Origin of the sequence: Pseudomonas baetica (assembly GCF_019733355.1) — a bacterium.
Lineage (GTDB): Bacteria > Pseudomonadota > Gammaproteobacteria > Pseudomonadales > Pseudomonadaceae > Aquipseudomonas > Aquipseudomonas baetica_A.
The window spans coordinates 1-57,671 of record NZ_JAIHLQ010000011.1 but is presented as its reverse complement, the minus strand read 5'-3'; the positions used below and the strand labels follow the sequence as shown (position 1 = coordinate 57,671).

Here is a 57,671-nt window from a genome sequence, read left to right as displayed (position 1 = left end):
CTGTGGCGCGAGTTGCTGCCCGAGCCGGGGCAGATTCTCGAGTCCGGCGGCAGCTACGACGCCCTGCACAGCGGACGCTTCATTTTTGTCGGCGGCAGCGAAGTGGCCACTGAAAACGATATCCGCCACACCACTCAGGTATTCCAATTCCAGGCGGAACCACTATGAACGCCCCCACTTCCCAAGCCTTGAACGACGAACCGCTGCTGGGTCAGATCAACCACTATTTGCGCGCCGACGAACGTCGCGCAGTAGCTGTCCTCGGCGAGCGTCTGATTGACGCTGCGGGCGGTCTCGACGGGCTGACCGGCTACAAATTGATGGTCGCTTACGGCGGCGGTAAAGACAGTTCGTACACCGTGGCCATGCTGCGCGCCACCCAGTTACAGCTGTCAATCCTGCATGGCCGTACCTTTCAGTTGCGCATCGCCAACATGCGCCATGCCGGCGTGCCGGATGCGGTGATGGCCAACATTGATCGGGTCTACCGCGCGCTGCACCTGTTCGATGATCCGCGAGTAGAAATGCTGGTGGTCGATCACCGCCAGATTCGCCCGTTCGAACGGCATCTGCCGTTCCCCGACGATGTACAGGCGATGAACCGTTTCGACGTGCTGATGAACGGCCACCGCACCGCTGGCGACGGTCGCCCGACCTTCTGCAACAGCTGCAACCTCGCCGTGGCGGATTTCTATGGTCGCGCCGCGTGGTGGCAGGGCGGCGTCGATGCAGTGGTCACCGGTGATTCGCGCAAAGAGCAGAAGCACTATTTCACCTGGATCATGCGTCTGGCGCAGCGTCTCGGGCTGGATGTCGAAGAATGCCGCCGGCAGGGCTTTCGCGGGTTGCTGCAAGCACTGGATGGCGTGGCCCAGCGCTATTTCATCGAACTGTTCGGCGAAGGCTTCGATCAGCATCGCGAGGAACGACGCGTTGCCTGCGGTGACGACAACGCCGATCCAGCGTTCATCAGCATTTATGATCTGGTCAGCTACAAGGTCGAGGATCATTGGGAGCTGATTACCGAATTCCTCGATTTTCGCTTCGAAGAGCTGGCATTCAGCTTCACCGAATCCGATTGCGCCAACCCGATGTTGATGGCGCACTTTCGCGGGCTGAAGGCCGAGTACGTGCAGGGTCGCAGCTACAACCAGGGGATTGCCGAATACCTGGAGCTGGCGCAGGCGCTCATGCGCAAGAAAGAAATGCCCCAGCGCCTGATCGATCTGGCCATGTCGGCCTATGTCGATGCGCCGGGCATGCAGGCGCGCCGCACGCTCGCCGAGCGCTTCGCCGAGCAGGCGTTCGGTCTCAATGAAATGCAATTGGTGTGTATGCAGTTTGCGCCGTTCGTTGATCGTGGCCGCGAGTTCTCCAGCTTCGTCGGGCTATGCCATCCGCAGCGTCTGGCCGATCTCGACAACCTGCACCGAGTGCTCGCAGGCGAGCACGACGAGCCGGCCCTCTGTCAGTGGCTGAGCGAGGTCAGTGGCCTGCCGCTGCCGGCGTTGCGCAGTCTGTACGCCCATCAACGCATCGATTTCGACAGCGACGTCACGCTGATCGCACGGGTGCGCGCCGGTGATCCGCACAAGGGACGCATCAGTCGCTACGACCCGGCGACCGGTGAAACTGTGGTTGAACTGGTCTCGGGACGCTAAAGCATGACGGCGTTCAACGGCGGCCATTTTCAACAGTTCATCGAGCGCGCCCGCGTCCGAAATGAGCTGGTGGTGCAACCGCGCATGGGTTTTGGCGCACTCAGCCAGATGCGTGCGGGGCTGGCGAGCGTCGCCGCCCTGCCCTGCGCGGCCATCGGCACCATCACGCTCGACAGCTACACCCGGGTCGGCGATTACCAGAGTGCGCTGCAATGTCTGAACAGTTCGGCGCCGATGAACGGGTTCCCGATCATCAGCCATCCGATCGAAGCGGTACGCGGCATGCTCGCCGGACTGTACAGCGCAGAGTTTCCGATCCAGATCCGCCACGGCACGGCCAAACCGCAGAATGTGTTCCAGCGTCTGGCGGCATTGGGTCTGGACGCAACAGAGGGCGGCCCGGTGTCGTACTGCATGCCCTACAGCCGCCTGCCGTTGGCCGAGGCGGTCAGTGCTTGGGCGCAAAGCTGTCAGGTGCTGGCCGGCGCAACCGAACATGCGCATATCGAGAGTTTCGGCGGCTGCCTGTTGGGGCAGTTGTGCCCGCCCTCGCTGCTGATCGCCATGACCTTGCTGGAGGCCCTGTTTTTCCGTCAGCACGGGGTGCGCGGCGTCTCGTTGAGCTACGCCCAAGGCACTTCGATGGAACAGGATTTCGGCGCGTTGCAGGCATTGCGCGAATTGGCCGCCCAGTATCTCGACGGCGATCACTGGCATGTGGTGGTGTATTCGTACATGGGCGTGTTCCCGACCTCCCGCCACGGCGCACGGCGTTTGATTTGCGACAGTGCGCGGCTGACCAAGGCTGCCGGTTGCGAGCGGTTGATCGTCAAGACCGTCGCAGAATCGCGGCAAATTCCCTCGGTCGAGGACAACCTTGATGCCTTGTGCATGGCCGCCGAAGTCGCTGCTGGCGAACTCCCGACGGTAGACGCGGGCAGCGCCGCCTATTACCAGGAAACGCTGTTCGAAGCGCGGCGACTGGTGGAGACCGTGCTCAATCTGCACGCCGACATCGGCGTGGCGCTGGTGCAGGCCTTCGCGCGCGGCTTGCTCGACATTCCCTACTGCCTGCACCCGGACAACCCGGGCCGCGCCACCACCCGTATCGACGACCAGGGCGCGTTGCGCTGGGGCAACACCGGCCGTTTGCCGTTGCCTCGCAGCAGTGGCTGGTCGGTCGACGGCCCCGGTATCAGCTCGTCCGAGCTGTTTCAGATGTTGCATTACACGGTGAACCGTTATGACCAACCCTTGCATTGATTCCAGCGCGGCGCCGTTGATTCTGGTCGACGCTTACTCGACCGGAGCCCTGCTGGCCCGCTCACTGGCCGGACAGCGGCCTCTGCTCCATGTGCGTTCACGCGCACACATGCCGGCCGCATTTGCCGCGAGCTGCCCGATAGAATTGTTCGCCAAGGACTACAGCGTCGCCGAGGAAGGCCTTGAACCATTGTTGCTCAAGCTCGCCGCCTATCGCCCGGGCGCCGTGCTGACGGGCAGCGAATTCGGCGTAGAACTGGCGGACTTGCTGGCCGCACGTCTGGGCCTGCCCGGCAATAATCCGGCGACCTCCGCCGCGCGTCGCGACAAGTCATTGATGGCTGAACGCGTGGCCGAGGCCGGGTTGCCAGTGGCGGCACAGCTGCGCACCCGCTCGCTGGAGCGAGCGCTGGTCTGGTTCAATGCCCGCGGCGGCGAAACCGTGGTGGCGAAACCGCTGGACAGTGCCGGTTCGGATAACGTGTTCATCTGCCACGATGCGCTGCAACTGGAAGCCGCCATCGAGTCGATCCTCGGCGCCACCAATCTGATGATGCTCAACAATGAACAGGTGCTGCTGCAGGAATACCTGACGGGCGCCGAGTACGTGATCAACAGCGTCAGCCACGCGGGCGAGCACTGGATCACCGACGTGTGGAAATGCTCGAAGACCTTCGCCGCCGACGGCCGCAAGATCTACGACCGCGAGGACCTGCTGCCGGCGGACGCCCGCGAGCTGCCGCAACTGATTGAGTATGTGCAAGGCGTGCTCGATGCGCTGGGGATCGTGCATGGCCCGGCGCACACCGAGTTGATCCTGACCGGCAATGGCCCGCGCCTGCTGGAAACCGGTGCACGCCTGTCCGGACTGGCCTGCCCGCCCGCCCTGCAAGCGGCCACCGGCAACGATCAGGTAGCCCTGACCTGCCAAAGCTATCTGGACCCGGCGCGTCTGGCGCAGTGGCCCAAACGCTATCAGCTGTTGCAACACGCGCGGGGCATGAACCTGATCGCCCACCGCCACGGGCTGTTCGCGCAAGCGCATGTGCGCCAACGCCTGGAAGCCTTGCCAAGTTTTCACAACGCCAGGTTCCGCTTCGCCGAAGGGGCAAGGATTGCCCCCACCGTAGACCTGAACAGCTCACCGGCTGCGGTGTTTCTACTGCACCCACAGAGCGAACGCATCGACGCTGATTACGACGCATGGCGTGGATGGGAAAGGGATGGGTTGTAACCACTGACGCCCCCGACCACGGGGCTTAACAAGGAAGAGAGCCATGAGCCTGCATACCCGAACCAAACGACTTACCGTTCCTCAATTGGTCGCGATGAAGGGGCAACAGAAAATTGTCTCCCTGACTGCCTATACGAGCTGGATGGCCAGATTGATGGACCCTGTTGTCGACTTCATCCTGGTGGGTGACTCGACCAACATGGTCGGACTTGGCCGCCACTCAACGCTGGACATGAGCCTGGAGGAAACCATCGTTTTCACCCGCGCCGTGGTCAGCAGTACCCGGCTGGCCTGCGTAATCGCCGATATGCCGTTTGGCAGCTATCAGGAATCGCCGCAGCAGGCCTACCGCAACTGCGCGCAGGTGATGGCGCGCACCGGTTGCGATGCGGTCAAGCTCGAAGGCGGCGCGGTGTTCGCCGAAACCGTGGAGTTTCTGGTCAAACGCGGCATCCCGGTGATGGCGCATCTCGGCCTGATGCCGCAATACGTCAACACCATGGGTGGCTTCAAGGCCCAGGGCATGAATGAGGCTGGCGCCATGAACCTCGAAGCCGATGCACGCGCACATATTGAGGCCGGTGCGTTCAGTCTGTTGCTCGAAGGCGTGGCCGAAGGCGTGGCGCGCCGGATCAGCGACTTTTCCCCCGTGCCGACCATCGGCATCGGTGCTTCACCGGCGTGCGATGGTCAGGTGCTGGTGACCGAGGACATGCTAGGGCTGGGCGGTGATCACGTACCGCGCTTCGTCAAGCAATACACCGATGTTGGCGCGCAGATTCGCCAGGCGTGTGAGGCGTTCGCCGACGAAGTGCGCGCCGGCACATTCCCCGAACCCCGGCATTGCTATGGCATCAACTGAGCGCCGGCCATCGAACCTTCATCCTGAATGGCCTGAGTCAGCACTTTCAGCGCGTGGGTGATGTCCTTGCTCCAGTCGATGGTGTAGCTCAGGCGCAAATGATGCTGCCACGCCCCCTGCTGGCTGAAGATTTCGCCGGGAGCAATCACGATGCGTTTGGCCAACAAGCGCTCAAAAACCCGGCGCATGTTCACCGGGCGCGTGGCCTCGATCCAGAACGCCGCGCCGCCCTGCGGGGCGACAATGCGTAACTGACCCTCCGTGTGTTCGTGCAGCATGGCTTTCATGCGCTGCATGCGGTCGATCAGCATGCTGCGCAACATCTGCGTGTGTTGGTCGATGCGCCGCGTGGTGTAGAGCTTGGCAATCGCTTTTTGCCGAATCGGCGACAAACGAAAGGCACGTTCCAGAAACAGCCGATGCAGTTCGGGCCCTTGAAAGCGACTGAGCACAAAGCCATACGGCGCCTCCGAACCGATGATCTTGTCGAACGTGGAAAACACCAGCAGCCGTTCCGGGTCGGCAAAGTCACGGTAGCGCGCGGCTTCAGGGACGAAGCTGAATTCGCCATAGCAGTCATTTTCGAACAGCCAGACCCGCCGTTCCGCCAGCCAGCGGCAGATCACTTGCTTGTCTTCGGCGGGCATCAGGCTGCCGTGGGGAATGTTCACGGTGGAGGACAACACCGCCAGAGTGATGGGTTCTCGCTGCAACAACGCCTGGACTTTGAGCAAGTCAAAGCGGCCATCGTCACCCAGCGGCACTTCGATGACGCGGATGTTCGCCGCGTGCAGTTGCCGCAGAATCGCCCACGAGCACGGCGATTCCACCAGCGCCACAGTGCCGGTCAGCTTCAACGCCTCAAGGGACAAATCAAGCACGCTGCGCAGATCGGAACCGATGTAAACGTGCTCGGCACGCCAGTAGCAGCGCGTCGAACGGGTGTAACGATCGGCCAGAACACTGCGCAATTCGGTTTCGCCAAACGGTTGATACAGCGGCGCATGCGAGCGCGGGTATTGGCGCGTCAGTTCGCGTTCGGTCATCAATAACGGGTTTTCCAGCGACAGCAGCATGGCCGGGGCATCACTGCTCAGCGCCAGCATTCCCGGTTGCCGGGCGTTGGAGAACACGTTGTCGAGCAGGTTCGGCGAGCCTTCGTTGATCAGCGCGGATGGCATAGCGCGGGTGTAGTAGCCAAGCTTCGGCCGGGCGTAGATACGCCCTTGGTCTTCCAGCAAGGAATAGGCGTATTTGGTCGTGGACACTGACACATTCAAGCGCTGCGCCAATTGTCGCAACGACGGCAGCTTCTGTTCTCCCTCAGGGCTCGCGGCTTCGATCAGTTCGACGAGATAGCGGTATACGGCCTGATAGGCAAATGTCGAATCTTTATTTGGGTTCATGCTCAATCGCTTTAAATCCTGGTGCGTTAGGTACTGCGCCTACCACGCGCGGTCGGGACCACGGGGAAAACGCTTGCACTCGGCCATCCATGCCAACGCTCGGGCATCGAACGGATGCCCGCAGGTTTAAAAACATCATCAGCAATGGACGTTGCGAAGGGGTGAAGTCGCTATCTGGAACCAGCGGGGTGTTGCGCAAGTTTTCCGCTGGATGAATCACGCACATCATCCATAGGGTAAGCCTCCTGCCCGGCGTCGATCGTCAGGAACAGCGCCGATAGTGCTCGCTTTTATCAGTCGATACCAAGCGCAACCGCGCATCCCGGACGGAACGCGCGGCAGGAGAGCCGCATTCAGCGATGATAACGCCGCACCACGCTGCTGTTACGCAGCACATGACCTTTGATTTTTTCCATCAGCTCGGCGCGGGTCAGACCGGCCGGCAGTGCATCCGGGGCCAGATCCAGGGCGTAGATCTGGATGATGTAGTGGTGCGCGCTGTCACCCACCGGTGGGCAAGGTCCCATGTAATGAGTGTTGCCCTTGCTGTTGGTGCCACCGACGCCTTCAAGCGCCGATTTGGCGCCGACACCGGCGGGAATCTGCCGGGTCGTGGCTTTGATGCCGTAGTGAATCCAGTGATCGACGCCCAAACCTTTCTGGCCGTCCGGGTCGTGCATGACGATCGCGTAGCTTTGGGTACCGGCAGGTCGAGTACTCCAGCTCAGGGCCGGCGACTGGTTCTTGCCGTTGCAGCCCGGCGCATCGCTGGCCGCTGCCGAGGTGAACAGTCGATTATCGGAAACACCGGGGATGCTGAGCGTGAAACGCTCTTGGGCCTGCGCCGGAAACTGCACGCAAAGGGCAACGGCAATGGCCGCCAGCCAAGGGTTGAGAGAGGTCAATCGGGTCATTCCGGGAGCACCTTGTACAGTGAGGCCGTCGTCGGCCTGCAAACTATAGCTGTACCTTCCGTGCCATGGCAGCAGCAAATGCCCGAACCTCGCACCGCGCCGCACACTCACGAGAGCAATACCCGCGAGGAAGCCCTGTACCCTGCCGCCCGTTCAGCGGCTCATGGGCTCAGCGGCTGACAATTGTCGTCGGCCTCGGCATGCAGAAAGATCACGCGCGGGTGCTCCAGCGGCGCCAGGGGTGGCGGTAGCTCCGCCGGTTCTACCGGCCGGAAATTCAGCACCACGTTGCTCACGTCACCCTCTTGATCGTTGTGAATGGTCATCACCCCGGGCGTGCGCAGTTTCTGCAAACGCTCGTCGCACAGCTTGAAGCTCTTGCTCAACCCCTCGTCATCGGCCACCGGCGCTGGCAAACGGCGTTGAGCGAAACGGCGGCTTTTGCGCTGTTGGTAACGCGCCCAAGCGATCAGGATCACAGCATTGACCACCGCCACCCACAGATAAATCTGCAAGGTGGCCAGCGCATCAAACGCCGAGCTATCGATCCGCGGCGCACCTTCGTGGCTTTCGATCAGCGGCCACAACCCTCGCGCCATCAGATACAACAGACCAACCCAGGCAATAACGGTAAAGAATGCATCGACCACGACCAGAAACGGCCGCTGGCGAGTCCGGATGATTTTCATTTGATGACCTCCTCTTCGTCGTCCCCGATCGGTTTGATACCCCGATCAGGACTGACCCAGCGCGCACGCTTCTGATGTTGACCAAACAGCACCTTGGGGAAACTCACAAGCGTGGTCAGCAAGCTGACTAGCCAGAACGCAATCGGGTACCACACCACCCAGAACATGGTTTTGCCCAGCCCCGGTTCGTAGCGCCGATCAATGATGATGCTGACGGCGAACTGCACGAGGCAGACGAAGGCCAGCAACAACCCGGTAAACGCCGGCGGCATCAGGTGATCCACGGCGATGGCTTCGGGCATGACCACGAACTTGCCGACACCCCAGAAGATCACCGACAGCAGGAAGGTGAACGCCCAACCGGTCGACAAGCAGTATTCGAACAACAGCGGCCACAGATAACGATGGCGGTATTGCCAGATGCCGCGGATGTTCTTGAACAGCACCTCGGCGCCGCCCTGGGCCCAGCGCAAGCGCTGCTTCCACAAACCACCGAGGGTTTCCGGCATCAGGATCCAGCACAGTGCGCGCGGCTCGTAGAAGATGCTCCAGTGGTCCAGTTGCAGCTTCCAGCTGATGTCGATGTCTTCGGTGATCATGTCCGGGCTCCAGTAACCGACCCGGTGCAGCGCGGTGCGGCGGAACGCGACGATCACGCCCGACACGGTGAAGATCCGCCCGAATACCCGCTGCGTGCGTTTGATCAAACCGATGATCGAGGAGAACTCACCCACCTGCACCCGCCCGACCAGCGTCGAGCGTGTACGAATCCGTGGGTTGCCGGTGACCGCGCCGAGGCGGTTGTTATCCAGCATGGGCGCCACCAGATAGGCCGCCGTGTTCGGCGCCAGCAGCGCGTCACCGTCGATGCACACCAGATATTCGCTGCGCGCGGCGATAGCGCCCATGCGCAGGGCGACTGCCTTGCCCTGGTTTTCTGCCAGGTGCAGAACCCGCAATCGCGGGTCTTCCTTGGCCAGCCGGTCGAGCACTTGGGCGGTGTTGTCCTTGGAGCCGTCATTGATCGCGATGACTTCGATGTTCGGGTAATGCTGGGCCAGCGCCGCATGGATGGTGTCGGCGGCGTTGTCGCCTTCGTTGTAGCAAGGGATCAGGATCGAGATCAGCGGCTCGCCCGCCAACGGCGGCGGCAGGGTGTCGTCCTTCCAGGGCCAGTGGCGTTCCCAGTGCAGCCAGAAATACAGGCCACCGGCAATCCACAGCCCCGACATGAACAACGGGTAGAAGAACACGAAGTCCATCAGGAACTGCCCGGTGACGAGGAAAATCAGTCCCAGCGGTAGACCGAGGACAAGCGCCAGAACAAGCAGGGCTAACAGTCTATCCAGCATGTCATGGGTTCCATTTGTTGGAGAGCGCAGGCCGGACGGTTTTCAGCTCCGGCAGGTTGTCGAGGAAGTTGTCCGGGTAATAACCGAAACTGGTCGCGCCCTGACGTTTGAGACGGCTCATCCAGTCAGCCAATTGCTGGCTGTCGATGTCGGCCTGGTCCTTTTTCGTCCAGTCCCGTGCCTGCAATTCGAACACCGTGCGATCCAGTGCGCCGGGACGGGCCTTGACCGTGTCGACCAACGTTTCGAGCCACGGCCCGGATTGCGCCTGAGTCTGTTTTTCCATGAGTGGCATGGCCATCGGGGCCGTCCAGTCGTAGGTGGCGAGGAAGTCGTCGAGGTTCTGCGCGTACCACGCTTCGCTCTCGGGATTGAGCATCGGTTCGGCAAAGATATTGCGCGCGGTCTTCACCTGCGGGCCGCGAATGGCGCGAACCTTGGCCGTCAACTCGTTGGTGAAATCGATCAGGTAGCGGCTCTTGAAACGCGTCCAGCGCTGCATGGCCGCCGGATCATCACGCAGCGCTGCAATCGAGCCCGGCAAGCCGTTGGCCGCGTAGACTTTGAGCGCCGCCGGGCTGGCGTCTTCGAAGTCCGAGAGCACCGCGTCATCGTGATAGAGAATGCCGTCGACCGACGTCAGGCGCGCCACGTCTTCGTAGATTTCACCGATGATCCGTCGTACTTCAGGGTCGAACGGTGACAAGCGTTGATACTGATCCGGGTCCACCGAAGTGGTGCCGGTTTTCGGGTCCCAACGGGTCACGCGCGGCAGTTTTGAGTCCAGCCCAAAACTCAGCACCGGCATCCACGCGAAGACCTTCACATTCGCGCGGGTACGCAGTTGCCAGGCAACGCGGTCGAAAATGTCCGCACGCATGGGCAGATGGCGGTTGGGGAAGTACAGCGAGTGCACCAGACCATCGCCCTTCGGGTCGCCGAACGCCTGCAGGAACACGGTATTGGCACCCATGTCGGCCATGCGCTGGATCAGCTTGCCGAGGTTGATTTCTTGCTGCGCCGGGTCCGGGTCGTAGACGTTGTCCAGATCCACATGCACCACCCGCATCACCGCATCGGACTGCACCTCGACGACGCTGCTGGCGAAATGTTCGCCATCCGGGTCAGAGGCGACCAAAAAGCGCGGGCTGCTCATCAGGTTGTCGAGGCTGTCTAGGCCGTCGTTCAGGGTCAGGGCCATCTGATAGCCCTGTTCATCGACCACCGTCAGCGACGTGCCGTCTGCCGCACCGTAAGGCCAGACCCAGACACGCGGCTTATGGCCGGTGACCTTGCGGATTTTTTCCGTGATGGCCGCTACGTCGGTGCGAATTCGCGCCTGAAATTCGGCCTCGGTTTCGTAGCGTTTGGTCTGAGGGTTATAGCCCCGGGTAGCCGCCGCAGGCTGCAAATTGCCTTGCGGGTTGGCCAGGATGCCTTTGTGGCTAGCATCGGTGTGGGCGGCGATTTCCACCAGCCCGGAGCGCGAGATTTCGCGCACCTGATCCCAGGTCAGAAAGTCGGAGCGAGCACGCGGCGTGCCGGCGAAATCCACCGGTTGATCGAGCGGTGTATCGAGCCAGGTGCCGACTGGCGCCAGCAGCGCATGCCAGTTGTAGGCGCGCAGCACTGGCAACACACGGGTGTAGAAACTGGCATAACCGTCGTCGAAGCTGAGCAGGATGGCCTTCGCTGGCAACTCCGGCCCGCCCTTGCGTGCGGCCATGATCTGATCGACCGTGACCGGCTGGTAGTTGTTTTCCCGCAGCCACGCGAGTTGCTCGATCAGGCGCTCGGTACGCACCGCCACCACGGCCTGATCGGGGTCGACATCCTCGACGTCGTGATAGGCAATACCGAGTACGTGATTTTTCGGCCACGGTTTTTCGCTGGCCGCCACCGTGCGCTCGGACGGCGGGGCGAACGCCGGGGCTTGCTGGGCACAGGCGCTGACCAGCAGCACCCCCAGCAGAAGGATGAAACGCGAAGTCAAAGGCATCTTCAAACTCTTCTAGAAGCGGAAAGTGAGGTCGACGAGTAAACGCAGATCGGATTCCCGGTCACCGTCGTAAGGCCGGTTGATCACACTCAACATGCCTCCCACCTCGAATACGTCGTTCCAGGCATAGCGCTGGCCATAACCGAGCAACGCCATGCCTCCGGTGCCCTGGTCGCGCTGGCTGTAAGTGCCTGCCCCGACCTGGAACTGCTGACTCCACGAGGTTTCGTAGCGGTGGTAGAGCACATGATTGACGTTCAGCAGCGGCATGACGCTGAAGTCCGCCTTCGGGTTGAAGTACGGCACGTCTGCGGAGTTGGAGTTGTGGCTGGTGCCGACCTCAAGACCGGCGTCGACCTGCACGTTCGGTGCGCTGTAGAGACCTTCACGCCCGGTCAGCAAGGCTTCGACCCGGTTGTTGCCATCGCTGAAGTGCGAAGGGCTGACGGACAGGCGCCACTCGCGACTTTCATTGGCACGCCAGCGAATGAAGCCGCTGCCGCCATTGGCGGTGATATCGCTGTTCAAGGCCCGCAGCGGGGTTTGCGCCGACAGGTATTCGAGGCTGGCGCCATACTGCCAGTGGTCGTTGATATCGCGGGCAATCGCCAGTCGTGCGCCGAGTTTGTCGCCGAAACCATAAGCGTGATTGGAGACTTCAGCCTCCAGGCTCATGTCGCGGGTGCGCCGCTCCAGACCCACACGCTGGAAACGGTGATGACCGGTGCCTTCGGCGAAGTCGCCGGTGGCATAGCCGACCCCGGCAAACACGCGCCAGTCTTCATCGATCGGCGGGCTGTACAAGGTGCTTTCGATACCGAAATCCTTGCTGCCGGCAACCGCCCCGGTATCGCCGCTGTTGCCGCCGTAAGCCTTGCCACCATAGCTTTCGACACGCAACTCGGCCATGTCATGCACGTCGCGCTGGCGGGCCAGGCGCTGTGCTTGCCGGTTATCCGGGAAGCGCTCGATCACGTCGTCGGTCAGCGCCTCCATTTGTCGCCATTCCTGCAACTCCATCGCCGTTTGGGCTTGAGCGATTTCCAGGCCCATATTGCGCGGCGCCATGGCCTCGGTTTCCTTGAGCAGGTTCTCGGCGCGGCGCGGCCAGTCACGGGCCAGGTACAAATCAGCCTGGGCCAGACGCAAACCGATGTTGCCCGGCGCCTGCCCGACCAGCACCTGCAAACGTTCTTCGCCGTGGGACAAATCGGAGCCGTAAGTGCCGGCCTGCGCCGCGAGTTGCTGGGCATCCATCCATTCGTCGTTGGGGTTGCCGATGGGCAGACCTTTGAGCTCGATACGCGGGCGCTGAGACTTGGCTGCATCCTCGGCCACGTTTCGGGCCTCATCGGCGCGATCACTTTCGAGCAGCGAGTAATACAGCGCGGTCGTGTCTTCCAGGCGATCACCGACATCGGCGTCCGGTGCCGAAAGCACTTGGCGGTAGAGGTCAGTGGCGATTTCCGGTTCGCGTTGATCCAGATAGGACGACGCCACCCAGCGTTGGGCATAGGTCGGCACCGTCACGCCTTCGGCTTGCAGCTTTTCGTATTCAGCAATGACGTCTGCGGTACGCGCCCGCGCCTTGAGCGCGCCCATGCGGTCGATGCGCCAGCGGATCACGTCGTCGTGAGCCGTCGCGTCCGGTGTCCAGGTAGCGAGCAGTTTGTCGTAATCGGCCAACGCCCGGTCAGCGATCACATAGCGTTCTTTTTCGCTGCGGGTGGCCAACTCCGCCAGACGCACGCGCTCGGCGGCCAGATCGCCTTCGAGGCGACGCAGGGTCACCGGATCGATCAGACCCGGACGCTGATGGGCCAGCCGCAGCGCCGGCTCCGGCAGACGAGCCTTTTGCAGCGCAACCACGTATTCGCGGGCGACTTCAGGTTTGTTGCCGGCGCGAATGAACGCCTGATCGTATTCAAACAGGGCGTCGTAAGGTTTTTTGGCGCGGGTCAGGGCATAGCCCAGGGCGAGGCGGCGTGACGGGTCGTCGGGTTTGGCGGCCACCAGCGCTTTGGCGCGCGAGACCGACTCATCGGGCTTGCCGGCGTCAGCCTGGGTCAAGGCCAGGCCCAGTTGCAGGTCGGCATTGTCCGGCTCCAGCGCCAGTGCCTTGTTATAGACCTGAGTGGCCTGATCCCAACGTTTGAGGTTGCGATAAGCGCGGGCGGTGGCGGTCAGCGCCTGAATCGGCAGTACCCGGTCGCGGCCCTGGGTTTCATAAACCTTGACCACTTCGGCGTCGAGCCCGGCCCAACCGGCAATTTGCAGGTGATCGCTGATCTGCCCAGTGGTTGCCAGACCCGGCGGCACCTGACGCAGCACGGTCAGCGCAGGCGTGTAATGCCCCGCACGGGCATCGAGCACCCGTTGATCGTATTCAGTGTCGGCAAACGCCAGCGCCGGCCACAGCAACTGGCTACAGAGCGCGATTCGAATCCAGGGGCGTAGACCACGATGTAATACAGGACCATCAATACGCGGCATTCGTCAGCATCCTTACATGGCCAGCCGGGTCGTCATGCCCTTTTTGCCCAATTCGTAACGGAGACTGGGTGAAAAACACTCAGCCAAGCTCAGTCGGGCAGTTTTGCACGCAAGCATGGACCAGGATTCAGAACACAATAATTGTTCAGATTCACGGTAACGGCTTAGCCGGGATGCCGAAAAGCCAAACGCCAGACAGCAAAACGCCCGGCGTCTGCGCAATGCAGAGGCCGGGCGTTGCTATTTAGAGCGCAGTATTACTGCACTTGCGTGACGCCTGCGAACTTGCTCATCAGGAAGCCAACGAACTGCTCAACGGTCATCTTCTGGCCGTTGAATTCCACCTGATTGGCGGCGTAATGCAGCTTGGTCACGACGTTGGTGCCATCCACGGTCGCCAATTGCGAACCAACGGCCATGGCGGAGAACATGTCGGCGGTGCCGCTGGCCCCATCGACGATGGCTTTGGCGTCGGTCTGACCATCAAGCTGCGCCTGTACGCTGAGCAGATCAACCAGCATCGGCTTGGACACCGTGACATTGAGGTCGAGCAGCGCGATCAACTGTCTGGCCAGTTGATCCGGTGGCAGATCCATCGACTGCGGCTTGGTCAGGTCGATCACCAGATTGGCGCGGCTCTCACCATTGGCGGTCTTGAGCGACAGGTTTTCCAGCGCCACTTGCGGGCCGGCGGCCAGCAACTTCTGCAAGTCGGCTTTGACCTGGGCCGATTCGGCTTCGGTCAGGTTCAGCTTCGGTGCCGGCAGGCCAGCAGCGGCCGCTTCGGCCGCGGCTTTTTCGTACGGCTGCAATTTGGTCTGGTAGACCTGCATCAGCGACATCGTCGACGGGATGTCGAGGTTCTTCAGGCTCATGGCCATGCTGGCCGAACCGATTTTCTTGTCGTTGAGGGTGACTTCGCCGATCTGGTAGTCCGCACGGCCGGACGCATTGCTGCCGTTTTCCTCGGTGAGGTTCTTCATTTCGAAGTTCTTCACGCCGAGCACCGATTGCTTGGCGCCGAAGGTGGTTTTGCTGCTGGACAGTTCCAGGGTATTGCTGCCGGTGTAGTAGCCGTAGCTGCTCTTGGTGAGGTTGCTGGCCAGGGTCAAACCGTTGAGTTCGATCTGCACCGGCGCCTGATCTTCAGCCACAGTGACCAGTTTCAGGCTGTCCATGTAACCGTCAGCCTTGACCTTCTGCGCTTGGGCGCTGGCGGAGATGTCCATGGTCAGGCCAGAAAATTTCAGGCTCGACTGCTCATCCAGAGCGATTTCCAGTGGCAACAGGTCGACGGTGCTGGTGGTGGATTCGTCGTAGCCGATGTTGGTCACGCCTTTGAGCGGTGCGGCGCCCTTGGTGGCGGCGAACCATTTTTCGGTGGCCGGACTCTTTTCGAGTTCGTAATTGCTGGTGGCCATGACCGGCAACCACTTCAGCGACACCAGACGCGAGAACGGCAGCGGGCCATGCTCGAGGTGATCGACAAACAGCAATTCAACCGGCGCATCGCCGAACATTTCACCTTCGGCTTTGAGGCGATAGTGCGCGGTGCTGGTGAAGGTGTGACGTTCCAGCGACACCAGTTCCAGCGACATCGTGCCGTTGGAGCCGGCCATGGCGGTTTGCAGCTCTTTGTTGGTATTGGTGACGGCGTTGTTCAACACGCCTTCGATCTTGGTCCCGGTGTACCAGGCCCCGCCTGCACTGATCGCGCCGATGGCAACAACAATTCCGAGTAGCACGCCTGCTGATTTATTCATGAATGACCTGATCGATTTCCGTGGCTGAATGTGGGGTCGTCTTCCCTGAACCCGTGACCGGGTTGCGGCTCGACTCCGCTGAAATGAGGGGTGGAGATTAGCACTGGGGCGCATGATGGCCCAATGTTTAAAGGTTAAAGAGTGTCTATGGGGAGTGTGGACAGTCGACAGGCGGGAAGAGTTTCGCTGTCGGCACTGACGCTATCGCTGGCAAGCCAGCTCCCACAGGGATCTTTGGTGAACACAAAATCTGTGAACACCACAAAACCTTGTGGGAGCTGGCTTGCCAGCGAAGGGGCCGGTTGATTCAGCCGAGATTCAGGAATACTGGACTTCTATCTCATCGAGTTGATGATCAAAGCTTTTGAGGCGTGCGGTCCAGGTATACACCAGCACTTCAAAGTCCCGATCGATCACCGCCCCGCCCGGCCCATCGGCGCGCGGGTCGCAGTAGTCGAGTTGATAGCGCTCGCGGGCCATGGCGGTGGCGACGTCGGACAGTTCACGGGCATTGTTCAGCCAGTGCCAGCCCTCGCTGTCGATCTGCTTGTCGAGTTCCAGACACTGCTTCTTCAGTGCTTCGAGGCTTTTTTCCAGCGGGGTGCCGGTGAGTTCGCCCATGACTTCGGCGAACGTGCGGCCGGGCTGCCAGTAGCTGCCCCAGAAATACCGGTCGAACACGGTTTCGACCCGGCGCAGAGCGACTTTGGTGTCCCAGATCAGCACCAGCGTCTTGCCCTGTTCAAGCTGTCTTTTTTTGACTCGCTGAACCTGGACCGACGCCCACGCCACCACAACGATTGCCATGACCGCAATCAGCGCCACGGCGCTGTCGAGGAAAACCATGGCCTTGTCGATCTGGTGGGCCAGCATGATGCCGTAGAAATAGGTGGCCGAGAGCAGCACCAATGCTGCGAGGGCGCACCAGAAGCCGAGAGCGTAAGGGTTTTTCATTATTGGTTTCCCCTAGACCAGCGCTAGCAATGTGCGCTGAAGGGGCGCTTTGCTCGGGGCGCCCTTTCAACACTTCAAAGCATAGCTATGGCCTCAGGGTTTGCTCGGGCTTGAAGCTTGCGTTCGTCCGCTTTCCCAACCGCCGCCGAGGGCGAGGAACAAATCGATCTGGCTCATGGCGACTTGCGTGTTGGCAGCGGCCAGTTGCGCGGTGACATCGGTGTAAGTACGGGTCGCTTGCAAGTCGGCGAGAAACGACTCGCGACCGGCCTGGAAGAAGCGGTGCGTCTGGTCGGCGGCCAGTTTCGCCGACTGCTCGGCATCGGCCAGCGCGTCACGGCGTTGCAGCACAGCACTGTATTGCGCAAGGCCAGTCTGGGCTTCACGGATGGCGTTGAGCACCACGCCGTCGAAATGCGCCAGTGCGCCTTGCGCCGCCGCTTCGGCTTCGCGGATGCGCGCGCGGGCGCCGTTGGTCGGCACCTTCCAGCTCAACGATGGGCCGAAGCCCCAGCGGTTGGTCGAGGGATCACCCAAATCGTCAATGATGCCGACAGTGCCGATGGTCGCGCCGATGCTGATGTCGGGGTACAACTCGCCCGTGGCCACGCCGATCCCGGCCGTCGAGGCCGCCAGACGCCGTTCCGCCTGACGAATATCTGGGCGGCGCTTGAGCAGCGCGGCGCCATCGCCGACCGGCACCAATTGGGCGATTTTCGGCAACTCGGCACAGGTTGCGGTGCCGGCCGGCAACTGATCGACCGGTCTGGCCAGCAGCATCGACAGGCGAAACAGCCCGGCCTGACGCGCCGCTTCATAACGCGGCATTTCAGCGCGCAAGGATTTGAATTGGGTTTGCGAGCGGGTGACCTGGGTCTCATCACCACGCCCGGCATCGCGCAAGCGCTGGGTCAGCGTGGTGCTTTGCGATTGCAAGTCGAGGGAATGCTGGGCGATTTCTCGCTCTTCATTGGCCGCGCAGACCTGGGTATAGGCGCGAACCACGTCGGCCACCAACGTGATCCGTGCGGTGTCAGCAGCGGCTTGAGTTGCATCGGCATTGGCCTTCGCGCCTTCGATCCCGCGTTGCAGGGTGCCCCACAGGTCGAACTGATACGAAGCGCTGAGGCCTATGTCGGCGACGTTGGCCACTGGCACTTTCTCCGGCAGCAAAAACGCCTGACCGGATTCCTGCAAACGCTGCGCGCCCATCTTCACCCCAGCGCTCCAGCCACCCGCGGCCTCGGCCTCGTCGACTTGAGCGCGAGCCCGCGCAAGGTTCGCTGCCGCCACGCGCAGATCCGTGTTGGAGGCCATGGCTTGCTGCACCAGTTGATCCAGGCGCGGGTCCTTGTACAGCCGCCACCAGTGCGCCGGCACCGGCGCCGACACCACGGGTTTGCCGGCCACCGCCAACTCACCCTGAAAATCCTTGCGCTGGACCGCCGCGTCCTCGGGCACCTGATAGTCCGGCCCGACCATCTGACAGGCCGAGAGCATCACGCCCAAGCCTGCGACCATCAGGGCCCTGTTCATGGCGCGGGCTCCTGTTGCTGATCATCGATGATCGACACCGTCGCGGTACGCCCGGCAATCATGCGAAAGTCCGCCGGCACATCATCAAAGGCAATGCGCACGGGAATCCGCTGCGCCAGACGCACCCAACTGAACGCCGGGTTGACGTTGGGCAGCAGGTTGCTGCCGCTGGTGCGGTCACGGTCTTCGATGCCGGCGACGATGCTTTCGACATGCCCGCGCAGCCTGGCGCGGTCGCCGACCACGCGGATATCCACCGACTGGCCGACATGGATGCCGTCGAGTTTGGTCTCTTCGAAATAGCCGTCGATGTGGAACGAGTTGCTGTCGACCAGCGACAACACCGGACGCCCGGCGGTAACGAATTCCTGAGCACGCGGCGCACGGTCGTTGACGTAACCGTCCACCGGGCTGCGGACTACCGAGCGGTCGAGGTTGAGCTGGGCGCTGTCCACCGTCACCCGCGCTTCGGCCAGTGCCGACTGCGCACGGGCCACGCGAGACTGGCTTTCTTCCAGTTGTTCGGCCGGCACCAGGTTGCCCAGACCACGATTACGCTTGGCTTCGCGTTGTGCTTGCGCGAGCGTCTCTTCGCGATCGGCGGCGGCCGCTTTGGCTTGGCGCAGGGCCAGTTTGAATCGATCCTGATCGATGCTGAACAGCACCTGACCCCGTTTGATCAACTGGTTGTCTTTCACCTCGACCTGCTGGATCAACCCGGAAACGTCCGGGGCGATCTGCACGATGTCGGCACGGATGTGGCCGTCACGGGTCCACGGCGCGAACATGTAATACATCACCATGCGCCAGACGAGGACAACGGCAAAAGTCACGATCAGCAGGGTCAGTACCACGCGACCGATGGTCAAAAACGGTTTTTTCATGTCATCAGGTATCGACTGAGTGAGTCCACGCCGTACAGCAGCACGGCGTAGAGCGCCACGTTGAACAATGCCCGGTGCCAGACCAGACGGTAAAAGTGCAGACGCGTCAGCACGCCATGCACCAGCAAAAACAGCACATACGTGATGCCCATCAACACCAGCAAGGTCGGCAGGAAGATGCCGCTGATGTCCAGATCACCAATCATAGGGGCGCTCCATCGGGCAACGGTTCTTCGGGCTCGGCGCTGGAAACGAATTCAACGCCGGGCAGCAGCGCCAGACGCAAACCGCTCAAGGCGTGCAACAGGTGGAAACGGGTTTCTTCGTCGCCGTGGCCATTGAGCGCGCGGCGCGTGCGATCCATGGTCATCAGCAGCGGACTCGGCGCCGGCAGGCGTTCGCCAGCCTTGAGGCAGGCGCGGAAATACTCGCCGACTTCGGCCACCACTTGCTGCAACAGCGCCTTCGGCACGCCGTTGACCCGTGGGGTGTAGGCGAGCAAATCGAGCAGGTTCAGGCCCACACGCACTTCACGCATGGCGATGCCGGTGTCCTGGCCGGTCAGGGCCAGACGCGGCAGGTGCTGCATCAGGCGATCGAGCAACTGCACGCCCAACTTGCGGTGTTCGGCAAGGTTGGCCGGCTCGGTCATGTCGACGATGTCTTTCCAACTGAAGCGGGTCAGGCGCTTGGCCGCCAACTCGGCGCCAAACGGCCGCGCCACCAGGGTCCAGATAAAGGCGAACAACAGGCCCATCGGCCCCGCGAGGTTGGCGTTCACGAAGGCGAAAAAGTCCGCATCGTAAGCGCCCTGAATACTGATGAACGATGAGGTGTTGACAAGCGTCAGGAGCATGCCGAGGTAGAACCGCGGCTGCACCGTCAGGGTGCCGATGCAGATGAACGGGATGGCAAACGCCAGAACCAGCATCGGGAAGTCATGCAGGTTGGGCAGAATCAGAAACAGATACAGACTGGCGAACAGCACCGACATGCCCGTCCAGAAAAAGAACCGGTAAATCTGCGGTGCCGGGTCGTCCATCGAGGCGAAGAAGCTGCACGCCACCGCCGCCAGAATCACCGCGCTGCCGCCGTCCGGCCAGCCCAGCAGAATCCACAGCAGCGAAGCGACGATGATCGCCAGAATGGTCGAGGCCACCGAATAGAGCATCAGCCCGCGATCGAGAAACGGCGTCAGGCGACCGAGGCGCCAGTGGCGATACACCGCGCGCCAGCTGTCCTGACGCTCACACACAATCGCAGCCTGCAGGCTGCGGCAGTCTTGCCACAGATCGATGAATTCACCGAGGCGATAGATCGCGTTGGAGAAGAGCAATTGTCGGCGCTCCTCCAGTGCTTGCGCACTTGGTTGCAGGGCTTGGAGCTGATCTTTCAGGGCTTGCCAGCGGTCGAGATCGGCGTCCGGATGGTCCAGCCATTCCCGGGTCGCGGCCAGCAGCGGAGCAAATTTTTCCACCAGTTCCGGCGTGCGTCGTTCGAGGGCGTAGAGCGAGTCTTCGAGGGCATCGATAACCGGCAACAGATGGATCATGCGCCCGCGCAGTTCCTTGGTATTGCGCACGGTTTGCGGCAGCGAACCTTCATGGGGTAACTGACCGATCATCAATTCCAGGCTGTTGAAATTGGCAACCATGGCCATGCGCAGGGCCGTGACTGCTTCGGGCTGCACGTCGCGGCTGAGAAACTTCAGGCTGTAGCTGGTCGCATCAATGAACCATTTACCGACGGCATCGTTGAACACCGGCGCCAAGCGGCGTGGCCAGAACATCGCGCCGACCACAGCGGCGACGGCAATGCCGAGGAAAATCTCTTCGGTACGTGCTTGTGCGACATCCCACACCGCCAGCGGGTTATCCACCACCGGCAAGGCAATCAGCGGCAAGGTGTAGCCGGCAAGCATCAGCGCGTAACTGTTGGCGGTGCGCAAATGCAGGGATAGAAACAGCAAAATACCCGTCCACAGCGCGATGACGACTACCAGCACATAAGGGCTCTGCACGAACATCGGCACGAAAAAAACTGCCGCCGCTGCGCCGAGAAAGGTACCGATTGCACGGTACAACGCCTTGGAGCTGGTCGGCCCGAGGAACGGGCTGGAGACGATGTACACCGTGGCCATCGCCCAATACGGACGCGGCATTTGCATGAGCAAGGCGATGTACAACGCGATCATCGACGCGGCAAAAGTACGAACCCCGTAGAACCAGTCGCGGGCCGGCGGAATGCCTGAGAAAAAACCGTTCAAGAATTGACCACCAGCGGCGGATTCGCCGCCTCAAAAGCTCTGAGCACCCTAAGCGTAGCCTCCAGATCGCTCTGATCGATCCCGTCGAGCACTTCGTGACGCAGGCGCACCAATTCGACTTCCACCGCTTGCACAAGCTCCCGACCGGTGTCGGTCAGGCTCAGGCATTTGGCCCGGCGATCCTGCACATCCTCGGTGCGACGCACGTAACCCGAATGGCACAACTGATCGAGCAGACGCACCAGCGACGGGCTCTCCATCCCGGCCGCCTGCGCCACCTGCACCTGACGCACACCCTCCCCCAAACGCCCGATCATCAACAACGGCACGGCGCAGGCTTCGGAGATTCCATAGTTGACCAGCGTGGTCTGGCAGATCTTGCGCCAATGCCTGGCGGCCACCACCATGGCACTGCTGATGTTCATCTGGAGAGCGTCGAGGGTATCGGGCACGGGACAAGGCACACTGTTAGTTTGCTAACTATCAATATCGCATTGCGAGGGAAATTCAGTCAAGTTTTGAAACAAAGTGATTGTCAGCCGAAGAGAAACGACGAGGTGGGGACCTATTAGCGTTTTTGGGCCTTCTCGTAAACTCTGCTGCGCTCACGCTTACCTACAGCGACGACAACTCGCTCATCGATTACTTGATAAACCAAACGGTAACCCGACGCTTTGAGTTTGATTTTGTAACAGTCGGGCACCCCGTGGAGTGCATCAGCCGGGACTCTCGGCAGCGCCAATCTTTCGGCGAGCTTCTTTTTTCAATTGATCTCGGAGCGAATGATTTCTGCCAGTTCCAAATCATCAAGCCGTTCCATCATTGCTTCGTAAACATCGGCTGGCACCCATCCGGCAGGAAGTGATCACCCTTCGGTCAGGCCTACCGCCCCATACGCAACAACACATTCAATTGATCAACCACCTCCGCCCAATCGGCATCGTCCAGAATTTCGTCGCGCAAAAAATCAGCCTGACTCTTGGTCCAGAAAAATGCGTCTGCCAGGTGCAATTCGGGTTTGAGCGGAGAATGGCTCGTGATGAATTGGTCGATGCTGACGGGGTCGTTGTCCAGGCCGAGTTGTTTGAACAGGGATGGCAGGCTATGGGTTGGACTTTCCATGGGGGAACTCCTTGGGAACATGGTGTCTGGGCGATTATTCGCGAGCGGCATCCAAGGGGTCGCGGTCACCTGTGTGGGCTTGCTCGCGAAAGCGCCAACGCGAACGCCACAAAACCTGATGACTCAACTCCCGGCCTGATGCACCTCGGCGCTGCACTGAACGGTTGTAGCGGTGTGTTTGAGTCTAGTTCGGCGAGTTGCAGGCGCCGGGAAATCCGCTCACTGGACACATCCGCACATTGATCAACATTCATCCAGCGAAACCCTCAACTAGACTCAAAGAAGCACACCCATGACGCGCCCGGAGGGTCACGTGAACAGTCGATGTTGTGCGTTTCTCTGGTTACTCCTGTTGAGCGGTTCAGCTATCGCCGCCGATGTTCCGCTGTCGTCGGTCAACCCGATCGGTCTCTGGCTGGTCACCCTCGGTATCGTTTTTCTGATCGCTGAAGCCGCACTGCCCAATTACGGCGTGATTGGTCTGGGCGGGATCATCATGTTCGTGATCGGCGCGCTGATGCTGGGCAACGCGGACTTGCCGGTGCCGATGATGATCGGTCTGGGGCTGATCAGCGCTTTACTGTTGCTTGCGCTGATCATCCGCGCCCTGAAAACCCGACCGCGCCACGCCGTCAGTGGCGATGCGGGCCTGGTCGGCAGTGTGACGGCAATAACCACGGTGCAGACTGAAGATGCCCATCACGGCTGGATACACCTGCAAGGTGAGCAATGGCAGGTGCACAGCGCGACACCGCTGCACAGCGGACAATCGGTACGCGTAGTGGGACGCAAGGGCTTACTGCTGAAAGTCGCCGCGGCTGACGCGGCTCGACACGGAGAGTGATCATGGGTCTGCAAATCGGTTTTTTCGCGCTGCTGTTATTGGTGATCGCCCTCGCCGCGTCGACGTTTCGCATCCTGCGCGAATACGAACGCGGCGTGGTGTTCCAGCTCGGGCGCTTCTGGCAAGTCAAAGGTCCGGGGCTGATCCTGCTGATTCCGGTGGTTCAGCAAATGGTTCGGGTCGACTTGCGCACCATCGTTCTCGATGTACCGCCGCAGGATGTGATCACACGCGACAACGTTTCGGTGAAGGTCAATGCAGTGCTGTACTTTCGCGTGCTCGACCCACAAAAGGCGATCATTCAAGTCGAGAACTTCCTCTCCGCCACCAGCCAGTTGGCTCAGACCACCCTGCGTGCGGTACTGGGCAAGCATGAGCTGGATGAACTGCTGGCCGAGCGCGAGCAGTTGAACATCGACATCCAGCAAGTGCTCGACGCCCAGACCGACGCATGGGGCATCAAGGTCGCCAACGTTGAGATCAAACACGTCGACCTCAACGAGTCGATGGTGCGCGCCATCGCCAAACAGGCCGAAGCCGAACGGGAACGACGGGCCAAGGTGATTCACGCCGAAGGCGAGTTGCAGGCTTCGGAAAAACTCATGCAGGCCGCCGAAATGCTCGGCCGTCAGCCAGGGGCCATGCAGTTGCGTTATATGCAGACCTTGAGTTCGATTGCCGGCGACAAGAGTTCGACCATCGTCTTTCCGCTGCCGATCGAGTTACTCAAGGGGATGGCGGATTTGTCGGCCAAGTCCTGAGATGACGCAAGCGTTCCAGCGCTTCATAGGGCGCGTGAGCGAAATGTTGCACATGCCTGTGCAACAACACCGAAGCCTCGCCGCGCTTTTCCTCACTGTCGGCGACGAACGTCCGTGAGGGCTGCTTGGCATGTTGCGCCGTCGCCGCGAACGCCTGCTGAAGCTGCTCAGCGCTCAACTGAAAAAAACTTGCCAGTCGCCCTGCCATCGCCCCGGGCAACTCGCTGTAATTGACGGGCAGCCCACCTGACACTTCGCATTGCGTCCGACCCGCCTCCAGCAATCGACCCAAGCGCCGGGCAATGAAATCCTCACGCCCCTCAAACGGCAAACCGTCCTCCAGCACGCCGTCGCCGAGCATGCCCGGCACCATGTGCATGCCCGGGCGGCGCAGGTGGGAAACGGCGATTTCCAACGGGTCGCGATACAGAAACAACCATGGCGTATCAGGAAAACATTCTTGCAGGAGCGGCCACTCACCGATGTTCCACGCATCAAGCTTGATCACCAACCGCTGCTCCACGCCTCGACGACGCTGCCCGTAAGCCGAGAGCAATCCGCTGATAGCGGCTCGACGTTCAGACGCCGGCAGATCGCTGCGCAACAAGGCGTCCAGCGGTGGTGGTTCCGAGACAACAATGTGGTCATCGAGCCGGGCGAGCATCTGGCTGATCAGCGTCGAGCCGCAGCGCGAGGCGTGCAAAATGAATGCGCTCGGCGCCACCCCCGGGCTTTGCGCCTGCCAATCGGTCAGCGCCGACAGCGGCGTCTGTCGACGAAATGCCTGATTGAACGGCAAGCGCAACGCATCCTCGACCGCGTCGCGAAAAAAGGGCTGATGCAGTGGCGTATCGCCGAACCAGCACCAATCCACCTGCCAACACCCTGCGACCGGCCAGACACGCACCGGTAACCAGCCGTCCAGGTTCAGCCGCTCCATTGTTCGTTCCATTGCCGCCGTCCCTGGCGCATGGCCGCGCGCAGTTCTTCGCGAGAGAACAGCAAGCCCTGTTCGGCGGCCAGTTCTAGGGTTCGGATGATGAACTGTTCAGGGTCGTTGAGTGCCCGCAAGGCTGAGGACAGCGAAGCATCCTCAGCGACCAGTCGCTGAAAACGCTGCAGCGACGTGTCGGCCCATTGCGCTGGAGGCGTACTCGGCAGCCCTTCATCAATCATCCGCGCAAGCCAGGCGCCAGGCCGGCAGTCGAGCACCAAATGAACCCGCGTCGAGGTATCGCGGTTAACCACCCGATGCGGTCGCGCCAGATCGAGAAACCAGCATTCCCCCGCCATCATCGGCACACGTTGACCGTCGAGCCAGAAATCCACATCGGGCGGACTGAGCAACGGAATGTGCAGACGCACATCGGCGTCCGGCTCGGCGAGATCGTAGTCGCGGTGCTCATGAATTCGCCCACCGGGCCCCAACCGCAACAATCGCGCACTGACGATGTCCAGCGGCAAATCCCGCAGACCGTGGCGCCAACGTTCATCCAGCAACCAAGGCGCGCGCAGTAACGGTTGACCACGTCCGGGCGACAATTCGGTCAGCGCATCGGCCGCCGAAATCAGCGCCACGCCGCTCCAGTCTCCCGAGAAATATTGCGTGTTGAAGTGACTACGCCAGGCGTCTTCGGCAATCGCCGCCAGCGCCTGCAACAACAGTGGCAAATCCACCGGCACCGGCAGTCGCGAATACGCCGGACGGCTCATGTCTTGGGCAGCACCGAGCAATCGCCGAGCCAGGTCAACAGACGATCAAGACAGGCCTCAACGGTCTGCGTACCCGTATCGAGCACCAACGAGGCCTGCAACGGTGGCTCATACGGCGCCGAGACCCCGGTAAACCCGGCCAACTCACCTCGTCGCGCCCGAGCGTAATGCCCTTTCGGATCACGCTGCTCGCACACTGCCAATGAGGCGCTGCACCAGACCTCGCGATAGTCCTCGCCCAAACGCTGGGCAAACATTTCTCGCAGTTCGGCCAATGGCGCAATCATTGCCAGAATCACGATCTGACCATTTTCCACCAGCAAAGCGGCGAGCTCGCTGGCGCGGCGAATGTTTTCCTGGCGATCCGCGTCACTGAATCCCAAATCCCGATTGAGCCCGGTACGCAAGCTATCGCCATCAAGCACCACCGTTTGCCAGCCACACCCGAACAACGTGGCGTGCAGCGCTTGAGCCAGCGTCGATTTGCCCGCCGCCGGCAAACCGGTCAGAAGAATGGCCGCACCGCGATGGCCATTGCGGACCTCGCGTTGCATACGGCTGATGCTGGCGCTTGGCGCCAGCACGTCATTGCGCGGAGGCATTCGCCACCACTGGCAACGAGATATCCCCCGCCGCCCACGCCGACTCACGATTGGCCAGTGCGTTCGCGATCGCCTGCACGTCCGTGGACTGCACTTGATCCGGCAGCGGGTCGAGCCCGGCACTGGCGAAAATCTGGCCGTAGGCATTGCGCAGATCGGCGTAAGAAAGATCACGACGCAGGTCGGCTTGCAGGTTGTTCAGCTCACCCTGAATCAACTCCAGTTCACCAATGCCGGCGGCCTGATGACGATTGCGCAACTGGCCAACGATTTGCCCGTCAATGTCGGACAACTGCTGGCTGGTCTTGAACTGGCGCAACGCCTCTTGATAGTTGGCGTTGGCCACATAAAGCTGCGCCAGCACCGCAATCGACATCGCCTGACGCCTTGCCGTGGCGACCTCTTCGCCGGCCTTGGCGACGTTGATCGCCGCCGGAGCAGAGATCACGTTGAACAGGTTCCAGGTGATTTTCACGCCGTAGTCGGCCCAGCCTTGCTCAACGAGGAACGAGTTGCTGTCGTAATGCCCGCCGGCCGAAAACTCCAGACCTGGCAGCAAGCGCAGCATGGCTTTGCGGGTTTCGGCGGCGCTGATGCGCGTCTGGTAATCCTGCTCGCGCAGTTCCGGACGGCTGGTCAAAGCCTCCTGTTCGAGTTTCGCCAGATCGACCTTGAGCTCGGGAACCTGATATCCATCATCAGTGGCCAGCGTAAGATTTGTGCCCAGCGGCAGATTGATCAGAGTGGCCAGTTCGGTTTTCGCCAGCGACAGCGCACGGCGCTGCTCCTCCAATTGCCGCGTGGCTTCGATGAGTGAGCGCTGATAACCCAAGGCCTGAACCGGGTCGCCAATGCGCTGCTCGCTCATGCTCTGGCTGTTTTTCCGGGCGGTGTCGACTCGCGCCATCAGGCTGTCGATCTGCTTGAGCAGACGTTCGGCGGCCATCGCTCGCCAGTACGCCGAGCGCACATCCTGGACGATGGTGTTGATCACTTTGCGCCGACGTTCCTGCACGATCAGGCGCTGGTCACCCTGTTGTTTGGCGCTGATATAGCTGACACCGAAGTCGAGGACGTTCCAGACCATGGTCAGATCCGCCACTTCGCGGTCACGATCCTGCGAGGTCGACGGTTCCAGCGACTGGGTGCCGGTGCGCACGCTCTGGCTACTGGAAGCACTGACGTTGTTACGCCCCACATACCCGGCATCCAGCGCCATGCGCGGCAGCATGTCGAAACTGGCGAGGTCGAGCTGCCGCTTGGCCAGCGCTTCCTCCATGATCTTCAAGCGGCCTTCAAGGTTGTACTTCACTGCGCGGGCCATGGCCTGATGCAGCGTCAGGGGGCCGCGCAGCGGTTCCTGATCCTTGTACATGTTTTGCAGGTCGGTTCTGGCCCGCTGCTCACTGACGCTGCGCTCAATCGGTTCGCTGGTGACTGCACACCCGCTGATCGCTAGCGCCAGCAGGCTGGCGCCGAACAACTTCTGACTTCTTCTCATCCCTGGATCGCCCCTAGGTCCCGCTCAGTGTTAAGTAATTGTGTGTTGTCAGGCCGATATTTCGCTGATGCCAGCCTGTTGCAGAGCGCACGCCAGGTTGTCGACCCGGTGCTGCTCGCTGTCTTTGAGTTGCTGCAATTGCTCAACCAGGGTCGGGGCGCCAAACACGCCGCGCAGCCCTTGGGAAACATCGCCGGCCTTGATCGAATGGCTGCCGAAGGCATTCAGCGAATCACGCGCGGCGTCGCTGTTCTGATTGAACAGACTGGAGAGCGTACTGGTGCCGAACACCCCGCCATCGCCGCCGCCAAAGCCAAGGAAACCATGGCCGGCGCCGTCACCAACGTTGTCACTGCTGCTGAACACCTGAGCAAGGAAACTCGGGCTCAGGGCACCGTGGTTCATGAATATGTCGCCCAAGGGGCGGATGCCGTTGCCGATCACCCGCTGTTCGAACAACGGCGCAAAAGTCAGCGGTGAGCCAAGGTCGCCCGTCGGGGCGCTGAACACGATCGGTTGCAGCGCGGTGTAAGGCACATCGGGGAACGTCACCGGATCACTGCTGCGGAACTGCGGATTCGGCGTAACCACGAAGGTCGGCGTCGTCGCCGTGTTCACCACGTAGTTGCCGGACTGGCTCACACCGCTGCCACTATTGCCCGCCAGGTCACTGACGCCGCCCCGGTTGACGGTGATCGCATTGCTGGCGCTGCTGACATTGGCGCTTGGCGTCAGGGTCGCGGTCCAGGTCTTGCCGCCGTCATTGCTGCTCAGGTTGGACAAGGTGCCATTGGCGACACTGATATCAGAGAGATCAAAACCGCTGACCGCCTCATTGAAGGTGATCGTCACCTGCGAGGTCTGGCCAACACCCAGGTTCGGATTGGCGACCACCACGGTGGCGGTCGGCCGTTCGCTGTCCAGGGCATAGTTGTTCGACACCGCCACGGTGCTGCCGACGTTGCCCGCCAGATCCGTGACGTTGCTCGTGTCGAGCGCGATGAAATTGCTCGGGTCGGTCACATTGGCGGTTGGCGTGAACGTGGCGGTCCAGGTTTTGCCGCCGTCATTGCTGCTCAGGTTGCTCAATTCGCCGTTGGTCACGCTCAGGTCGGACAGGTCGAAGTTGCTCACCGCCTCGCTGAAGGTGAACGTCACAGTGGTGGTCTGGCCGATACCCAGAGTCGGGTTGGCGACCACGATGCTCACCGTTGGCCGGGTCGCGTCGAGCGCGTAATTGTTGGAGATGGCGATGCTCGCACCGAGGTTGCCGGCCAGGTCCTGCACGCCGGCAGTGTCGATCACAATCAGGTTGGTCGCATCGTTGACGTTGGCAGTCGGCGTCAGCGTGGCGATCCAGGTGATGCCGCCATCGCTGCTGCTCAGGTTCGACAGCGTGCCGTTGGCGACGCTGATGTCCGACAGGTCAAAGCCGCTCACCGCTTCACTGAAGGTGATCGTCACGGTGGTGGTTTCGCCGATGCCCAGGCGATTGTCGGCCACCACGATCGTGGCGGTGGGCAGTGCGGTGTCGATCGCGAAATTATTCGAGTCCGTGGTGCCCACGCCGCTGTTGCCCGATGTATTGACCACACCGCTGTTGTCGAGGGTGATGACGTTGGTCGTGTCAGTGATATTGCCGGTGGGTGTGAACGTCGCCGTCCAGGTAATGCCGCCGTCAATGCTCACGATGTTGCTCAGGGCGCCATTGACGATGGTCAGATCAGCGTTACTGAATTCTGCGACGGCCTCGCTGAAGGTAATGGTCACCGTCGAGGTTTCCCCGGCCTTGAGCGCGGTGTCTGCGACAACAATGGTTGCGGTCGGCACTTCGGTATGCACTGCGTAATTGCCCGAGTTGGTGGAGCCAGTGCCAGCATTACCGGCCAGATCGCTGATGCCGGTATTGTTCAGGGTGATCAGGTTGGTGGAGTCGCTGACGCCAATGGTCGGGGTAAACGTTGCCGTCCAGGTGATACCGCCGTCGCTCGACGACACGTTGCTCAGCGTGCCGTTGGCGACGCTCAGGTCGGAATTGTCGAAACCGGTCACCGCTTCGCTGAAGGTGATGGTCACGGTCGCTGTTTCGCCGGGGCGCAGATCGTTGTCGCTCACGACGATGGTCGCGGTCGGACGCTGACTGTCGACGGCGTAGTTGTTCGAATCGGTGGTGCCGCTCCCGGCGTTGCCTGCCCCGTCGACGATACCGGTGTTGTCCAGGCTGATCAGGTTGCTGGTGTCGGTGATGCCGGCCGCTGGGGTAAACGTCGCGGTATAGGTGATGTTGTCCGAGGTGCTCAGCCCTGAAAGCGTGCCGTTTTCGGCGGTCAGGTCAGCCAGGGTGAAACCGGTCACTGCCTCGCTGAAGGTAATGGTGACCGTGGTGGTCTGGCCAACGCCCAGCGCCGTGTCCGCCACCACAATGGTCGCGGTCGGGCGCTGGGTGTCGATGGCGTAATTGTTCGAATCCGTGGTGCCGACCCCCACGTTGCCAGACCCGCTCTGCACCCCGGTATTGTCCAGGGTGATCAGGTTGGTCGCGTCGGTGATATTGGCGCTTGGGGTAAAGGTCGCCGTCCAGGTGATGCCACCGTCGCTGGTGCTCACGGCGCTCAGCGTGCCGTTGGCGACGGTCAGGTCAGCATTACTGAAGCCCATCACCGCCTCGGAGAAGGTGATCGTCACCGTGGTGGTCTCGCCGATGCTCAGGCTGTTGTCGGCGACCACAAGAGTGGCCGTCGGCACCATCGTGTCGATCACGAAATTGCCGGAGTTGGTGACGCCGGTGCCGGCGTTACCGGCCAGGTCAGCGATGCCGGTGTTGTTCAGGCCTATAACGTTGCTCATATCGTTGACCCCGAGCGTGGGCGTGTACGTCGCCGTCCAGGTGATGCCGCCATCGCTGCTGCTCACGGCGGTCAACGTGCCATTGGGAATGTTCAGATCGGCGTTGGTGAAGCCTGTCACTGCCTCGGAAAAGGTGATGGTCACCAGCGACGTTTCACCGGCACTGAGGCTGGTATCGGCCAGCACGATGGTCGCGGTCGGGCGTTGCGTGTCGATGGCGTAGTTGTTCGAATCGGTGGTGCCGCTGCCGGCGTTACCGGCCAGGTCAGCGATGCCGGTGTAGTCCAGGGTCACCAGGTTGGTGGCGTCGGTGATATTGCTGGTCGGGGTGAAGGTTGCCGTCCAGGTGACACCGCCATCGCTGCTGCTCACGGCCGTCAGCGTGCCGTTGGCGATGGTCAGATCGGCGTTGCTGAACCCGGTCACCGCTTCGGAGAAGGTGAAGGTCACCAACGATGTGTCGCCGATTTTCAAGGCTGTGTCAGCGAACACGACAGTGGCCGTCGGGCGCTGGTTGTCGATGGCGTAGTTGTTGGAGTCGGTGGTGCCGCTGCCGGCATTGCCGTTCAAGTCACTGACCCCGTTGTTGTCCAGGGTGATCAGGTTGGTGGGATCGGTAATGTTGGCGGTCGGCGTGAAGGTTGCCGTCCAGGTGATACCCCCATCGCTGCTACTCACGGCGCTCAGCGTGCCATTGGCGATGGTCAGGTCGGCATTACTGAAACCCGTCACGGCCTCGGAGAAGGTGATGGTCACCAACGATGTTTCGCCGATTCTCAAGGCGTTGTCGGCGACGACGATGGTCGCGGTCGGACGCTGCGTGTCGATGGCGTAGTTGTTGGAGTCGGTGGTGCCGCTGCCCGCATTGCCGGACAGATCGGAGATGCCGGTGTTGTCCAGGGTGATCAGGTTGGTGGTATCGCTGACGTTATTGGTTGGCGTGAAGGTCGCCGTCCAGGTGATCCCGCCGTCGCTGCTGCTCAAACCGCTCACGCTGCCGTTGGCCACGGACAGATCGGCGGTGGTGAAACCGGTCACGGCCTCGCTGAACGTGATGGTGACCTGCGAGGTTTCCCCAGCCTTGAGCGCGGTGTCCGCGACGACAAGGGTGGCCGTCGGGCGCACAGTGTCGATGGCGTAGTTGTTGGAGTCGGTCGTACCGCTGCCGGCGTTACCGGCCAGATCAGCGATCCCGGTGTTATCCAGCGTGACCACGTTAGTGGTGTCGGTGACACCGCCGCTCGGCGTAAACGTCGCCGTCCAGGTAATGCCTCCGTCGCTGCTGCTCACGGCGGACAACGTACCGTTGGCGATGGTCAGGTCGGCGTTGGTGAAACCGCTGACCGCTTCAGTGAAGGTGATGGTCACCAGCGACGTTTCACCGATTTTCAGGGCCGTGTCAGCAAAAACGATAGTGGCCGTCGGGCGCTGGGTATCGATCACGTAATTGCTGGAATTGGTGGTACCGACACCCACGGTACCGTCAGAGGTGGCCGCCACACCGGTGTTGTCCAGGGTGATGACGTTGGTGGTGTCGGTAATCCCGTTGGTCGGCGTGAAAGTCGCGGTCCAGGTGATCCCGCCATCGCTGCTGCTCACGGCCGTCAACGTGCCGTTGGCGATGGTCAGGTCGGCATTGGTGAAACCACTGACTGCCGTGTTGAAGGTGATGGTCACCAGCGAGGTTTCGCCAATTTTCAGGGCGCTGTCCGCCAGTACGATGGTCGCGGTCGGTGGCTCGACGTAGTTGGGGTTGTACGTGCCGCCGGTACTGTAAACCGCATCCGTGGAACTGGGCGAAGCGCCTGTCGAGCCGCTGTTTGAAGGACCGCCAACACCACTGGCCGCCGCGTTGCCGGTCATGGCGGCGACGTTGGCAGCGGTGATCAATACCGTACCGCCGTTGTTCCAGATGGCCCCGACGCCACGGCCACCATCACCGCCGTTGGCAAGGTTGCCGCCGCTGCCACCCCCACCGCCGCCACCACCCGCCGCGAGGTTGTTGCTGATGACTGACGTGCCGATGACTTTCAAGGTGCCGGTCGAGGCGTTGTAAATACCGCCGGCCGCGCTGCCACCAACGCCGCCGACCGCGTTCCAGCCCGAACCACCACCGCCGCCACCAATGAACAGCGTGCCATTGGTCGCGGAGCCGCCGTTGCCGCCGTGACTGTAGCCGGAGGCGCCATTGCCGCCGACGCCGCCAATGTTGGTACCGCCGCGCCCGCCCATGTCGTTCTGGGTGTAGCCGCCGCCATAACCACCGGTATTGGCAGTGCCGGCCCCACCGGCATAGCTCAAGTTGCCGGGGCCTGTCGAACCGCCATGGCCACCGTTACCGCCACCGATCCCACCGCCGCCACCGCCGCCGCCACCGGAGTATCCACCGGACAAGCCACCGCCGCCGCCGCCACCGGAAGCGGCGTTGGCAGTGACTGTCACGTTATTGAGCGTAAGAATGCCGGCGTTGAAAATCCCGCCACCCATGGCGCCCGCCGCTGCCGCGCCACCGTTACCGCCATTGCCGGCCACCAGTCCCTTGGTGATCACCAGCCCGTCCAGTGTCACGGTGCTGCCGGAAGTGACTTCCACCACACGGGTCTTGTATTGCCCATCGAGGGTCACGTCGGCCACGCCGTCGTTATTCAGATCGCCATCGACGGTGATGTTCTTGTTGATCAACAACTCGGAGTTGAGCTGCACGGTCATGCCGGCGTTGAAGGTGACAATGTCGCCGTTTTGCGCAGACGCCAGTGCCGTACGCAACGAGCCGACACCCGAGTCGAGGTTGTTAGTCGCGGTCCAGGTGGCCAGGCCCCACTGATATTCGCTCATCGCCTTGGTCGACAGGACGTTGGCGCTTTCGATGGTGCCGGTGGCAATTTCCAGATCCCAGTCGCCGCCGACACCGGTGCGGTTGTTCGAAGCGGCCACATCCCGGCCGGTCAGCTGCGCCAGCGAGTCGACGAAACTCAAGCCGCGATCCCCCTCGGCGGTGTAGCAGCCGTAGATCAGGATGTCGCCGCCAACGTTCATGTCCTTGCCGATTTCGCCGAGGATCGCACTGCGTTGCGCGACGTTATCGGCAGACAGATAACTGTTGCCCAGCCACAGATCGCCTGCGTTGCCGTAGGCAATGATCTGTACAGAGCTGACGCCTTGATGCTGATCGAGATAATCGGCGATCTGTTGCAAGCCGTCCTTGGTCGCGTCGAGTTTCACCACTTGGGTGCCGGGAGCAATGCCCTGGAGCAGGCTGTCGGCGTCCTTGACCCGGGAATCGACGAACACCACGCTCTGACCCGGCACGGCGACGGGGCTGGCGGCTGGTGTCGCATCGGCCTGACCGTGGGTGTCCTTACTGGCCACCGGCTGATCGGCCGTCGGCGTTTTCGCTGCGTCCGCTGTGGTGTGGCTGTCAGCCTGGGCAGCGGTATCGGCCACCGTCGCCGCAACGGCTCCGTCGAACAGCATGCGCGGCTCCAGCGACATGATCATCGGCGCGGCAAGCGTCTGCTGACATTCGGTTACTCGCGACTTCTGCTTGCTCCACCACATGCTGCTCACCCGGATTCGAACACAGTTATTGACGCATCAATGAAAAACGCCGCGATCAACTGATCGCGGCGTCGGACTTCATACGAATGACATTGGCAGCGCTGGCTGAGCCATCGAGCCAAAAAGACAAATCAGCGTATTGCTTGAACAGGTCCGGCGGCAGAATCGTGCGCCGTGACTCCAGAGCGACCTTGGGTTTGACCTTGTGCAGGCCGGCAACGCCAAGGGCTTGATCGAATTGCGGCGCGTCGTATGCCAGATGTTCAAAATCGTGTTCGAACCATGGCTCGCCGATAAAATCGTAGACCAGCCGCAGCACTCGCTCCGGGGCCTGGGTCAGCAAGTCGTAATCGATGATCAGCAACGAGTCGGCGTGCTCGCCGTAATAGGCTTCCTTGAGCGCCGCCCAGGCAAAACCCACCAGCCGGTTACGCTGAGCCAGAGTTTCGCAGCGGCTGTAGACCGTGTTGCGCTCGACGGCGTCGCCGAACAGCTTGGTGTTTTCGTAAGGATTGGCGCGGTAGAGGCGTTCAAGGCTGTCCATCACCCACGCGACGTTGCGCACGCAAGCGATGATTTTGGCGTTGGGGAACAGGTCGTTGAGCGCGGGCAGCCGCGAGCTCCATTGACGGTTGGTGTCAAACACCACCGGTTTGTTGGTCTTGTCGGCGTAGTAGGAATCGAAAAGACCCCGCAGCAAACGGCGGCGCGTCTCGGTGTCGATCACCGCGCCGAACTCACTGCCGGCGCTGCATTGCTCGAGCACACTGGAAAACAGCGAGCCCACCGGGCTGGTCATACCGGCGTGAAACCGCGGATTCTGCAAAAGGATCGCAGAAAGCAGGGTCGAGCCTGAGCGCGGTAAGCCGGAGACAAAGTGGAACTGCTGCAATCCCTTCACCGTAATCGGAAGTCCTTTTGTTCGACAAAGCGTAGTTCAAGAACAACCCTACGACTAGTAGTGTTTTGACATCATTCAAGAGCAAAAAGAACTAACCGGTTAATTTTTTATCGCGAATAAAAAGGTGAATCGATTAAGTCCGCACAGGACTTATTCAACTGCCGGCTTCACATCGAATAATCGCGCCTGCGCCCCACCGGCGCGCACCTCGGCGCTGAGGTGCCAAGTCGCCGGCAATGGCAGGAATTCTCCAGGTTCATCAACGGTTCCCACCAGCCAGACCCGGCGATTGCCCGTCAGTTCGGCCAAGCTGTCGAGGTAGACGTTAGTGCTGACCAGCGTGCCAAAACCGTACTCATTCGGCCGTGTCGAATGGCCGTCCGCGCGGGGTGGCGTGTAGAGGCGCACTTGAGCGCCGGTTTGATCGTAATAGACGTAGCTCAGGTACCAGAGCATGTCGCTGATGACGATGCCGTCACCGGGCTGGAACTGCTGATTGACGTAACTCACCATATGATCGAGTTGATCATTGCTGTCGACCGTGGCGTTGTTGTTCACGCCAATCAGTTCGACCCCGACCAGCGACACCAGCACCGCTAACGCCAGCCCCCGGAAACGACTGTAAAAACGGTCGATGGCCAACGCCGCAAGCATCGGCAGGCCCAACGCAAACGCGGTCAGGTAGCGCTCGATGAACACTGGCGTGATGAACGACACCGCAAACACCAGCAACAGCGGCAGGCCGGTGTAAAGCGCCAGCAGCACACTGCCGCGCGATACGCTGCGGTCACGGGCCAATGCCACCCCGGCCAGCACCAGCAAGGCCAATGGCATCGCGATGAAGACCAGCAGCGGCAGGTTTGCGCCATCATCCTGAATCAGCCAGGACCAGATCATCGCCGGCAACGAGGTCAGGCTCACCGGGTCTTCCCAGCCCACATCGCCAGCGGCCTTGAGCTGTTCCATGTGCTGCATCAGATTCAGCAGTTTCGGCAACCACGGCAGATAAAGTCCGGCAATGGCCAGGTTCGCCAGCCACCATGGCGGTTGTTGAATATGCCGGAATCGATAACCGCGTTGCGTACGAATCACGCCCAGATAAATCCAGTGACTCAACGCCGCCAACACGGCGAAGTAATGGGTGTAGAGCGCCGCGCTCATCAACAGCACGTAAAACACCAGATAACGCCTGCGTTGCGCACGTCTGATCCAGTAAACCAACGCCAGACTCGCCGCAATGAGCAACAACCCGAGCAGCGAATACATGCGCACTTCCTGGCTATAGCGCACCGCCGTGGGCAGCAATGCCAGCAACACACCGGCGATGATCGCGGCGCGGCGAGTGGCCAAGCGATCCACCAGCCAAACCCCTGCGCCCACCACAGCAATACCCAATAGCGCGCTCAGGCAACGGATCGCAAAAATCCCGTCACCGAACAGTTCGATCCAGCCGTGCAACAGCATGAAGTACAGCGGCGGATGCACATCGAACGCCGCATGGTTCCAGATCCCGCCCAGCGAATAACGCGCCAGCAGCAGGCTGGAACCTTCGTCGCCCCAGATCGCAGCGGCCGTCAGGTCGTAAAAACGCACAATCGCGGCCAGCGCCATGATGGGCAGCAGCCATTGTTTTTTCGCCCAAAGGATCACTCGCCAGTTGCCGAACCAGGAGCCGGGTGTTGCCTGGGGGTCTTGCGTATCGCCAACCGGCGTGACTCTGTTTACCGTCATTGTTTCCTCTGGCCCGTGGCAAAACACCGCTAATGCAGATCCCCAGAAACCTGCCGGTCACTTTAGGTCAGCCACGCGATAGCCGTCGATGCCGGCGTGCGGTTTCACGACATCCGGCAACCTCGCCGATCCGGGTCTACGCTGAGCCGTGGCGTAATCTGGCAAAGGAGGGGGAGGCATCACCGCAGCCTGAATCCTCACGCGGCCCGCCGACCATCAATCAGAAGGGAGAGGACTTTATGGACGTTTACATGGGCACTGTTTTGACGTTTGCCTTCAACTATGCGCCCAGCGGCTGGGCCTTGTGCAACGGTCAGATGATGAGTGTTTCGCAATACAGCGCGCTGTTTGCGTTGCTGGGCACCAACTATGGCGGCAACGGTGTCCAGACGTTCGGACTGCCTAATCTGCAGAGCCGAATGCCGATCTGCCAGGGCACCGGCCCCGGCCTGTCGACTCGCGTAATGGGGGAAATTTCCGGCACTGAAGCCGTCATACCGACCCTCAATAATCTGCCGAACCACACTCACACACTGGCGGGCCTCACGGCCACCACCACCGTGCAACTGGCCAACCCAGCGAGCAACCCGTTGGGCGCCCCGACGGCCACCAACGCCTATATCGGTGCTTCGGGCACCGGACCCGGTCTGGCGAATATCTTCTCGGACGCACAAGGCGCTTCGCCCGTCCCCCTCAAAGGTGCGCAGACCGCGATCAGCGGGACCATCACCTCCACGGGCAACGGCCAGTCGATGGCGATCATGAACCCGTACCTGGTGCTCAACTTCAGCATCGCGCTGCAAGGCATTTTCCCGTCGCGCAACTGACCGACTGCCGGGGGTGGCGACCCTCCCCCGGTTTCCTCACTGGCTGGAGCGAAACCATGTTGCAAACGGTTCAAAGCCAACATTTCCAGGCGCTGCTGGGCCGGATCGGCACCCTGTACCTGCCCGATGGCAGTGCACTGCAAATCCATATCGAACACCTTGAAGAGCAGCCCGCCGCAAAAATGCGCTACAGCGAACGAATGCCATTCAGTGTCGAATTGAGAAGTCTGGAGCCGACTGAATTTGTCGACGGATTGTGTGCGCTGGAACTGCCAGAAATCGGGCGAGTGCAGGACATCTTCGTGTCCCGGGTGCCGCCGATGGGGCGAGATCCGCAGTTGGGCTATTTCCACATCACCTTCAACTGACTCAACAACAATCCCCCGGTGGGAGCGGGCTTGCTCGCGAAGGGGATTTGGATTTCAGGCCGCAGGGTCGAGGTTGTCGAGGGCTTGGTTGACGGTCAGTTCGCCGAGCATCATGACCTGCTGGATGCCCGGCAAGGTGTGGCGGTAGGGCGCGTCCAGCAAACCGGCGAAATCACTGAGCATCACGCAAGGTTGTGTAGCCTGGGTCCGCGTCCGGGAATGTCGCTTGAACATTACCGTTCAAGACCCGGCTCCTGCCGGGGTTCATTGGGGATACCAGACAAGTCTTTCGGCGGCGGGATTGCTTTCTTCCACGGCAAATCCCAAGGCCAAATAGTGCCGGCGTGCCTGGGGATTGCTGCTCCAGACCACCGTCGCCACCGGGCAGCGAATCTGCTGCGCGGCTTTCTGCACGCCTTGCAGCACGGCGCGGCCAAAACCCTGGCCACGCGCCGGCGGGATGAACGCCAGATACAACACGCGAATTTCGTTGGCGCCGAAATCGGTGCTCAAGGCACCGATGGCCGTGCCGAGTTTTTCCACCACGTAGTGCATGGCGTTGGGGTAGTTATCCCCCATGCCCTGCTCCTGCACCTGAAACTGCTGGGCGGCTATTTGCTGCACCTGTTCCGGCTCGCCGTCGATCCATTGCAGATCCGGCCGCGCCGTTTGATACAGGCTTTGCAGAAATGGCCCGTCGGTTGCCCGCGAAGGCCGCACCACCAATCCCTCTGCTGCCACTGCTGCGTTATCCGTCATCGCCGCTCTCCGTTAAAAACCGCTTTCCCTGACCCCCAGCGCCGCCATCCGCCGCCATGCCACACCCAGCAACGACTCGCCGCGCCCCTGCAACACGACCACGCCGCGCAACGGTTGCAGCGGCGTCGGCGCGCGATCGAGCACACTCAGGCGCGCGCCATATTGCGCCTGCACCGGTTCCGCCCGTTGCTGTTGATCGCGGCGCACGGCAATCGGCCCGTGGTGATCGGACGTCAGTGCTTGCTGATCGACGTAGGCCACGCCGTTGGTGTCGATTTCATCCAGTTGCACCGCGAGCGCCGGGTGCATCGGGTCGTCGGCGATGAACCGGCCGCTGGCGCCGGGTTTGACCCGCCACAACTGCGCTTCGGCCAGATAACCGCGCAGGCGTGTGCCGTCCTCGACGACCCGGGCCAGTGCATCCTTGCTCGAAATCCAGCGCCCGATGCTCAGGTTCGGTTGCAAATCACGCACATATCCAGCGTGCGGGGCGCGCAGCAACAGGCGTTCACGCCGGGCCGTGAGCCCGCGGTATTCGGCCACCGCTTCGGCCAGTTTTTGTTCAACGACACCGGCGTCCGCCGCTGTTTCACTGCGGCCTGCCTGCCGGCGCATCAGCAACTGCTGGATCTGGATTTCCCGCCGCACGATGGCGCGCTTCGAATCGAGATCCGGAGATTCCAGCTCGATCAACACATCCCCTTGGGCCACCTTCTGACCGTCGTGCACTTTCACCGCTTTGACCCGCGCCGCGGTGGGTGCATATAGAGCGCTTGCACGTCCGGCCTCCAACATCGTCGGCAGTTCCACGGCGCTGCGCCAAGGCACAATCAGCACCAGCAACAACCCCAGCAATGCCAGACTGAAAAGCAACACGCGCGGGCCATGCGCCTGCTCGCGGCGGCTCCACCACTGGCGCCACTCACGCATGATCGGCAGAAAGATGAACCACACCAGTTCCACCAGCATCAGGAAGATCCCCAACACCTTGAAGAACAGGTGATAGACCGCCAACGCGATCCCGAAAAACAACGCCGCACGCCATAACCACGAGCCATACCCCCAGATCAGCAAACGCCGTTGCATTTTCGGCGACCAAGGCTCCGGCGCAGGTGCGCCATAACCGAACAAAAACTCGCGCAAGCGCCAGCGACACAAGGCAAACGCCCGGCCCTGAAGGTTGTCGACTTGCCACAAATCGCTGATCAGAAAGTAGCCGTCAAAACGCATGAAGGGATTGAGATTGACCACCAGCGTGGTGATCCAGGTGGCGCTGGCGAGCATGAACGCCGCCGTGCGTCCCGGGCCATCAGGCAACAACGACCACGCCAGCAGTGCAATGCACGCCAACAGCAACTCAGCCAGCACGCCACCGGCGCCAATCAACAACCGTGCGCGACGATCATTGACGCGCCAGGCATCGCTGACATCGGTGTAGAACATCGGCAGCAGCACCATGAACGCCACGCCCATGCTCTGCACCCGACACCCGGCGCGCTTGGCCATGAACGCGTGGCCGAACTCGTGGCACAGCTTGGCAAAGAACAGCGCCACGCCGAACGCCAATGCGCCTCCGAGGCTGAACAGGTGCGGAAAGGTGCCGACAAACCGCTGCCAGTCCCGCGAAACCAGAAACACCCCAAGCGCCAACGTCGCCGGCAAACCATAGCGCAACACGCGTGGGCCGAAGCGTTCCAGCCACGGCCAGGCGCGATTGAGAAAGGCGTCCGGACGCCACAGCGGTATGCGGAAAAACAGGTACTGATGCAGAAGGATTTGCCACAGGCTCTGTTTCTGCGCCAAGGCCTTGAGCCGGTAACTGGCGCGCTGTTGATCGTCGAGGGCACTGATCAAATCGTGCCCACGGAGAAACTCCAGCAATTGCTCAAGCTCGGTGCCGTCCAGCGGCAGGCCCGGCTCACGATTGGCCGCACGCAGGACCTGATCGGCATCGCCCAGCGACCAGTGGCGCAACAGGCGCATCGCCGCCGCGCCCAGTTTGAAATAACGCCCGCGCACCGGGTCGGCCAGGGTCCAGCGTGGCGAGCCGTCCAATGCTGGCGCTGCGGGCGACAGTTGCAGGTCGGCACGCAGGCTCGGCAGGTTCATTTACAGGCCCACGCTCTGGCGCAGACCGGCCAATGGACGACGCAACAGGTACAGCGCCAGCGGCGCACGGTCACCGAAGATTTTCGCCGTACCGCGCAGGCCGATGCGCGGCGGTGCGTCGACGAAATTGGCGTCGAGCCGATACGCCAGTTGCCCGCCAGCCGTCGGTTGTGCCTCGTAGGCCGAGCGCTCCAGCGTCGCGAGGTGGCGCTTCAAGGGATCGCTGTCGAGAAACAACGCGATCTCGGCACCGGGCTCTAACGATATCGCGTCGCCCACCGCCAGTTCGATACGCAGTTCGGCCTGGTTCGGGTCGGCAATTTCCATCAGGCGTTCGCCGGTCTGCACGGGTTTGCCGGTCAAGCGTTCGGCATCGGCGAACACCGCGATGCCATCGCGTTCGGCACGCACTTCGCTGCGATTAAGCAACTCGCGGGCGTAGTCACGTTCGGCGCGTTTTTGCTCGACGCGCGCGGCCAGCAAGTCGATCCGCGAGTTGGATTCGGCATCGGTGAACGAGCGCTGGGAATTGGATTTGAGTTCGGCCTCGGCCACATCCAATGCCCGTTCGGCCACATCGGCCTGAGCCGTGAGGGTCGTGTTTTCGAAGCGCAGCAACAGTTCGCCGGTTTTCACCGTTTGATTGGGTTTGACCAGAAACTCGGCGATCACCCCGTCCAGCGGCGCCGCCACCACACGGCCGCCCAGCGGCACCACTTCGGCCGGTGCCAGCACCGATTGACGCACCGGAATCAACAGCCCGAGCAACAGCGCCGCGACCAGTGCCACCTGACGTTTACGCGTCCAGCGCAACCGCCAGGGTTTGCGTGGCTGCAGCGCCAGCCAGGCGTGGCTGTAGGTATCGCCCAGTTGCGAGAGCAAGACTTGTTCGGAGGGATTCCACGGCACATCGCGGGCCAGCCACAAACCGCCGAACACCTGTCCATCCCGATCAATCAACGGCAGCCAGAACACTTGTGCGGCGGACAAACTGCGCCAATCCGCCTGGATCGATTCGCCGAGCAACTGCGGCGCAATCACCCGCGCCTGTTGCAGCACATCCTGCTTGAACAACTGCGCCACGGCTTGCTCGACAAACGCCACGAACGGCGCATTGGGCTCCACCGCGCTGACGCCGGTCACCGCTTGCACCTTGCCTGCGATCAACAACGCGGCATGGCGAAAACCGAACAGCGACTGGCCGTCATTGACCAGGCTGTAGGCCAGTTGCGACGCATCGCGGGCTGCCCGGGTCTGGCGTTCGAGGTCAAGAAACCGCGCAAACACCTGCTCGGCGCCGCCGCTCACCGGGGCGTTCAATTAAGCTCCGAAAAATGCGCCGTGCCGCTCATGCCGGCCAGTAAGCCTTTGGCTTCGGGGAGTGAGGCGACCAGCAACAAGGTCTGACTGCCCTCATCGATTCGCGCGCCGAGGCGTTTGACCGTGGCCTCGAGCGGTTGACCTGTTTCATCGGGAACAAAGGAAAACGTCTGGCCAGGCTTGAGTTTGGCCATCCAGCGCGACGGGACCAGCAGATGGATTTCCAGTGTGCGGTTATCGACCACATCCAGCAGCGGCGCGCCGGCCGACACGCTCTCATAGCGCTTGACCTTGCGTTCGACCACTTGCCCGTCGAATGGCGCAATCACGCTGCAGCGTTTGACCTGCACCTGATAGACCTGAGATTGCGCCTGGGTTTCGCTGACCTTGGCCTGCGCCCGCGCCACTTCGAAACGCCCGACAGAATTGAGCGCGGCCAATTGTTTGTTGTGCGCCAATTCTTCACCGGCGCCACGGCTGGCCGCTTGCGCAGCATTGAGTTGCGCCTGATAGGCCGAGCAATCGAACCGGGCCAGCACGTCGCCCTTCTTGAACGACTCGCCCTCACTGAACGGCAACTCGACAATCCGCCCGGACAGCTCACTGGCCAGAATCGCCTGATCCCGAGCGCGAAGCACACCCCGCGCCTCACTGCTCGCGGCACCCGCCCCGGCCGCGGGGCTATCGAGCAGCGGATCGTCTAGCCCGGGCGTTTGCGCCTGAACGGCACACGTTACAAAGGTCAATCCAAAAACCCAACCACGAAAACGCTGCATAACCGCTACTCCCTGACGGATGTGCGGAGTCTACGACAGCGAGGGTTAGCGTCAAGCGAAAGGCCAGCATTGCGCCTTTGTCTTGGGTGTAAACACATCGGAAGTGCTCAGGTCAGCCCATCGAAAATGGAACCCTGATGGAATATTCCATAGCGCCCATATTCGCCTCCCATGAAGTGGGATATCGAATACACCGACGCGTTCGGCAACTGGTGGGAAGACCTGACTGAAAACGGGCAGAGCGCCGTGGCTGCAAGCGTCAAACTGCTGGGTCAATTCGGACCGGGTTTACGCTTTCCGCACAGTCGTGCAATCAACGGAGCGCGGCACGGCCATTTACAAGAACTGCGAGTTCAACATGCCGGACGGCCGTATCGCATTCTTGATGCGTTTGATCCAAGACGTTGCGCATTACTATTGATCGGTGGAGACAAAACCGGTCAGGACCGCTGGCATGAAGTCAATGTCCCGCTCGCCGATCAACCGATCAACTGTACGCTGAGCATCTAGAAACATTGCGCAAAGAGGGTTGTAACAATGGCTAAGAAATTCGCCGAACTCCAAGCGCGCATGACACCCGAAGCCCGGACGGGCGCCGATTCGATCTACGAGCAACACATCAGGGAAATGCCACTCAACGAACTTCGGCAGGCCAAAGCCCTGAGTCAGGCTACGCTTGCCGAAACGCTGCATGTCAATCAAGCGGCTATCTCGAAAATGGAGCGCCGTACTGATATGTACATCAGCACGTTGCGCAACTGTATCCGTGCGATGGGCGGCGAACTTGAAATCATCGCAACGTTTCCCGAAGGGCAAATCAACATCGAAAATTTCGCAGGTTGAGCACCCGAAGTCCGCTTCAACCTGTGACACCTTCTGCTGACGATCTACTCGGCAGCCTGCACATCACATCGAATTCGTCGATTTGATCCTTTTTTGCGACAACCTCAGCGTTGCGCCATCTTGTCGACCGGATACACCGACTCCCATCCCCCACCCAACGCTCGGTACAACCCGACCATCGCCAGCGAAACCCCGGTCGAACTCTCCACCCACTGCTCCTGAGTCGCGAGCAACGCGCTCTGCACGGTAAGGACGTTGACGAAGTCGACCACGCCTTCGACGTATTGCTGTTGCGCGGTGCGCAGGGCGATCTGGTTCTGGCGCACGGCTTCGGCGAGGCTGCCTGCGCGGCGCTGGCTGGCGTTGTAGGCGGTCAGTTGATCGTCGATTTCGTGCCAGGCGCGCAGCACGGTTTGCTGGTAACCGATGGCGGCTTCCTGCTGCTGGGCTTCACGCAACTGCAACATGCCACGCAGGCGTCCACCGTCGAACAGCGGCAAGCTGAACTGCGGGCCGATGCCGAAGGCGCGTGAGCCCCACGAGCCGAAATCGCTGAGTTGCATGGCCTGCGAACTGAGGTTGCCGGACAAAGTAATGCGCGGATAGAAATCGCCCTTGGCCACGCCGATGTTGGCGGTGGCCGCGTGCAGTCGTGCTTCGGCCTGACGGATGTCCGAACGGCGTTGCGCCAGTTGCGACGGCAGACCGATGGCAACTTCCAATGGTGACTGCGGCACCGCGGCATCTGTGGATAACGCTTTGGCCAAGGCCTGCGGCGGCTCACCCATCAACAGGCTGATCGCGTTGATCAGTTGCGATTGGCGCTGTTCCAGTGCCGGTAGCCGCGATTCGATGGCCGCGACTTGTGCGGCGGCTTCGGCGACATCCAGATCGGTGGCCACACCATCGTTCAGCCGCAGTTGCGAGAGTTTCAGGCTGTGGCGGGCAACATCGAGGTTCTGCTCGGTCACCGCACGGGTGTTCTGTACGCCGCGCAACTGGATGTAGTTCTGCGCAGTGTCGGCAAGCACGGCCAGCAGGACGCCGCGCCGGTCGTTTTCGGCGACTTCCAGATTGGCGTCGGCGGCTTCGGTTTCCCGGCGCACGCGGCCCCAGACATCCAGTTCCCATGAGGCGGAGAAACCGGCGTCCCACAGGTTGAAGGCCGAATCGCCGTTGTGTCCGGACGGATCGCTCAGACCCTTGGCACTGTTGCGTTCGCGCCCATAGCTAGCGGTGGCAGCGGTATTGGGGTAGCGGTCGGCGCTGATCACCTGGCGTGCGGCGCGACTTTGTTGCAGCCGGCTGCTGGCCAGTTGCAGGTCGAGGTTGCTGTGCACGGCGCGCTGAGTCAGAGCTGAGAGTTGCGGGTCGTGGAAGACTTCCCACCAGCGTTCGTTCAGGGGTTCGCTGACCGCTTGGCCGGGGGCGGATTTGGCGGGTTTGGCCCAATCGGCGATCTGCGTGGCTACCGGCTTTTGGAAGTCAGGGCCCACGGTGCAGGCGGTAAGGCCAGCGGCAATTACGACTGTGGATATCAGGCGCTGCAACTGGCCTCTTCGCGAGCAAGCCCGCTCCCACAGGGGATCGGTGATGCTGCCGAGATCCATTGTGGGAGCGGGCTTGCTCGCGAAAGGGCCTAACCAGCCAATACAAATCTTCATCGCTGAGTCACCTCACGCACTGACGTCGCCGAGCTACGAGTGTTAATACTCGCCTCCACCGACATCCCGACCCGCAGTCGCTCGGCCAGTGGCTGCCCCGGCTCCAGCACAATCTTCACCGGAATCCGCTGCACCACCTTGGTGAAATTGCCCGTGGCGTTATCTGGTTTCACCGCCGCAAACGTCACGCCCGTGGCTGGAGCAATACTCTCGACACGGCCTCGCAGGGCCTCGCCACCAAGACTGTCGACACGCACTTGCACTTGCTGCCCACGCTGCACATCGGTCAGTTGCGTCTCCTGAAAGTTGGCGACGACATAGGCCTGCTGCAACGGCACCACCGCCAGCAGCTTGCTGCCCGGCGTCACATAGGCGCCGACACGCACGGCACGTTCGCCGACCATGCCGTCCTGCGGCGCGGTGATGCGCGTGTAGGAGAGTTCGAAACTGGCAATTTCCAGCGCCGCTTGTGCGTGCTTCAACGTGCCTTCGGCAGCATCACGCTGAGCGGTGAGAATATCGACCTGCTTACGCTCCGCCGCCAGTTTTGCGCTGGCCGTGTCCAATTGCGCGGCGGCCTGATCGATACGGGTGCGCGCCTGTTGTGCGTTTTGTACGGTGCCAGCCCCGACGCCTGCCAAATGGTTGTAGCGATTGAGTTCCTGCTGGGCAAACGCCCTTTCAGCCTTGGCCGAGACCACTGCCGCCTGCGCCTGAGCGATGACTGACGTCTGGCGCTCCAGCGTCGCCCTGGCGTTTTGCAGTTGCGCCCGTGCGACCAGTGTTTGTGCATCAGCCGCATCGGCGGCGGCACGCAAATCGCGATCATCGATCAGCGCCAGCAACTGCCCGGCCTTCACTTGCTGGTTGTCTTCCACCAACACTTCCTTGATGAACCCGGCCACACGCGGCACGACCAAGGTGAAATCAGCGCAGACGAACGCGTCATTGGTGTTTTGCTCAGTCCGTTTGCCAAACATGCCCGGCATCGCCAAATACACCAGCACGCCAATAGCCAACGCGGTCGCCACGGCCACCGCGAGTTTTTGCTTTGCTTGAGTTGTCATAAAAACCTTCAATGTTCAGTACAGCAATCAGGTCGGCGCACGCGGTGGAAAGATCCGCGTCGGCAGCCAGAAAATCAGCAGGATCAGCACAACAGCAACGCCCGCCATGCACACATAGAGATCGGCAGCCGTCAGCACCACGGCCTGTTCGTGCAAACGATGGGCAAGGCCCGGATCGCTGCGGTCGGCCAACGGTGAGTTGCCAAGGCTGTCGACCAGCATCGTCGAGTGAAAATGCAGGCGCGCCGTGGTCAGCGCCTCGAGCACACCGGTGGCGACCACCGCCGCCAGGCCTTTCACGGTGTTGAACCACGCCGAGGCAAACGGCCCGTCCGTTGGCTGGATGCTGCCGGTCGAGAGCATCAACAGCGGCAGCACCGACATCGGCTGGCCGAAAATCTGCAGCCATTGCAGGACGTAGAAATTGTCGCGAATCCATTCCGAGGTCAGTAGCGAGCCACCCAGGCACGACAGCACCAGCATGCTCAAACCCATCCCGAGCACCCAGCGGCAATCGACCCAGCGCAGGTTGCACAGCGCCGCCACCAGCGGCAGCGCAATCAACTGCGGCAACGCTGCGATGAGCATGATCGGCGCGGTCTGCACCGGGCGATAACCCTGCACTTGCGCCAGATAGCTCGACGGAATCAACACCACCGCTTGCAGCACCACCAGCACGCCGGCCAGGGTCAGCAGCGCGAACGACAGGTTGCGGATACCGAGCATCTGCAACTTGAAAAACGGAATCGGCTGTGACCACTCGTTGATCAAAAAAGCCACCAGCAGCAGCGATCCCGAACCGAGCAGCGCGCCGATCAGATTGGACTCGAACCAGTCCAGCCGATTGCCCTGCAACAGGCCGATCACCAGCATGCAGATCGCCGGGAAGCCCAGCAGCAGGCCTTTCCAGTTGAACGCCTTGAGGCGCTCAAGGCGCAGCGGATCCTGCGGGATGCCGTAAGCCACCATCACCATGGCGATCAGGCACGGCACGATGATTTGCCAGAACGTCCATTGCCAGCCGACGTATTCAGTCCACAACCCTGCCAGCGGCGTGCCGAGGCCCGGCCCGAAGGTGGCTGTCAACGCGTAGCCGGCCAAGCCATAGAGTTTGAAGTTGGCAGGCAGGAAACGCAGGGCGACGGTCATCAGCATCGGCGGCAACGCACCGCCGGCCAGACCTTGCACAATGCGCATCAGCAGCAGGCTTTCGTAGTTCGGGGCGAACGGACAGAGCACACCGAGCAAGGTGAACAGGCTGATCGCGCCGAGGGTGAAGCGACGCAGCGAGAACGTCACCGAGCACCACGGCGCGAAGGCCATGGCCGCGACCGACGTCGCGGTGTAGCTGGCAACCAGCCAAGTGCCTTCGTCGTAGCCTATGTGCAGCGCGCCGCGAATGTCGGCCAACGCGACTTTGGTCACCATCTCGTTGAGACCCGACACCAGCACCGCCAGCAGCACGCCAACCAGGCCGATGATGATCCGCGCCCCGAACACCGGTGGCGCGGCGGCCGTCGCCGGGCTGGCCGCCGCCGCGATGGGCGCCGTGGCCGTCAGGGATGTCATGGAAGCAAACTCCGGTGGGAAAAATACCGGAGCATCTTAGTAGGACTTAGTACTGACGAAAATTGACTTATTGGCAGCTTATAAGTGTGTTTTGTGCAGCAATGAAGATCCCACAGGGATTTGTGGCGCTCACAACGACCTAAGGTTGCGCGGCGAGCCAGGTTTCGTCGCAGCAGGCCTTGAGGGTCTCACGCAACCAGCGATGTGCCGGGTCCTTGTCGAAACGCGGGTGCCAGGCCTGGGTCAGCATCAACGTGGGCAGTGGGATCGGCAGGTTGAACGAGCGCAGCTTCAAACCCAACCGCCGCACGCTCAACAGTGCTTCCTTGGGCACCGGCAGGATCAGGTCGGAATCGGGCAACGCAAACATCGCTGCATGGAAACTCGGCGCAATCACCGCCACGCGCCGTTCCAGGCCAAAGGCATTCAGCGCGGCGTCGATCGGGCCGCGTGCAATGCCACGGCGCGACACACTGATGTGGGAAAAACCGGCATAGCGCTCGGCGGTGATTTCGCCATCCAGCAGCGGATGATCTTCGCGCACCAGGCCCACAAAGTGCGTGGAGAACAGGTTCTGGACTTTGACTTCCGGGGTCACCGGGCGGGTGTTGCTGACGCTCAGATCGATCCGCCCTTCGCGCAGCGCGTCGTCGTCGCCGTCGCCCTCCGGAACGAAGCGCAGCTCACAGTGCGGCGCCTGCTGGTCGAGGGTGTCGAACAGCTTGCCGCCGTAGACACCGATGAAAAAGTCGTTGGCGCGGATGCTGAAGCGCCGACGCAACGTGCTCAGCTCCACGGCGTCAGCGGAGCGGAACAGCAGCGCAGCCTGCTCGACCACATCGCGCACCTGTTCGCGTAACTCCAAGGCTTTGGGTGTCGGCACCAGACCGCGCCCGGCGCGCACCAGAATCGGATCGCCAATGGCCTCGCGGATCCGCGTCAGGGTCCGGCTCATGGCCGCCGGGCTGAGATTCATCCGCCGCGCGGCGCCGACGACGCTGCCCTCATCGAGCAAGGCGTCGAGGGCGACCAGAAGGTTCATGTCCGGGAGTTGCATAATGAGCACTCATCGCTGATCAGGATTGATCTGAACGCAATGCTAGCAAACATCCTTGGGATGGGATGTGTCTGTGCTGATGCCTTCGCGAGCAAGCCCGCTCCCACAGGTTCTGATGTCGAGCACCCTGTGGGAGCGGGCTTGCCCGCGATGAGGCCACTGAAGATCTAGCGCTCGTGCAACGCCTCAGCACGCGCCCGAATGATCGGCTTGAGCAGATAGCTCAACACCGACTTCTTGCCGGTGATGATATCCACCGAGGCCACCATCCCCGGGATGATCAGCAACGGCTTCTCATCGGTGCCCAAGTGGCTGCGATCGGTGCGCAACTTGATCACGTAATACGTGGTTTTCTTGTCTTCGTCGGTAATGGTGTCCGCGCCAATCTGCTCAAGCTTGGCTTTCAGCCCGCCATAAATGGTGTAGTCATACGCGGTGAATTTCACCGTCGCTTCCTGCCCTGGATGCAGGAACGCGATGTCTTGCGGGCGGATCTTGGCTTCGACCAGCAACGTGTCGTCCAACGGTACGATTTCCACCATGTCGCTGCCCGGCTGGATCACGCCGCCGATGGTGTTGACCAGTAACTTGTTGACGATGCCGCGCACCGGCGACGTGACCAGTGTCCGGCTGACGCGGTCTTCCAGCGCCTTGCCGGTGGCCTTGGCCTTGTTCAGATCGGTGCGCGCTTCGTTGAGTTGAGTGAGGGCTTCACTGCGGAACTTGCCGCGCGTCTCGTCGATCTTGCGCTGAACTTCCTTGATCGCCGATTCGGCGCGCGGGATCGCCAGCGTAGTGGCATCGAGCTGACCACGGGTTTCGACTTCGGCACGCTTGAGCCGCAGCACTTCAACCGGGGAAACCGCGCCCTGCGCCACCAGCGGCTCGGACATGTTGATTTCCTGACGCTGCAAACTGAGTTGCTGGCGGTACTGCGCCTGCTTGGAGGTGAACTCGCGCAGCTCTTGCTGACGCTGGATCAACTGCTCCTGCAAACCGCCGATCTCGTCGTGCAGTTGCTGGCGACGGCTGATGTACAGCGATTCTTCGCTTTTGGCCTGGCCCGGAACGGCTTTGAGCACGTCCTCGGGGAAGTTCAGCGGTCGGTCGTCGACCTCGGCACTCAGGCGCTCGACCCGCAGCACCATCGACAGCCTATCGGCCTCGGTTTCGCCGACGTTGGAGGCAAATCGCGTGTCGTCCAGGCGAATCAGCGGCGCACCGGCCTCGACGATCTGGCCTTCCTTGACGTAGAGCTCAGTAACGATACCGCCCTCAAGGTTCTGGATTTTCTGGATCTTCGAAGACGGAATGGCCTTGCCCTCGCCTTTGGTCACTTCGTCGATCACGGCGAAATTGGCCCAAAGCATGAGGAACACGAAAAAGCCGATGATCGCCCAGATCGTCAGACGAACAACACGCGGGGCGTCTTCGATCAGCGCCTTGTTGACCTCTGGCAGTGGCTGGCCCTGCAGCGAGGCAGAACCCTTGAAGTAGCGACGGATCGACTCCTTGATACCCGACTTAAGCAACACTGATCTGCCCCTTCTTCAACGCTTCCATCACGGCGGCTTTCGGGCCATCGGCGAGAATTTGCCCGCGGTCGACCACCAGCAGGCGATCCACCAGCGAGAGCAGCGAGGCCCGGTGCGTGACCAGCACCACGGTCTTGTTTTCAATCACCGCCGCGAGGCGTTGCTTGAGGCGTTCTTCGCCGGTGTTGTCCATGGCGCTGGTCGGTTCGTCCATCAGCAGAATCGGCGGATTGAGCAACAGCGCCCGGGCCAGGGCGACGTTCTGCCGTTGGCCGCCGGACAGGTTCTGCCCACGTTCACCGACTTGCAGCTCATAACCTTGCGGGTGCAAACGGGCGAATTCGTGGACGCCGGCCAGTTCGGCGGCTTGCAGGACGAGTTCGTCTTCTACATAACGCGCGCCGGACACCAGGTTGTCACGCAGGGTGCCAGCCAGCAGTTGAATGTCTTGCGGCACATAGCCGATGTTGTAGCGCAACTCGCTGACGTCGATCTGGCGGATATCCACACCGTCGACCAGCAACGCGCCGTCGTCCGGCTGATACAGGCCCACCAGCAGTTTCGCCAGCGAACTCTTGCCCGAGCCACTGCGGCCGATGATGCCGACTTTCTCGCCGGGGCGGATCACCAGGTTGATGTTCTTCAGCGCCGGGTTCTGTTGTTCCGGGTAGGTGAAGTTGAGCTGGCGACACTCGATGGCACCTTGCAGAACCTTGCGGCTCAGCGGGCGCTCTTCGAAATTGCGCTCCTGCGGCAGCTCCATCATCTGGTCGACCGAGGTCATGGTCACTCGCGCTTGCTGGTAGCGCGTCAGCAGGCCGGACAGCGACGCCAGCGGGCTCAGTGCGCGACCGCTGAGCATGTAGCAGGCAATCAGACCGCCCATGCTGAGGTTGCCGGCAATGATCTGGTAAACACCGAAGACGATCATGATCACCCCGGCCAGTTGCTGGATCAGCAGGGTGATGTTCATCGCCAGACCGGACAGCATTTTCACCCGCAGTTCGAGGCGGCTGAGGGTGCCGATGGTCTGTTCCCACTGATACTGGCGTTCGCTTTCGGCGTTGTTGACCTTGACCGCGTCTAGGCCGGCGAGGGTTTCGATCAGGCTCGACTGACGTTCGGCGCCAAGGGCCATGGTGCGTTCCATGGTGGCCACCAGCGGCTTCTGCAACGCGTAGCCGATGGCCAGGGCAATCGGGAACGCCAGCACCGGAATCCACACCAGATGCCCGCCAAGAATGGCGATGACAATGAAGATCAGGATGGTGAACGGCAGATCGATCAGGCTGGTCAGGGTCAGCGATGCCAGGAAGTCACGCAGGCTCTGAAACTCATGGATGTTCTGCGCGAAGCTGCCGACCCGCGCCGGCCGATGCTTCATGGCCATGCCGACGATGCGCTCGAACAGCGTCGCAGAGATGATCAGGTCGGTTTTCTTGCCGGCCAGATCCAGACACAGGCTGCGCAGGCTCTTGAGAATCAGGTCGAACATGTAGGCGCCGGTGATACCCAGTGCGAGCACCCACAGGGTAGCCTCAGCCTGGTTCGGCACCACGCGGTCGTAGACGTTCATCACGAACAGCGGCGCGGCCATGGCGATGATGTTGATCAGGAAACTGGCGGCGATGGCGTCGGCATACAGCCAGCGCGAACGCTTGAGGGTGTCACGGAACCACGAGCGTGCACGCGGGATCAGCGTGCCGTGGTTGACGTCGAATTTATGTTGGGGTTGGGCGAAGAAGACTTTGCCGGTGTAATCGTCAGCGAGCAGTTCACGACTGACCACTGACTCGCCACCATCGCTTTCGCTGAGCAGCACCCGCGCTTCGTTTTCACCTTGCCAGCCGAGCATGACGGCACTGCGGCCATCTTTGAGCAACAACAACGCCGGCATGGCGATCGCCGGAATCTCTTCCAGTTTGCGCTGCAGCACTCGACCCTGCAGGCCGGCGCGAGCCGCCGCGCGGGGCAGCAACTCGACACTCAAACGTTGTTTGGGCAGCGGCAGGCCGGTGGTCAGCATCGCCGCGCTGGCAGGTTTCTGGTGCAGCATGCAAAGGGCGAGCAGACCATCCAGCAACGGATCGTCGTGCAACGCGCGTGGATCATGACTGAGATGAACTCGACTGACTTCTGATTCCACGCTCGACACTCTTTGACTGTTTAAAAGGGATAACTCAATTCATCCCAGGCAACTGCACCTTGGGTTTCACGTCGTTTTGCACAACGGATGCCAACGGTGCGACCACTCCCTGGCTTCTGAGCAACTCGCCCATGGTCGCCTTGATTCGGTATTGAGTAAATAACTGAATGTTTTTGATTTCAGCCAGACGCCGCGAAGCGGTGAACAACTCGTTTTCGCTGTCGAGCAAGTCAAGCAGAGTGCGCTCGCCGAGGCTGAACTGACGCTGGTAAGCGGTACGCACCGCCATGCTGTGATCGACGTACTGCTGAGCGATCGGCACCTGAGCATTGGCGTTGTTGAGGGCGTTCCAGGCCAGGCCCAGTTCTTCATTCAATTGGCGCAAGGCGTTGTTGCGGATGTCCAGCGCCTGGTTCGACAGGTACGACTTGGATTCCAGGTCAGCCTTGTTGCTGCCACCCGAATACAGGTTGAAGCGCATGCGCAGCATGGCCTGCCATTCGTTGTTGTGACCGTTCTGGCCGTCGAGGTCGTTGTCGGCGGTGCGGCCCAACTCGGCGTCGAAGCGTGGGTAGAAGGTCGACTTGGCGGCTTCGTACTGTTTCTCGGCAGCCGCAATATCGGACTCGGCCGAACGCAGGATCGGGCTGTTTTCCAGCATCTGCGTGCGGGCTTCATTGAGGTTGGCCGGCATCATCGCCATGAACGGCGCCGGACGCTCCAACAGGTCGGGCATCTGGCCGACAGCGCTGAGGAAGTTGGTTTCAGAGTCGGCGAGGTTGGTTTGCTCGGTGATCAGGTTGTTACGGGCCTGAGCCATCCGCGCTTCGGCTTGATCAAGGTCGGCACCGCTGCCGACACCGCGCTGGGTGCGCAGTTGAATCTGGTCATAGATGCGCTGGTGGCTCTTGAGGTTTTCCTCGGCCAGACGCACGAATTCGCGGCGGGTCAGCACGTCCAGATACACCTGGGCCACAGTCAGCGCAGTACGCTCGGACGTGCCAAGCAACGAGTAGGCACGAGAGTTAACGGTGGCTTGTTGACGCCCGACTTCGCTGGACGTCGCAAAACCGTCGAAGACCATTTGCGAGAGACGTAAACTTGACTCGCTGCGGTTCAGGGTTTCCCAGTGATTGCCGCCGCCGTTGGCACGAGTGGTCACGCTGTCGGTGCCTTCACGGCCATAACCGCCGAGCAGATCGACCTTGGGCAGGTATCCACCTTTTGCAGCCCTTAGCTGATAATCCGCGGCCAAACGACTGTTGACCCCTGCCTGGATTTCCGGATGGACATCCAACGCCTGTTGCATGGCTTCCGGCAGGGATTGTGCTTGTACGAACGATGCGGCGAGGGCGAACGGTAGGGCCTTGAGCAGATGCAAACGCATGATAAAGATTTCCCAGAACTTCTTGTCTTGAATCACAGCAAAACGTGGTGCTGCGTCGGATGATTGGCAACCGGAATGACCGTATGTCGGAAAGTTCAAAATAGGAACTGGATCACACGCTGAAGGACAGGTCGCCGCGGAAATATCAATGTGACATTAGTGGGGCGATTGTTTAGGATGGCACCCAGAAGGTCAATAGTTTGGCATAAAGTTAATCGCGAAAGAATCTAGCCAAATTATTGACGAAGGCATGCGTCAAACTTGTTTCGCAAAATTTTAAAGTACGTCCAGACTGAAATGGCGCAGACGCCATCAGGTCTATGGAAGTCAACTGAACGTGACACCCCGGAGAGTCTTCAATGAGCAGTGTTGTTGCCATCGTCAAAAGCATTGTCGGTCAGGTTTTCGTGGTGTCGCCAGAAGGCGTACGCCGCGTACTCGTTGAAGGCGATCGCCTGTTTGTCGGCGACCAGATCGACACCGGCCTCTCCGGCGCCGTGTCGCTTGAATTGGCTGATGGCCGCACCCTCGATCTGGGTCGCGACACTCAATGGAGCGCCAGCGCTCCCGACTCCAGCACTGACCTGGCCGAAGCCACCGCACAGGCCGCGCCGTCGGTAGAAGAACTGCAACAAGCCATCGCCGCAGGTGTCGACCCGACAACCGCGCTGGAAGCCACCGCAGCCGGCGCCACTGCCGCGGGTACGGGCGGTGCCGCCGGTGGTGGTCACAGCTTCGTGCTGCTTGATGCTACGGCCGGCAGCGTTGACCCGACCATTGGTTTCCCAACGGCGGGCATCGATTCGGCTGCGCAAGCGGCACAGAACATCACCGGCGGCCAGACCACCGACACCACCACCAACGCTCTGCGTGAATCGACCCTGAGCCTCAGCGCCACGCCGACCATCACCGAAGCCGGCGGCGTGCTGGTGTACACCGCGACCCTGACTCAGGCGCCGCTGACCGACCTGACCATCACCCTGTCCAACGGCGCAGTGATCGTGATCCCGGCCGGCTCGACCACTGGTACCGTCAACGTGCCGCTGGCGCCGAACGACACCGTTTATAACGACCCGACTCAGATCGACGTGACCGTCACCGGCACCACTGGCGGTAACGGCATCACCGTGACCCCGCCGACCACCCCGGCCACGACCCAGGTCACCGACACCATCGACACCACCACCGTCACTCTGACGGCGGGATCGAGCGTCACCGAAGGTGGTCAGATCACCTACACCGCGACCCTGACCAACCCGGCGCAAACCCCGGTGACCGTCACACTGTCCAACGGCTCGACCATTACCATCGGCGCAGGCCAGACAACCGGCACCGTCAACGTGCCGACCCCGGCCAACGACGTGTACAACAACAGCAGCACCGTCACCACGACTATCACCGGTGCCACGGGCGGCAACTTTGAAAACCTGGTGCCAAACCCGACACCGGCGGTGACCACCATCACCGATTCGATCGACACCACCGGCCTGACCCTGACCGCGACCGGTACCGTGGTCGAGGGCGGCCAGATCACCTACACCGCGACCCTGACCAACCCGGCGCAAACCCCGGTGACCGTCACCCTGTCGAACGGGTCGACCATCACCATTGAGGCCGGCAAGACGACCGGCACCGTCGACGTGCCCACCGCAGCCAACGACGTTTACAACAATGGCAGCACCGTCAGCACCACGATTACCGGCGCTACCGGTGGCAACTTTGAAAACCTGGTGCCGAACACCACGCCAGCGACCACCACCATTACCGACTCGATCGATACCACCAGCGTGAGCCTCACCGCGACCGGCACCGTCGTCGAGGGTGGCCAGATCACCTACACCGCGACCCTGACCAACCCGGCGCAAACCCCGGTGACCGTCACCCTGTCGAACGGCTCGACCATCACCATTGAGGCCGGCAAGACGACCGGCACCGTCGACGTGCCCACCGCAGCCAACGACGTTTACAACAATGGCAGCACCGTCAGCACCACGATTACCGGCGCTACCGGTGGCAACTTTGAAAACCTGGTGCCGAACACCACGCCAGCGACCACCACCATTACCGACTCGATCGACACCACCAATCTGTCGCTGAGTGCCACTGGCTCGGTGGCCGAGGGTGGTTCGATCGTTTACACCGCGACCCTGACCAACGCTGCACAAACCCCGGTCACCGTGACCCTGAGCAACGGCTCGGTGATCACCATCGAGGCTGGCAAAACCACCGGCACTGTGACTGTTCCAGCGCCTGCCGATGACGTCTACAAAGATGCCGGCAAGGTCGAGGCAACCATTTCCACTGCCACGGGCGGCAACTTCGAGAACCTGGTGCCAAGCACTGTTCCGGCCGTGACTGAAGTGACCGACACCATCGACACGTCGACTGTGAAGCTGACGGCCGATACCTCCGTGGCTGAAGGCGGCACCGTCACTTACACCGCCACCGTGGGTGCTCCGGTTACCGGTTCGCCAGTCGTGGTGACCCTGGCCAACGGTCAAAACATCACCATCGAAGTCGGCAAAACCACTGGCACCGTGACCACCACCGCGCCTAACGATGCGCTGGCCGGTAACGCACCGCTGACCAACTCGATCACGGGGGTTTCTGGCGGCAACTACGAAGACCTCGTGGCCGACAAGACCCCGGTTTCGACCACCGTCACCGACGTCGTAGACACCACCAACCTGTCGCTGTCAGCGACCGGTACCGTGGCTGAGGGCGGCTCAATCGTCTACACCGCCACCCTGACCAACGCTGCTGGCTCGCCAGTCACCGTGACTCTGTCCAACGGCGCAGTGATCACCATCGACGCGGGCAAGACCACCGGCACTGTGACCGTTCCGGCTCCGGCCGATGACGTTTACAAAGACGCCGGCAAAGTTGAAGCAACCATTTCGACTGCCACGGGCGGTAACTTCGAGAACCTGGTGCCGAGCACTGTCCCGGCCGTGACTGAAGTGACCGATACCATCGACACCTCGACCGTCAAACTGACGGCTGATACCTCCGTGGCTGAAGGCGGCACTGTCACTTACACCGCCACTGTTGGTGCTCCGGTTACCGGTTCGCCAGTCGTGGTAACCCTGGCCAACGGTCAAAACATCACCATCGAAGTTGGCAAAACCACCGGCACCGTGACCACCACCGCGCCTAACGATGCGCTGGCCGGTAACGCACCGCTGACCAACTCGATCACGGGGGTTTCTGGCGGCAACTACGAAGACCTCGTGGCCGACAAAACTCCAGTTTCGACCACCGTCACCGACGTCGTCGACACCACCAACCTGTCGCTGTCAGCGACCGGTACCGTGGCTGAGGGCGGCTCAATCGTCTACACCGCCACCCTGACCAACGCTGCTGGCTCGCCAGTCACCGTGACTCTGTC

The 57,671-nt window shown here is 61.4% G+C and carries 44 protein-coding genes and 3 pseudogenes (1 of these 47 running past the window's edge); 12 read left to right on the top strand and 35 right to left on the bottom strand.

All coding sequences use genetic code 11. From position 1 onward, the window contains the following. The 5 genes in view from K5E40_RS12285 to panB are tightly spaced (at most 43 nt apart) and all read left to right on the top strand, a layout consistent with a single transcriptional unit that may run on beyond the window. Positions 1 to 168, top strand: partial view of an acetyl-CoA carboxylase biotin carboxylase subunit family protein gene (locus tag K5E40_RS12285; RefSeq protein WP_221730970.1) — the 3' portion only. Its footprint begins 1,071 nt before the window's first position; 168 of the gene's 1,239 nt are visible here — the last part of the coding sequence; its start codon lies off the left edge, out of view; its stop codon occupies positions 166 to 168. Next, a complete protein-coding gene (locus K5E40_RS12280) occupies positions 165 to 1,661 on the top strand; it encodes a hypothetical protein (protein ID WP_221730969.1) in 1,497 nt (498 codons plus the stop codon). Before K5E40_RS12285 ends, K5E40_RS12280 begins: the two co-directional genes overlap by 4 nt. 3 nt (positions 1,662 to 1,664) lie before the next feature. Further along, the gene (locus tag K5E40_RS12275; RefSeq protein ID WP_221730968.1) at positions 1,665 to 2,924 is read left to right on the top strand and encodes a methylaspartate mutase; all 1,260 of its coding nucleotides are present in this window, start codon (positions 1,665 to 1,667) and stop codon (positions 2,922 to 2,924) included. After that, complete coding sequence (locus tag K5E40_RS12270) at positions 2,905 to 4,158, top strand: ATP-grasp domain-containing protein (RefSeq protein ID WP_221730967.1); 1,254 nt, start codon at positions 2,905 to 2,907, stop codon at positions 4,156 to 4,158. Before K5E40_RS12275 ends, K5E40_RS12270 begins: the two co-directional genes overlap by 20 nt. A 43-nt stretch (positions 4,159 to 4,201) precedes the next feature. Then, positions 4,202 to 5,020: a 3-methyl-2-oxobutanoate hydroxymethyltransferase gene (gene panB, locus K5E40_RS12265; RefSeq protein ID WP_221730966.1), complete on the top strand. Its 819-nt coding sequence runs from the start codon at positions 4,202 to 4,204 to the stop codon at positions 5,018 to 5,020. Here panB and K5E40_RS12260 read toward each other — a convergent pair. The 16 genes and pseudogenes from K5E40_RS12260 to K5E40_RS12190 form a co-directional block, all read right to left on the bottom strand. Further along, positions 5,005 to 6,426: a PLP-dependent aminotransferase family protein gene (locus tag K5E40_RS12260; RefSeq protein ID WP_221730965.1), complete on the bottom strand. Its 1,422-nt coding sequence runs from the start codon at positions 6,424 to 6,426 to the stop codon at positions 5,005 to 5,007. The genes panB and K5E40_RS12260 overlap by 16 nt on opposite strands. A gap of 353 nt (positions 6,427 to 6,779) precedes the next feature. After that, positions 6,780 to 7,340, bottom strand: coding sequence for a YbhB/YbcL family Raf kinase inhibitor-like protein (locus K5E40_RS12255; protein ID WP_221730964.1), 561 nt, complete (start codon positions 7,338 to 7,340; stop codon positions 6,780 to 6,782). Between the two features lie 161 nt (positions 7,341 to 7,501). Then, positions 7,502 to 8,029: a poly-beta-1,6-N-acetyl-D-glucosamine biosynthesis protein PgaD gene (pgaD, locus tag K5E40_RS12250; RefSeq protein ID WP_221730963.1), complete on the bottom strand. Its 528-nt coding sequence runs from the start codon at positions 8,027 to 8,029 to the stop codon at positions 7,502 to 7,504. Continuing rightward, complete coding sequence (pgaC, locus tag K5E40_RS12245) at positions 8,026 to 9,381, bottom strand: poly-beta-1,6-N-acetyl-D-glucosamine synthase (protein WP_221730962.1); 1,356 nt, start codon at positions 9,379 to 9,381, stop codon at positions 8,026 to 8,028. Before pgaC ends, pgaD begins: the two co-directional genes overlap by 4 nt. 1 nt (position 9,382) lies before the next feature. Further along, positions 9,383 to 11,380: a poly-beta-1,6-N-acetyl-D-glucosamine N-deacetylase PgaB gene (gene pgaB / locus K5E40_RS12240; protein WP_221730961.1), complete on the bottom strand. Its 1,998-nt coding sequence runs from the start codon at positions 11,378 to 11,380 to the stop codon at positions 9,383 to 9,385. Positions 11,381 to 11,392: 12 nt separating this feature from the next. Then, positions 11,393 to 13,873: a poly-beta-1,6 N-acetyl-D-glucosamine export porin PgaA gene (gene pgaA / locus K5E40_RS12235; protein ID WP_221730960.1), complete on the bottom strand. Its 2,481-nt coding sequence runs from the start codon at positions 13,871 to 13,873 to the stop codon at positions 11,393 to 11,395. 257 nt (positions 13,874 to 14,130) lie between these two features. Then, on the bottom strand, positions 14,131 to 15,636 hold the full coding sequence (locus K5E40_RS12230) for a YdgA family protein (RefSeq protein ID WP_221730959.1): 1,506 nt from the start codon (positions 15,634 to 15,636) through the stop codon (positions 14,131 to 14,133). 318 nt (positions 15,637 to 15,954) lie between these two features. Beyond that, positions 15,955 to 16,590 carry an NADH:ubiquinone oxidoreductase subunit N gene (locus K5E40_RS12225; protein WP_221730958.1) on the bottom strand — a complete coding sequence of 212 codons (636 nt, stop codon included), beginning with the start codon at positions 16,588 to 16,590 and terminating at the stop codon, positions 15,955 to 15,957. 93 nt (positions 16,591 to 16,683) lie between these two features. Then, positions 16,684 to 18,126, bottom strand: a complete 1,443-nt coding sequence (locus tag K5E40_RS12220; RefSeq protein WP_221730957.1) for an efflux transporter outer membrane subunit — start codon at positions 18,124 to 18,126, stop codon at positions 16,684 to 16,686. Continuing rightward, positions 18,123 to 19,010 (bottom strand): HlyD family secretion protein, encoded by an 888-nt coding sequence (locus tag K5E40_RS12215; protein WP_221730956.1) that lies wholly within the window; start codon positions 19,008 to 19,010, stop codon positions 18,123 to 18,125. Before K5E40_RS12215 ends, K5E40_RS12220 begins: the two co-directional genes overlap by 4 nt. Then, positions 19,007 to 19,216: a DUF1656 domain-containing protein gene (locus K5E40_RS12210; RefSeq protein ID WP_027611129.1), complete on the bottom strand. Its 210-nt coding sequence runs from the start codon at positions 19,214 to 19,216 to the stop codon at positions 19,007 to 19,009. Before K5E40_RS12210 ends, K5E40_RS12215 begins: the two co-directional genes overlap by 4 nt. After that, positions 19,213 to 21,276, bottom strand: a complete 2,064-nt coding sequence (locus tag K5E40_RS12205; RefSeq protein WP_221730955.1) for an FUSC family protein — start codon at positions 21,274 to 21,276, stop codon at positions 19,213 to 19,215. Before K5E40_RS12205 ends, K5E40_RS12210 begins: the two co-directional genes overlap by 4 nt. Then, positions 21,273 to 21,701, bottom strand: coding sequence for a MarR family winged helix-turn-helix transcriptional regulator (locus K5E40_RS12200; protein ID WP_221731065.1), 429 nt, complete (start codon positions 21,699 to 21,701; stop codon positions 21,273 to 21,275). Before K5E40_RS12200 ends, K5E40_RS12205 begins: the two co-directional genes overlap by 4 nt. 143 nt (positions 21,702 to 21,844) lie before the next feature. Next, a pseudogene (locus tag K5E40_RS12195) lies at positions 21,845 to 22,061 on the bottom strand (type II toxin-antitoxin system RelE family toxin); the annotation flags it as partial. After that, positions 22,052 to 22,123 (bottom strand): annotated as a pseudogene (locus K5E40_RS35610) (antitoxin); the annotation flags it as partial. The pseudogenes K5E40_RS35610 and K5E40_RS12195, both read right to left, overlap by 10 nt. A gap of 35 nt (positions 22,124 to 22,158) precedes the next feature. Beyond that, positions 22,159 to 22,398 carry a DUF2789 domain-containing protein gene (locus tag K5E40_RS12190; RefSeq protein ID WP_221730954.1) on the bottom strand — a complete coding sequence of 80 codons (240 nt, stop codon included), beginning with the start codon at positions 22,396 to 22,398 and terminating at the stop codon, positions 22,159 to 22,161. Positions 22,399 to 22,711: 313 nt separating this feature from the next. Between K5E40_RS12190 and K5E40_RS12185 the strand changes: the two genes are divergently transcribed. Both K5E40_RS12185 and K5E40_RS12180 read left to right on the top strand, forming a co-directional pair. Further along, the gene (locus K5E40_RS12185; protein ID WP_311775947.1) at positions 22,712 to 23,242 is read left to right on the top strand and encodes an NfeD family protein; all 531 of its coding nucleotides are present in this window, start codon (positions 22,712 to 22,714) and stop codon (positions 23,240 to 23,242) included. A gap of 2 nt (positions 23,243 to 23,244) precedes the next feature. Further along, a complete protein-coding gene (locus tag K5E40_RS12180; protein ID WP_221730952.1) occupies positions 23,245 to 24,003 on the top strand; it encodes a slipin family protein in 759 nt (252 codons plus the stop codon). On the opposite strand, the gene K5E40_RS12175 is transcribed toward K5E40_RS12180, so the two are convergent. The 7 genes from K5E40_RS12175 to K5E40_RS12145 form a co-directional block, all read right to left on the bottom strand. Further along, positions 23,969 to 24,943, bottom strand: coding sequence for a sulfotransferase family protein (locus K5E40_RS12175; RefSeq protein ID WP_221731064.1), 975 nt, complete (start codon positions 24,941 to 24,943; stop codon positions 23,969 to 23,971). The genes K5E40_RS12180 and K5E40_RS12175 overlap by 35 nt on opposite strands. Continuing rightward, entirely contained in the window at positions 24,931 to 25,716 is a 786-nt protein-coding gene (locus tag K5E40_RS12170) for an aspartyl/asparaginyl beta-hydroxylase domain-containing protein (RefSeq protein ID WP_221730951.1), read from the bottom strand. Before K5E40_RS12170 ends, K5E40_RS12175 begins: the two co-directional genes overlap by 13 nt. Next, positions 25,713 to 26,318: an adenylyl-sulfate kinase gene (gene cysC, locus K5E40_RS12165; RefSeq protein WP_221730950.1), complete on the bottom strand. Its 606-nt coding sequence runs from the start codon at positions 26,316 to 26,318 to the stop codon at positions 25,713 to 25,715. The genes K5E40_RS12170 and cysC overlap by 4 nt, the downstream gene beginning before the upstream one ends. Further along, the gene (locus K5E40_RS12160) at positions 26,302 to 27,819 is read right to left on the bottom strand and encodes a TolC family protein (RefSeq protein WP_221730949.1); all 1,518 of its coding nucleotides are present in this window, start codon (positions 27,817 to 27,819) and stop codon (positions 26,302 to 26,304) included. Before K5E40_RS12160 ends, cysC begins: the two co-directional genes overlap by 17 nt. 48 nt (positions 27,820 to 27,867) lie before the next feature. Further along, a complete protein-coding gene (locus K5E40_RS12155; RefSeq protein ID WP_221730948.1) occupies positions 27,868 to 34,224 on the bottom strand; it encodes an Ig-like domain-containing protein in 6,357 nt (2,118 codons plus the stop codon). A 55-nt stretch (positions 34,225 to 34,279) separates the two neighbouring features. After that, positions 34,280 to 35,125, bottom strand: coding sequence for a sulfotransferase (locus tag K5E40_RS12150; protein WP_221730947.1), 846 nt, complete (start codon positions 35,123 to 35,125; stop codon positions 34,280 to 34,282). A 150-nt stretch (positions 35,126 to 35,275) separates the two neighbouring features. Continuing rightward, a complete protein-coding gene (locus K5E40_RS12145) occupies positions 35,276 to 36,856 on the bottom strand; it encodes a glycosyltransferase family 39 protein (RefSeq protein ID WP_221730946.1) in 1,581 nt (526 codons plus the stop codon). Positions 36,857 to 37,095: 239 nt separating this feature from the next. On the opposite strand from K5E40_RS12145, the gene K5E40_RS12140 reads away from it, so the two are divergent. Both K5E40_RS12140 and K5E40_RS12135 read left to right on the top strand, forming a co-directional pair. Then, entirely contained in the window at positions 37,096 to 37,683 is a 588-nt protein-coding gene (locus tag K5E40_RS12140) for a phage tail protein (protein WP_221730945.1), read from the top strand. 56 nt (positions 37,684 to 37,739) lie between these two features. Beyond that, on the top strand, positions 37,740 to 38,051 hold the full coding sequence (locus K5E40_RS12135) for a DUF6916 family protein (protein WP_221730944.1): 312 nt from the start codon (positions 37,740 to 37,742) through the stop codon (positions 38,049 to 38,051). A 54-nt stretch (positions 38,052 to 38,105) separates the two neighbouring features. Here K5E40_RS12135 and K5E40_RS12130 read toward each other — a convergent pair whose 3' ends face one another. From K5E40_RS12130 to K5E40_RS12110, 5 genes are read right to left on the bottom strand one after another with little or no spacing between them, the layout of a single operon-like run. Then, positions 38,106 to 38,285, bottom strand: coding sequence for a DUF6124 family protein (locus K5E40_RS12130; protein WP_221731072.1), 180 nt, complete (start codon positions 38,283 to 38,285; stop codon positions 38,106 to 38,108). A gap of 30 nt (positions 38,286 to 38,315) precedes the next feature. Beyond that, positions 38,316 to 38,810 carry a GNAT family N-acetyltransferase gene (locus K5E40_RS12125; protein WP_221730943.1) on the bottom strand — a complete coding sequence of 165 codons (495 nt, stop codon included), beginning with the start codon at positions 38,808 to 38,810 and terminating at the stop codon, positions 38,316 to 38,318. Positions 38,811 to 38,822: 12 nt separating this feature from the next. After that, positions 38,823 to 40,919, bottom strand: coding sequence for an efflux RND transporter periplasmic adaptor subunit (locus K5E40_RS12120; protein ID WP_221730942.1), 2,097 nt, complete (start codon positions 40,917 to 40,919; stop codon positions 38,823 to 38,825). Then, on the bottom strand, positions 40,920 to 42,239 hold the full coding sequence (locus K5E40_RS12115; RefSeq protein WP_221730941.1) for an efflux RND transporter periplasmic adaptor subunit: 1,320 nt from the start codon (positions 42,237 to 42,239) through the stop codon (positions 40,920 to 40,922). After that, positions 42,236 to 43,015, bottom strand: a complete 780-nt coding sequence (locus K5E40_RS12110) for an efflux RND transporter periplasmic adaptor subunit (RefSeq protein WP_221730940.1) — start codon at positions 43,013 to 43,015, stop codon at positions 42,236 to 42,238. Before K5E40_RS12110 ends, K5E40_RS12115 begins: the two co-directional genes overlap by 4 nt. A 171-nt stretch (positions 43,016 to 43,186) precedes the next feature. On the opposite strand from K5E40_RS12110, the pseudogene K5E40_RS12105 reads away from it, so the two are divergent. Next, a pseudogene (locus tag K5E40_RS12105) lies at positions 43,187 to 43,560 on the top strand (type II toxin-antitoxin system RelE/ParE family toxin). Further along, positions 43,553 to 43,858: an XRE family transcriptional regulator gene (locus K5E40_RS12100; protein ID WP_221730939.1), complete on the top strand. Its 306-nt coding sequence runs from the start codon at positions 43,553 to 43,555 to the stop codon at positions 43,856 to 43,858. Before K5E40_RS12105 ends, K5E40_RS12100 begins: the two are co-directional and overlap by 8 nt. A gap of 104 nt (positions 43,859 to 43,962) precedes the next feature. Here the strand turns inward: K5E40_RS12100 and K5E40_RS12095 are convergent, their stop codons facing one another. The 7 genes from K5E40_RS12095 to K5E40_RS12065 all read right to left on the bottom strand — a co-directional run bounded on the left by K5E40_RS12095 (position 43,963) and on the right by K5E40_RS12065 (position 54,283). Then, the gene (locus K5E40_RS12095; protein ID WP_221730938.1) at positions 43,963 to 45,522 is read right to left on the bottom strand and encodes an efflux transporter outer membrane subunit; all 1,560 of its coding nucleotides are present in this window, start codon (positions 45,520 to 45,522) and stop codon (positions 43,963 to 43,965) included. After that, positions 45,519 to 46,589, bottom strand: a complete 1,071-nt coding sequence (locus tag K5E40_RS12090) for an HlyD family secretion protein (protein WP_221730937.1) — start codon at positions 46,587 to 46,589, stop codon at positions 45,519 to 45,521. The genes K5E40_RS12095 and K5E40_RS12090 overlap by 4 nt, the downstream gene beginning before the upstream one ends. Before the next feature lie 27 nt (positions 46,590 to 46,616). Then, positions 46,617 to 48,158 carry an MFS transporter gene (locus K5E40_RS12085; RefSeq protein ID WP_221730936.1) on the bottom strand — a complete coding sequence of 514 codons (1,542 nt, stop codon included), beginning with the start codon at positions 48,156 to 48,158 and terminating at the stop codon, positions 46,617 to 46,619. A 139-nt stretch (positions 48,159 to 48,297) separates the two neighbouring features. Beyond that, on the bottom strand, positions 48,298 to 49,215 hold the full coding sequence (locus K5E40_RS12080) for a LysR family transcriptional regulator (RefSeq protein WP_221730935.1): 918 nt from the start codon (positions 49,213 to 49,215) through the stop codon (positions 48,298 to 48,300). Positions 49,216 to 49,382: 167 nt separating this feature from the next. Then, complete coding sequence (locus K5E40_RS12075) at positions 49,383 to 50,750, bottom strand: HlyD family type I secretion periplasmic adaptor subunit (protein WP_221730934.1); 1,368 nt, start codon at positions 50,748 to 50,750, stop codon at positions 49,383 to 49,385. Further along, the gene (locus K5E40_RS12070) at positions 50,740 to 52,896 is read right to left on the bottom strand and encodes a type I secretion system permease/ATPase (protein ID WP_221730933.1); all 2,157 of its coding nucleotides are present in this window, start codon (positions 52,894 to 52,896) and stop codon (positions 50,740 to 50,742) included. The genes K5E40_RS12075 and K5E40_RS12070 overlap by 11 nt, the downstream gene beginning before the upstream one ends. A 34-nt stretch (positions 52,897 to 52,930) precedes the next feature. After that, positions 52,931 to 54,283, bottom strand: a complete 1,353-nt coding sequence (locus K5E40_RS12065; RefSeq protein ID WP_221730932.1) for a TolC family outer membrane protein — start codon at positions 54,281 to 54,283, stop codon at positions 52,931 to 52,933. A 359-nt stretch (positions 54,284 to 54,642) separates the two neighbouring features. Between K5E40_RS12065 and K5E40_RS12060 the strand changes: the two genes are divergently transcribed. Next, the coding region (locus K5E40_RS12060; RefSeq protein ID WP_221730931.1) for a retention module-containing protein at positions 54,643 to 57,671 on the top strand (3,029 nt) is incomplete at its 3' end.

Coding starts and splice junctions, on each gene's coding strand:
- K5E40_RS12280 (WP_221730969.1), top strand. CDS start 165: ATGAACGCCCCCACTTCCCAAGCCTTGAACGACGAACCGCTGCTGGGT.
- K5E40_RS12275 (WP_221730968.1), top strand. CDS start 1,665: ATGACGGCGTTCAACGGCGGCCATTTTCAACAGTTCATCGAGCGCGCC.
- K5E40_RS12270 (WP_221730967.1), top strand. CDS start 2,905: ATGACCAACCCTTGCATTGATTCCAGCGCGGCGCCGTTGATTCTGGTC.
- panB (WP_221730966.1), top strand. CDS start 4,202: ATGAGCCTGCATACCCGAACCAAACGACTTACCGTTCCTCAATTGGTC.
- K5E40_RS12260 (WP_221730965.1), bottom strand. CDS start 6,426: ATGAACCCAAATAAAGATTCGACATTTGCCTATCAGGCCGTATACCGC.
- K5E40_RS12255 (WP_221730964.1), bottom strand. CDS start 7,340: ATGACCCGATTGACCTCTCTCAACCCTTGGCTGGCGGCCATTGCCGTT.
- pgaD (WP_221730963.1), bottom strand. CDS start 8,029: ATGAAAATCATCCGGACTCGCCAGCGGCCGTTTCTGGTCGTGGTCGAT.
- pgaC (WP_221730962.1), bottom strand. CDS start 9,381: ATGCTGGATAGACTGTTAGCCCTGCTTGTTCTGGCGCTTGTCCTCGGT.
- pgaB (WP_221730961.1), bottom strand. CDS start 11,380: ATGCCTTTGACTTCGCGTTTCATCCTTCTGCTGGGGGTGCTGCTGGTC.
- pgaA (WP_221730960.1), bottom strand. CDS start 13,873: ATGCCGCGTATTGATGGTCCTGTATTACATCGTGGTCTACGCCCCTGG.
- K5E40_RS12230 (WP_221730959.1), bottom strand. CDS start 15,636: ATGAATAAATCAGCAGGCGTGCTACTCGGAATTGTTGTTGCCATCGGC.
- K5E40_RS12225 (WP_221730958.1), bottom strand. CDS start 16,590: ATGAAAAACCCTTACGCTCTCGGCTTCTGGTGCGCCCTCGCAGCATTG.
- K5E40_RS12220 (WP_221730957.1), bottom strand. CDS start 18,126: ATGAACAGGGCCCTGATGGTCGCAGGCTTGGGCGTGATGCTCTCGGCC.
- K5E40_RS12215 (WP_221730956.1), bottom strand. CDS start 19,010: ATGAAAAAACCGTTTTTGACCATCGGTCGCGTGGTACTGACCCTGCTG.
- K5E40_RS12210 (WP_027611129.1), bottom strand. CDS start 19,216: ATGATTGGTGATCTGGACATCAGCGGCATCTTCCTGCCGACCTTGCTG.
- K5E40_RS12200 (WP_221731065.1), bottom strand. CDS start 21,701: ATGAACATCAGCAGTGCCATGGTGGTGGCCGCCAGGCATTGGCGCAAG.
- K5E40_RS12190 (WP_221730954.1), bottom strand. CDS start 22,398: ATGGAAAGTCCAACCCATAGCCTGCCATCCCTGTTCAAACAACTCGGC.
- K5E40_RS12180 (WP_221730952.1), top strand. CDS start 23,245: ATGGGTCTGCAAATCGGTTTTTTCGCGCTGCTGTTATTGGTGATCGCC.
- K5E40_RS12175 (WP_221731064.1), bottom strand. CDS start 24,943: ATGGAGCGGCTGAACCTGGACGGCTGGTTACCGGTGCGTGTCTGGCCG.
- K5E40_RS12170 (WP_221730951.1), bottom strand. CDS start 25,716: ATGAGCCGTCCGGCGTATTCGCGACTGCCGGTGCCGGTGGATTTGCCA.
- cysC (WP_221730950.1), bottom strand. CDS start 26,318: ATGCCTCCGCGCAATGACGTGCTGGCGCCAAGCGCCAGCATCAGCCGT.
- K5E40_RS12160 (WP_221730949.1), bottom strand. CDS start 27,819: ATGAGAAGAAGTCAGAAGTTGTTCGGCGCCAGCCTGCTGGCGCTAGCG.
- K5E40_RS12155 (WP_221730948.1), bottom strand. CDS start 34,224: ATGTGGTGGAGCAAGCAGAAGTCGCGAGTAACCGAATGTCAGCAGACG.
- K5E40_RS12145 (WP_221730946.1), bottom strand. CDS start 36,856: ATGACGGTAAACAGAGTCACGCCGGTTGGCGATACGCAAGACCCCCAG.
- K5E40_RS12140 (WP_221730945.1), top strand. CDS start 37,096: ATGGACGTTTACATGGGCACTGTTTTGACGTTTGCCTTCAACTATGCG.
- K5E40_RS12135 (WP_221730944.1), top strand. CDS start 37,740: ATGTTGCAAACGGTTCAAAGCCAACATTTCCAGGCGCTGCTGGGCCGG.
- K5E40_RS12130 (WP_221731072.1), bottom strand. CDS start 38,285: ATGTTCAAGCGACATTCCCGGACGCGGACCCAGGCTACACAACCTTGC.
- K5E40_RS12125 (WP_221730943.1), bottom strand. CDS start 38,810: ATGACGGATAACGCAGCAGTGGCAGCAGAGGGATTGGTGGTGCGGCCT.
- K5E40_RS12120 (WP_221730942.1), bottom strand. CDS start 40,919: ATGAACCTGCCGAGCCTGCGTGCCGACCTGCAACTGTCGCCCGCAGCG.
- K5E40_RS12110 (WP_221730940.1), bottom strand. CDS start 43,015: ATGCAGCGTTTTCGTGGTTGGGTTTTTGGATTGACCTTTGTAACGTGT.
- K5E40_RS12100 (WP_221730939.1), top strand. CDS start 43,553: ATGGCTAAGAAATTCGCCGAACTCCAAGCGCGCATGACACCCGAAGCC.
- K5E40_RS12095 (WP_221730938.1), bottom strand. CDS start 45,522: ATGAAGATTTGTATTGGCTGGTTAGGCCCTTTCGCGAGCAAGCCCGCT.
- K5E40_RS12090 (WP_221730937.1), bottom strand. CDS start 46,589: ATGACAACTCAAGCAAAGCAAAAACTCGCGGTGGCCGTGGCGACCGCG.
- K5E40_RS12085 (WP_221730936.1), bottom strand. CDS start 48,158: ATGACATCCCTGACGGCCACGGCGCCCATCGCGGCGGCGGCCAGCCCG.
- K5E40_RS12080 (WP_221730935.1), bottom strand. CDS start 49,215: ATGCAACTCCCGGACATGAACCTTCTGGTCGCCCTCGACGCCTTGCTC.
- K5E40_RS12065 (WP_221730932.1), bottom strand. CDS start 54,283: ATGCGTTTGCATCTGCTCAAGGCCCTACCGTTCGCCCTCGCCGCATCG.